Here is a 55,876-nt window from a genome sequence, read left to right as displayed (position 1 = left end):
ACCAATCCCGCCGGGGCGTACCTCCCAGGCCACCGACGGTAAGGTCACCCGCTGCCGCGCCAGGGTCACCGTCCACCGCCGGTCACCCCGTTCCAGGGTCAAGGTTACTGTTGTACCGGGGGATCCGCGTAGGCGGCTGGCGGCGGCTTCCATGTCCATTCCCTGGGTAGGTTCCCCGTCAATGGCCACAATCCGGTCGTGACTTTGAATCCCGGCCTGGGCCGCGGGGGAACCGGGAATGGGCGCTACCACCAGGGGAACCTGTCGCTCTGTATCCAGAACGATTTGTAGGCCCACCCCCGTCAGTTCCCCGGCAGTGGTGGTCTGGAGGGTACGGTACTGCTGACGGGGCAACAGGCGGGTAAAAGGGTCATCCAGTTGGCGTAGCATGTCCTGAATCACCTGGGTGGCCTGGGCCATGGTTTCCAACGGTTGCTGTAGGGCTGCCTGCCGCACTTGTTGCCAATTGTGACCATTGAAGGTGGGGTCCACGTAGGCGCGGTTGATAATGTGCCACACCTCCACTACCAACCGCTGGGCATCTGTTAAGGCCACAGCAGGCGCCATCCCACCAGCCAGCCATAACGCCAATCCCAATAAACAGCCCCAGACCAGGTGCATGTGGAATTTCCTAACTAAAATGACCAGCCCAACTGTACTCCCAGGGCCATGTGGATAGCCGCCACCGCCAGGGTCGCACTGCCCACGTAGGCATGCAGGGTACGGGTTACCGGTTGGACTTTCATCGCCAGGGCCAAAAGGGCATTGAGGGTCAAGCCCGCCAGCACTAGGGTACCGGTAACAAAATGGGCGCTGTGGAAAATCTCCTGTCCTTGCATGATCAGGGAGAGCAACCCGCCGCTATAGCCCAGGGCCAGGAACAGGTACAGCCAGGGCACCAACCGGCGATGTTCCTGCCAGGCCCGTTGCGCCACTTGAGGGTCCGTCGCCAGGCGTCCCCGCCACCCGGTTATCGCCGTAAAGCTGCCCATAAACACCAACACAATCCCCATCATCACCGGGTGTCCCCAATGCACCACCACGTCAGGTATGGGTAGACCGTTGAAAAAATCGGCGATGGGCTGTAACCACATCCGCACTTGCGCGTCCATGGGCGATCCTCCTTGCTAGCTTTTACGATAGCGCATTAACCCGGGGTTGCTTCGGAAACAGGTACCTGCACCACCACAGCGGTGATGTTGTCCCGTCCCCCCCGCTGGCAAGCTGCATCAATCAGGGCCCGAACCGTCCACTCAGGCGAACACTGGCGCCGCAGAATGGCCGCAATTTCCCAGTCGAACACCTCTTCGGTCAACCCATCGCTGCACAGCAGATAGCAATCCCCCGGCTCCAGGGTCAGGTCCTGCACCACCACCGGCTGCAAATCCTCCCGCCCGAGGCACTGGGTCAGGAGATGGCGCCAGGGATGGGTCCGGGCCTGGGCCGGCGACAACGCTCCCGCAGCGATCGCCTGGGCCACCCAGGTGTGGTCTTGGGTGAGCTGTTCCAGTTGGTTGTGGCGCCACCGGTAGAGCCGTGAATCCCCCACGTGGCAAAACCAAGCCTGGTGCCCCTGACCGCAACACAACAACACCAGGGTAGTCCCCATATCGGCCAGGGTGGGCTGAGCCGCCTGTTCCGCCAGCAGATGGGCATTGGCCCGTTTCACCGCCTGCTGGATCAGCTCCGGTATAGAAGGCCCCTGTTCCCAGTAAGTGTCTAGGTAGAGGGACAGCAGGGACACAACGATCTGGCTGGCCCGTTCGCCCCCCGCATAGCCGCCCATGCCGTCCGCCACCATGAAGAAACGTCCCTGGGGGTCAAGGTAGTAAGCATCTTCATTGCGCTGGCGCACCAGACCGGGATGGGTCAGGCCACTAAAACACAACGGTAGGTTGGCCATGCCGGCGACAGGCTCCTTAGAACCCGAATAACAGCGACGTTCCAGGGCTATCCTACGCTGCCATCATGACAGAAAGCCGTCGCTGACCTCTCCGTAAAACTACGGAAATAACCGCTTGGAACTGGTGGTACGGCCCAAGCCGGTCCGCTGCTGGGGTCGGTTTTTTGCTTGAATAGATACCGTTGTAAGTTGGGTGAAACCCTAATGACCCCTATCCTGCGGGTGATCGGTCGGGCAATTCCCCTGGTGGGCAACGACATTGACACCGACCGGATAATTCCGGCCCGGTTCTTGCGATGTGTGACCTTTGACGGTTTAGGTGCCCATGTGTTTGCCGATGACCGGGCGCCGGGCAACCACCCCTTCGACCAACCCCAATATCAGGGCGCCGTCATTTTGGTGGTCAATGCCAACTTCGGCTGTGGGTCCAGTCGGGAACATGCACCGCAAGCCCTTCGCCGCTGGGGGATTCGGGCTATAGTGGGGGAAAGTTTCGCCGAGATTTTCGCCGGGAATTGCCTGGCCTTGGGGATGCCCATTGTCACCGCCAGCGCCGCAGTGATTCGCACCCTGCAGCGGCAAATTCAGGAGCGGCCCGACCAACAGTGGACCTTAGATGTACAGGCCCTCACTTTGACCAATGGCCCCCAAACCTGGTCCGTCCACATGGAGGCCGGGGCGCAACGGGCGCTGGTGCAGGGAACTTGGGACGCCTGTGGGCAACTGCTGGCTCATCGAGAAGCAATCCTGGCGACGGCCGCCCGGCTGGACAAGTGCGCTAAAATCGCCTAGATTCAGAGGGGAAATCCACGAGGCAGTGCCATGGACAAGCAGGAACTCCAGCAGCGCATTCGGGCTATCCAGAGCAAACGGGACATCCTGCTGCAACTGTTGGCCCAACCGGAGCTGGGCACCCTACGGATTGATGTGACCCAGGCGCTGGAGGAGATGGACGACCTCCTGGCGGAATTTGCCCAAACCTTTCCCGACGCGGTGACCTAGATGACCGACATACCATCCCAGGAGGAGGGGAGCTGACCTTCGGCGGCGCGGGCCAACTGCCGGGCAACCTGGGCAGCTCGGGGGCGGATCACCGACCAGACCAGGGGTGAGAGCCATCCCTGTAGGGTGATGGAATAGGAAATTTGGGTGCCGCAAACTGTAGATTGCACTTGATAGGTCACCCGCTCTTCTACCCCCGGCAAGGCAAACACCCGCACGCTCAGGAGTTGCTGCTGCTGAACTCGCTCGACAAAAATCCGCACCCGCACCGGGAACAGCCGGGACATGGCTTCGTAGAGTAAACCCGGTTTGGGCAGCAGCCCCCAGGGCACATGGGGACGGGTTACCAGGGGATGCCAGGACAAATCCGCTAGGTTCGCCAGTTTTTGCCAGATTTGCTCCACCGGGGCACTGCTCAGGGCATAGTAGGTCATGGCAATTTTGCGTGCCTGTGGTTTGGGCCAGCGTATGACCATTCCTGTGCCTCCCAGGGTTCATCTTTCCCATTCTAGGACGGGCTTTGGCCTTTGACTGCTGCCGGTGGACGATTTGCAACAGATGTATATGAATGCCCGGCCAGGCCCTTGGCTAGACTGGAACAAGGGATATGTTTCTAGGAGCAGCAGCGATGAATACGGCGGCGCCACCGGCCACGCAAAACCTAGTGTTGGACATCGAAGGCCTCAAATGCGCCAGTTGCGTGCGTGCCGTCGAACAACATTTGCGCAGCTATCCCGGTGTTTTGGCGGTGACGGTGAATCTGGCAACTCGGCAGGCCCAGGTGGTGGCGGATGTGACTCAAGTCATGCCGGAAAAATTGGCCCAGTTTTTGACCCAGAAGGGATACCCCAGTCGTCCCCACAGCCTGTGGAGCCGATCAACAGGGGCACCGAGTGGGTCCACCGGACATCTGCTGATCTCCCTAGGCTTGCTGGCACTGGCGGCCTTGGGGCACTCGCCCTGGGGGCATCACCACTGGCCCTGGCTGCACGAACCCCTGGCGGAATGGTTGCTGGCGACGGCGGCGCTGCTGTTGCCGGGGCGAGACATGCTGGTTTCCGGCTGGCAAAGCTGGCGGGCAGGCACACCAACCATGTACAGTCTGGTGGGGCTGGGGGTAAGTGTGGCCTACCTGGGGGGGATTGCCGCCTGGCTCCGGCCTGATTGGGGATGGGACCGGTTTTTCTACGAAGTGGTGATGGTGATTACGCTGATGGCCCTAGGGCAAGTCCTGGAGGGACGGGCGCGACAACGGGCCGGCCAAGCCCTGGCGGCGTTGGTGGCTCTGCAACCGCCGGTGGCCCGCCTGCTCACGGCCCAGGGGGTATGGGAACCGGTGCCCTTGGTGCAGGTGCAAAAGGGTCAGAAAGTGCAGGTGCTACCCGGTGAGACCTTTCCGGTGGATGGAGTGATTTGCGAAGGAATCACCCTGGTGGACCAGGCCACCTTGACGGGGGAATCCCTGCCGGTGTTGCACCAACCCGGTGATCCGGTTTATAGCGGCACCGTCAATGTCACGGATACGGTGGTGGTGGAGGTTACGGCCACGGGAGCAGAAACGCGCCTGGGGCAAATCATTAACCTGGTCCTGACGGCTCAAGCCCGCAAGGCGCCGGTGCAGGGCATTGCCGACCGGATTGCCGGTTGGTTTACCTACCTGGTGCTGGCCATAGCCGGTATGACGTTGCTGTTTTGGGGGATGGTGGCACCGGCGTGGTGGCCCGATATGTACCATCCCTGGCTAGTGGCCATTCACCGGGTAGTGGCGGTGCTGGTGGTGGCTTGTCCCTGCGCCTTGGGATTAGCCACACCGATGGCCATCCTGGTGGGCCTCACGCGGGGGGCGCAGCGGGGCCTACTCATTCGCGGGGGCGACATCCTAGAGCAGGTGGTGGCCGTGGACTTGGTGGTGTTTGACAAAACAGGCACCCTCACCCAGGGCCAACCCCAGGTGGAGCAGGTGTATCTGCTACAACCCCATCCCCTGGTGGCCAATAGGGACGAACTCTGGCAATTGGCCGCCCAGTTGGAATGGGGCAGTACCCATCCCTTGGCGGTGGGAATTCGCCAGGGAGCGCCGGCAGTCACCCGCCAGTGGACAATCGAGGAAGTCCGTCCGCAGCCGGGGATAGGGGTAACGGCTCAGGTGGAGGGTTACCCGGTGCAGTTGGGCCGGTGGCCGGATGGAATGCCTTTGCCTGTAACCCTGGCGCCAGGGCAGACGGTGGTGGCCTTGCAAATTGCCGGGCAGCCGGTGGGCATTTGGTTGCTGCGGGACCAGGTGCGTCCGGAGGCCCAGGCGGTGGTGCGGTGGCTTCAGGACCAGGGACTACAGGTGCGCGTCCTCAGCGGTGACCGTCCCGAGGTGGTGGCGCATTTGGCGCAGGTACTGGGTTTAACATCAGAACAGGTCCAGGGGGGCCTTTTGCCGGCGGACAAGGTCGCTTGGGTCCGTCGTTGGCAACAGCAGGGTCACCGGGTGGCGGTGGTGGGGGATGGCAGTAATGATGCCCCGGCCCTGGTAGCCGCACAGGTGGGGATAGCTCTGGCGCGGGGTACGCAGGTGGCCCTAGAAAGCGCCGCTATTGTCCTGATCCACAATGACCTAGGGGATGTGGTGGCCGCCCTGGAACTCAGCCGACGAACCCTGACCACCATTTACCAAAACTTGGCGTGGGCCTTTCTCTACAACTTGATTGCCATTCCCTGGGCGGCGGGGGTGTTTCTGCCCTGGGGCTGGGTGCTGGAACCCACATCGGCGGCGGGATTGATGGCCTTGAGTTCCCTGGCAGTGGTGCTGAACTCCCTGACCCTGCGCCCGCCGGCGCCCGCTCCCCAGTTACTTCCAGACAGGGGGACATCCCCACCCCTACCTTCCGGGCGTCCTAGCTCCACAGCCCCGGGGTAGGGTTCAACCCCGGCTGGGTTGATTGGCTGGGGAGCGTGCAGGTCGGTGACGCCAGCGAAACTGATGGGTTGGACGGGGTACGGGTAACCCCTGACTGTGGTGAAAATCCTCCTGGACGCGACGGGTCAGCCGGCGCGAAATCTGACGCACCACCTGCCAGAGCAACAGGTCGCCGGTGCGCTGTACCAGGGATTCGGGCAGCGCTCGGATAAAAGCCGGAAAGCGCACCTCGACCCCCAAATCCAGCACCCATTCCACCCGGGTCATGACCGGCAAATCTGGCAATTCGGCTTGCACCTCGGCCGGTACCGGCGTTTCCACCAGGGTCAAACTGGCCTGGAAGTCCACCCGGTAGTCCTGGGGAGTCACCCCCGGTACAGGGATCGTGCGAATCCGGTAGGTCTGCTGCTCGGCCGGCAGTAAATCTAACCCGATGCAGGGTTCCAGTTCGTAGCCCAGCGCCCCATAGCGCCCCAGTTTCAGGGCATAACCCGTTGCCCCTATCGGCTCAGCTTCAATGGGATGGGCGCAGCGCCGGAACCACTCGTGATGGGCGTCCAAATACCGACCCACCACCGCCACCGGCGCATACATAGGCATATAGTCGCTAAAGGTGCTGTAGAAGGCGGTAAACTCATCCATACGTTCGGCCGGTCGTTGTGCCCATGCTAACCCACCTGCGCCTGGGGGTTGACGAAGTAGGACGGGGTGCCCTGTGCGGTCCGGTGGTCTGCGCCGCCGTCGTCCTGGATCAGGCGGGGGAAGCCTACTTGCGGCGTTTGGGACTGCGGGAGAGCAAACAACTGTCGTCCCAGCAACGGCAGCGTTGGGCGCCCCAGATTCAGGATATGGCCCTTGCGTGGCACATTGCCTGGGCCGAACCCTGGGAAATCGACGCCCTGAACATTCTCCAGGCCACCCTGCTGGCCATGCGCCGGGCTATTGCCGCCATCCCGGTCACCCCCGACCTCTGTTTGGTGGATGGCAACCACCCCATTCCCGACCTACCCCATCCCCAACGGACGGTAATCGAGGGCGACCGGCGGGAAATCCCCATTGCCGCCGCCAGTGTTTTGGCCAAGGTCTGGCGAGACGAATACCTATGCCGACTCAGCCGCGAATATCCCGTTTATGACCTGGCCCGTAACAAAGGCTACGCCAGCCCCACGCATCGCCAGGCCCTGCAACGCTACGGTCCCAGCAGCATCCACCGGCTCTCGTTTCTCCCCTGTCAGGTCTCCCAGGCCAAGTTGCTAGGGGTTTCCGTTTCCGCCTGAGTGACACTGGCAACCCACTGCTGATAATCGGCCATCAACTGGCGGGTAAGCTGCTGTTTAATCAGCCCCAGCACGCTGGCCAGCAGACTATCCCCCGCCGCCTCCACCACCGGCTTAGGCATCAAGTTCAAAGGAGGTGGCACATCCACTTCCACTTGCAAATGGGCATGGCCCACCAAAGATGAGCAGCGGGCCGACCGCACCGCCTGCAACGTTCCGGTTAGGTGCAAACGAAACCGTCGGTTAATGTAGGGCACCCCCCGAATTTCGCACCCCACCGACTGCAACCGCAGGATATGGGACGGCTCGGTCCAAACCCGTACATCCACCACCGGCTGAATGGTAAAAGAAAAAAACGTGCGGGGCCGCATCTTCAGGCGATACACTTGGTCCCCCAACTCCTCCACCTGACGGGGGTCGGCAATGGCATAGACCAGGCGCCGGGGCTGTCGCAAGTAATGTTCAATGGGAATAGGCTGGCGGGGAACCGGTATGGTTACCGACTCCTGGGCCTGAAAATGCACCAACATACGTTATCCTACCGGTTGTCTTGTAACTTATCTTAACACTGATGGACCCCTCCCCCTGCATTGCCTATCTCGGTCCGGCGGGCACCTACAGTGAAATGGCGGCCCAGGCCTTTGGTCAGCAGTGGTCCCAGCCCCGTTGGTTAGCTACCAGCACCATTGCCCAGGTGTTACACAGCGTGGCGCGGGGGGAAGCGGATTACGGCGTGGTGCCGGTGGAAAATTCCTTGGAAGGCAGCGTCAGCATCACCCTGGACATGCTCTGGCAGTTGCCCCATCTGTATATCCAGCAGGGGTTGATTTTGCCCGTCTATCACGTGCTGGTCAGCCGGTGTACCGATCTGGCCCAGGTGCAGCGGGTCTATTCCCATCCCCAAGCCCTCGGGCAATGCCAGTACTGGCTGGAGGACCATTTGCCCCACGTGCCCTGGTTACCCACTCGTTCGACGGCGGAAGCCCTACAGTATGTGCAAAACGAACCCCAAGCAGCGGCGATTGTGTCCCCCCGAGCGGCCCAATCCCTGGATTTACAGGTGCTGGCGACGGATCTGGCTGCTGATAACCTCACCCGGTTTTGGGTGGTGGGTTCCCGGTTCCAGACGGTGGGCAGTCATACGACCCTGGCATTTAGCGTGCCGGAGAATCGGCCGGGGGCATTGGTGCAAGCTCTGGCCCACTTTGCCCGGCGGGGGATCAATCTCAGTCGCATCGAATCTCGGCCCACGCGCCGGGGGTTGGGGGAGTATTTTTTTTCGGTGGATTTAGAGGGGGCGCAAACGGAACCGGCCATTCAGGAAGCCATCCAGGCCCTGGCAGCCGAAACCAGCCGCTTGTGCAATTACGGCAGCTACGGTATTCAGCGGGTAATTACCGGCAGGGACAAGGACCTAGGCTAGACTGGGAATAACGTTGACTGATAACTGCTGGTCATGCTAGGCCCTGGGCGTCGCTGGTTGGCTGTGGTGCTGGTGCTAACAGGGGTATGGTGGCTTCTGGCCGTAACGTCGGTCAGTGCCCAACTTCGGCCTGTGCCCCAATGGCTTTCCCGGCGGGTGGCGGCGGTGGTGGTGGACGGTCGGCCCCTATTTGACCTGCGGGATTCCGGGAACGTACCGGGCGTTGAGCGGGCGGAATGGGCCAATCACCAACTGGCGCGGGCCATTGAACAGTGGCAGGCCAATCCCGATCAACCGCCGGTGGTGGACATTGTGGTTGACCCCAGCACCAACCAGTGGACATTGCGCTTAAACGGCCAGCATTTACTCACCGTGACCCAGGCAGACATTGGCCAAGGGGGCCGTTCGGCGCGGGTGCAGGCGGAAATCTGGCAACAGGAGATTCAAAATGCCCTGCAACAGGCCCAGTACGAGCGCACAGCCGCCTACCGGTCGAAAGCCCTGGCCTTTGTCCTGGTGACCTTAACCCTGGCCGGGTTGGGGCACATGGCCTTGAATGCCCTGCGGCGTTGGTTTGTCCGCTATCTCACCCGCTTTCTCCACACCCGGGCGCCCCATTTGGAAGGCACCTTGCGCTTAATTAGCCAGATGGGGTTCATCGGCGTCCAAAGCGGCATCTGGCTGGCAGTTTTGCTGTACATCACCGATTTGTTTCCCGTGATTCGCATTGCCCGCTACCACGTGGTGCGTTCCCTGGTGGTGGGTTTAACGACACCGATGGTCACCTTGGGCAACCGGGGGTATTCCCTCCTGGATTTGCTCATCTTTTTGGTGCTGTTTGTGCTGTTGTGGACCCTGTCGGGCACCCTGGCGGGTCTGCTCAAATCCCGGGTGTTGCAAATGGCGGGAGCGGACCAGCGGGTACGGGAAGTGGTGGCGGTTTTGACGCGCTATACGCTGGTGCTGCTGGGGTCCATCATCCTATTGCAAATTTGGGGCTTAGATGTCACGTCCTTAACCCTACTGGCTAGTGTCCTGGGGGTGGGGATCGGTTTCGGGTTGCAAAACACGGCCAATAACTTCATTAGCGGTTTGATCATTACCCTAGAGCGGCCGATTCAGGTGGGGGATTTTATCAATGTGGGGGATTTGCAGGGGACAGTGGAACGCATCGGCACCCGCACCACGGAAATTCGCACCCTAGACCGCGTGTCTATCATTGTGCCCAACTCCCGCTTTGTGGATAACCAGGTGATCAACTGGAGTTTGGGGAGTCCGGTGTCGCGTCTGCACGTGCCGGTGGGGGTGGCCTATGGCTCGCCGGTGGAAACGGTGCGCACAGCCCTATTGGAAGCGGCGCGGCGTCATCCCGATGTGCTGGCCAATCCGGCGCCCCAGGTCTGGTTGGTCAACTTCGGCGAAAACGCTATGATGTTTGATCTGCTGGTGTGGATTTGCGAACCCCGGGAGCAATATCGCATCAAAAGTGACCTGTACTACCGCATTGTTGAAAGCCTGGAGAAATACAATATTTCCATTCCTTTTCCCCAGCGGGATGTGCATATTCGCGGAATAGAGAAGCTATTGCCCCAATTGCTGGACAATTCGGGTTCGGCGGATATGAACAACGTCGCCTAGGTGGGGGAGTGAGATGGCCGGCGAGCAAATGGATTTATTTCAATTGGCGTCGGAAACGGTGACCCCACCGCCGGTGGACTACGCCGACTTGGAGGTCCTCAACCGAGCCTGTCAAAGCTGTCACAAATGCAAGTTGGCGGCTACCCGCACCCATGTGGTGGTCAGCCGGGGCAATCCTCGGGCGCCGTTGATGGTAATCGGGGAAGCGCCGGGGCAACAGGAAGACGAAACGGGTTTGCCGTTTGTGGGGAAAGCAGGGCAACTGCTGGACAAAATCCTGGCCTCGGTGCGTCTCGATAGCGAGCGGGATGTGTATATCTGCAATGTGATCAAATGTCGTCCCCCCGGCAATCGCAATCCGGAACCCGATGAGGTGGCCGCCTGCAAACCCTACTTACTGGCGCAAATTCGCTTGGTGAATCCCAAAATCATCCTGCTGGCAGGGGCGGTGGCGGTCCAGGCGGTGTTGGGGGACAAGCGGGGGATTACCAAAATTCGAGGCCAGTGGTTTCAGTGGCAGGGGTACGAGTGTATGCCCGTTTTTCACCCGGCCTTTTTACTGCGCAACCCGTCCCGGGAAGTCGGCAGTCCCAAATGGCTCATGTGGCAGGACATCCAAGCTGTGCGGGCGCGATTAGACGAGTTAACCCGGGCATGAGTGGGATATATCCCTGGCAGGATCCAGCTGTGCAATGGCATAGTCACTTGCTGGCCTATAGTTTTCATCACTGGATGGGGCAAAAATTGCTGGACACCGATAGTCATCTTGTTGAGTTGGCTCAGTGTTTGTTTGAGGCGCCCTTTGTGCTGGTTTCCCACGATGCTCAACCGGACCCCTGCTTCAACTACGGCAACCGGCGGGCCTTAGATTTGTGGGAGACCACTTGGGAGCAATGGATTGGCCTACCGTCGCGACTCTCGGCTGCCCCTGAATTGCAACCAGAGCGGGCACAATTGCTCTACCAGGTCAAAACCCAAGGTTGGGCGCAGGGGTATGGGGGCATTCGGATCACCCGCCGGGGACGACGCTTCCAATTCCGCAACGCTGTCCTATGGAATGTGATGGATGATCAGGGTCGGTTTTACGGACAAGCGGCCCTGTTTCGGGAGTGGACCTGGTGCGATTGAGTATAGGATAAATACTGGTGCTCGCTCTGGAGATGCCCTTTGTTACCGGGGATCATTCCAACCTTGAAATTGCTGCGGCGGGTGTACGGCAGGGTTCGACCGGTGGTTGCGCCCCCAATAGAGGTGGACTATGCGGGTCAAGCGGCCAGCGATTACATTCAACAGGTCATTGAAGCCCCCAACCCCTGTCTGATTTGTCGTTTTGGCAATGTGGAGTTGAATGCAACGTTGCGGGCCTATCACATCCGCCGTCCTGCCCTGTACTGGGGAGAAAAATCCTGGAATTATATCCGTGGTCGTATCCATCATTTCTGGTGGGACGCCAGCGCTCTGGAATCCATCGGCATGGATGCGGGTTTTTTTCCGGCTAAACCTGAATATGTGGAGCGCTTTGGTGAACGGCTGCTGGCGGATATGCCCCTCATTGATGTTTTGGCGCTTTGGCAAGGGAAGCAGGACTACATGGTGCGCCAAATCTGCCATTTGTTAACCCAGGCGCGCTTGGTACGTTTTCCTGATTTGGAGCCTTACTACCATGAGCATCCCTGGTCCTGTGCTTTGCGTGGCAAAAGGGTCCTGGTGGTTCACCCCTTTGTGGATACTATTCGCCAGCAGTATCAGAAACGGGAGAAACTGTTTGCCAATCCCGATGTACTCCCGGAGTTTGAGTTAAAGACCTTGCGAGCAGTGCAATCGATCGCGGGGAATGAATGTGGTTTTCCCGATTGGTTTGCAGCTTTCGAGTGGATGTGTGAAGAAATAGGGAAAATTGAATTCGACATTGCAATCATTGGGGCGGGGGCCTATGGGTTACCCTTGGCGGCCCATGTCAAACGCCTGGGGAAAAAAGGCATCCATTTGGGGGGTCCGACGCAGATTCTTTTGGGCATCAAGGGGGGACGCTGGGACGAAATCCCCTTCTTTCAACAGTTATATAATGAGCACTGGGTGCGTCCGTTTCCCCACGAAATTCCCCCCAAAATCGGTCGCGTCAAAGCCTATTGGTGACGGCAATGACGGTGAAGGGCTTGACAATTCGTTTGCTCAATACGGGTCGCCGTCTCTACGGTTGGGGCAGGAAATTGACGGGAGTCCAGCCAACGCTATCGTTACCGGTCGTGGACTACACGGGGCAGGCCGCCAGTGACGTCATCCAGGACCAAATAGCCGCGCTTGAACCCTGTATGATCGCCCGTTTTGGGGGTGTGGAACTCGGAGCGCTGGCCCATTACTACTGGATTCATAAAAAAACGACATTTCCCGGGCAAAAAAGCTGGGGCTATATCACTGGTCGAGGGGGGCCATTTTGGTGGGATGACAATATCAAAAAAAAGATGCGCTACAATGCGGGATTCTTCCCAGCAGAACCGGCCTACCTGGAGCGCTTTTGCGAACGGATGCTTCAGGATATGCCCTTGATCGATGTGCTGGGTTCCTGGCTACCTGATGAGCGTCTCTTCAGCCCACTGATTCGCCAGGCAGTTAAGGTCAAACTGGAAGACTTAGAACCCTATTACCATGAACGGCCTTGGTCGAAGGCGCTCCGGGGAAAGACGGTTTTGGTCGTCCATCCGTTCGCCGATACAATTTGGCAGCAGTATCGCAAACGAGAACTTCTGTTTCAGAATCCCGATGTGTTGCCGGAATTTGAGCTGAAAACGTTTAAGGCGGTACAATCCATTGCCGGAAATGACTGTGGTTTTCCCGATTGGTTTGCAGCTCTCGATTGGATGGCTGAGCAAATTGCCCAAATGGACTTCGATATTGCCCTGATTGGAGCGGGGGCCTATGGGTTACCCTTGGCGGCCCATGTCAAACGTCTGGGGAAAAAAGCAGTGCACTTGGGGGGCGCGACCCAGATTCTTTTTGGCATCAAGGGCAAACGGTGGGATGAACGCCCGTTTTTTCAACGGCTCTACAATGAATATTGGGTGCGGCCAGCGCCCCACGAAGTGCCACCCAAGGCTGACATCGTCGAGTCCGGCTGCTACTGGTAGCTCAACATGGGACAATAACCTCAGGTGTGACGATGGGGCACTGGATGCTGGAGACGGTTTGGCTATGCCCGATTTATGGGCTACTGGGGGCTATCATCACCCTGCCCTGGTCCCTGGGCCTGATTCGGCGCACGGGGCAACGACCGGCAGCTTATCTCAATATGCTGGCTTCACTGCTGGCGTTCCTTCACAGCGGCTTGGCCCTTGTTGTCGGCGGTGATTTTCCCCCCCGGGAGTTGACGTGGCCCTGGTTTCAGGTGGCGAATTTGGACCTGACTCTGGCGATAACGGTTTCACCGGCTACGCTTCTGGCTTTAACAACGGTCAATGCCTTTACCTTGCTGGCCCAATTGTTCGCCCTGGGCTATATGGAAAAGGATTGGTCCCTGGCGCGGTTTTACAGTTTGCTGGGCTTTTTTGAATCGGCTTTGGGGGGGATTGCCCTGAGTGATTCCCTGTTTTTGAGTTATGCTCTGCTGGAGATGCTCACCCTATCTACCTATTTGCTGGTGGGCTTTTGGTACGCCCAACCCCTGGTGGTGAAGGCGGCCCGAGATGCGTTTTTGACCAAACGGGTGGGGGATGTGATCTTCCTAATGGGGGTAGTAGCTCTATCGGGGTTGGGGGCGGGGTTGACGTTTCCCGAAATCACTGCCTGGGCCAAAACGGCGGATTTGTCTCCTCTGGGGTGGACTTGGCTGGGGTTGGCCTTGATTGCCGGGCCGACGGGTAAGTGCGCCCAGTTTCCTTTGCACCTGTGGCTGGATGAAGCCATGGAAGGTCCCCATCCGGCTTCGGCTTTGCGCAATTCGGTGGTGGTGATGGCTGGGGCTTATGTGTTGATTCAGTTGGAGCCGGTGGTATCCCGTTCGCCAGTTGCCTTGGCCGCTTTGATCTTTTTGGGGGCAGTGACGGCTCTCGGTACGATGTTGATGGCCTTGGCGCAGATTGACATCAAGCGGACGCTGTCCCACTCCACCAGTGCCTACTTGGGGTTGGTGTTTATTGCCGTGGGTCTGCAACAGCCGGATATTGCTTTTTTGTTGTTGCTGGCCCATGCAGTGGCTAAGGTGTCGTTGTTTATGAGCGCGGGGGCGGTTACCATCACCACCTCTAGCCAAAACATGACGGAAATGGGAGGGATTGGGCGGCGGATGCCGGCGACGCTGCTGAGTTTTGTGGTGGGGGCGGCGGGGTTGGTGGCCCTGTTTCCCTTGGGTATGTTTTGGGTGCTGAGCCGCTGGTCGGTCACCCTGCCCAATGGATTGTTGGGCCTGGTGTTGACGGTGAATTTCCTGTGTGCCCTCAATCTCACGCGGGTGTTTCGTTTGGTGTTTCTGGGGCCGGTGCAGCCCAAAACCCGCCGGACGCCGGAAGTGGCCTGGCCGATGGCCGTACCGATGGTGGCGATGATGGTGATAACGGTGTTGGCGCCGGTGTTCCTGAATCGGTGGCTGCCGCTGGGGACCTGGGGACCCTGGCCGCGGGGGGAAGTCCTGTTGCTGGTGGCCTCGGGGGCGCTGGGGGTAGGAGCCGGAGCGCTGCTCAAACTGGAACGACGGGGTCTGCGCTCAACCCAGCGGTGGTGGCGTTTGGGGCAGGATTTGCTGGCCTACGACTTCTACATTGAACCGGTGTACCAGGCAACGGTGGTGCAGTTGGTGCGGGTTGGCTCCCGGCTGACGGCTTGGTTGGACCGCTACGTGGTGGACGGGCTGGTGCATTTCCTGGGGGTCTCGACGATCTTCAGCGGCCAACTGCTCAAATACAGCGTCAGCGGTAAATCCCAGCTCTATGTGCTCACCATCCTGGCGGGGGTGGTGCTGGTGGGCTGGTGGCTCTGGCAGCTCGGGCGCTAGGGCCATGAAACGCTGGCGGTTTAGGGATTTCTGGGGAGAAACCGGGTTCCTGGGGTTTATCGCGTCGGTCGAAGGGGGGGTGGCCCGCTTGCTCTCCTTGGCCATGGTGGGGGTGATTGTCATCGCGTTGATCGATTTATTGCGCCTATTAGTTGTGGAACTCGCCAGCAAACCCAAGGGATTTTTTGGCGAGAATTTGTTTACGATTTTCGGGGCGTTTTTGAATGTATTGATTGCCCTGGAGATTCTGGAAAATATTACGGCTTACCTGCGCAGGCATGTGTTTCAGGTGGAGTTAGTCATTGTCACCTCCCTCATTGCCGTAGCCCGGAAAATCATTATTTTGGATTTGGAGAAAACCACGGGTTTGGGGCTGGTGGGTTTGGCGGCGGCAGTCCTGGCCCTGTCCGTCAGTTACTGGATTATCCGCCGTTCACAGGCACCGCACGAGCGCTAATTGCTGGCCTTGCATATCCACGCGAATTTTTAGGGGGCCACTGGGGGGTTGACTGAGTAGGAAGTCAGCCAAGGGATTTTCCAATTCCCGTTGGATTGCCCGTCGCAGGGGTCGCGCGCCGTAGGCCGGGTCATAGCCCGCCGTCACCAAATAGTCCACTGCCGCCGGCGTCACCTCCAACGTCACCTGCTGCTCGGCCAGCAATTGCTGGAGCTGTTGGATTTGTAATTGCACAATCGCCCGCAGTTGCTCCCGGTTCAAACAGTGGAAAATGATGATTTCGTCAATGCGGTTGAGAAATTCCGGGCGAAAATGGGCCGATAACAACTGGCGAATTTTCGGCTCCAGATAGGCGGGAGTTTCGCTGCCTTCTAGGATCAGTTCACTGCCGATATTGCTGGTCATGACAATGATGGTGTTGCGAAAGTCCACTAGCCGCCCCTGGGAATCCGTTACCCGCCCGTCGTCCAGAATTTGCAACAGTACGTTGAAAATGTCGGGGTGGGCCTTTTCAATCTCATCCAACAACACCACCGCATAGGGACGCCGGCGAATAGCCGTGGACAACTGCCCCCCTTCTTCATAGCCCACGTACCCCGGCGGCGCCCCCAACAGACGGGAAATGCTGTGTTTTTCCATATACTCCGACATATCCAGGCGCACTAGGGCCTGCTCGCTGTCAAACAGGGCTTCGGCTAAAGTGCGGGCCAGTTCCGTTTTCCCAACACCTGTGGGGCCTAAAAACAGAAACGAACCGATGGGACGCCGGGGCGACTTCAAACCCGCGCGGGTCCGCCGAATGGCAGCCGCAACCGCCTTCACCGCCTGGTCCTGGCCGATCACCTTCTGGTGCAGGTATTGCTCCAGATGCAACAGTTTTTGTCGCTCCGATTCCAGCAGCCGTCGCACCGGAATCCCCGTCCACTTGGCGACGATTTCCGCCACATCTGCTTCCGTGACCTGCTCCCGCAACAGGGTGGAACTGCGCGACTGGATTTCTGCCAGGGCCGCTTCTTTAGCCTCCAATTCCTGATGCAGGGCCTCCAGACGACCGTACTTCAACTGCGCCGCCCGGTTCAGGTCATAGTTGCGCTCCGCCTGCTCAATTTGCACCCGGATGTGCTCCTCCTCCTGTTTTAGGGCTTTGATGGCCTCCAGGAGTTGTTTTTCGCTTTGCCACTGCCGGTTCAGGGACTGTTGCTGGGCACTCAAGACCGCAATGTCCTGCTCGATTTTCCGCAGACGGGTTTGGCTGACGGCATCCCGGTCATCCACCAGGGACAGGCGCTCCATTTCCAGTTGCATTAGCCGCCGTTCAATGACCTCTAATTCCTCCGGTTTGGACGTAATTTCCATCTTCAATTTGGCGGCGGCCTCGTCAATGAGATCGATGGCCTTGTCGGGTAAGAAACGGTCGGGGATATAGCGCACCGACAAGGTGACGGCTGCCACCAGGGCCGCGTCGGCAATTTTCACCCCGTGGTGCACCTCATAGCGCTCTTTCAGACCCCGCAGGATGGCAATGGCGTTGTCCAGGCTGGGTTCTTCGACGCGAATGGGCTGGAAACGCCGCTCTAGGGCCGCGTCTTTCTCAATGTGCTTGCGGTATTCGTCCAGGGTGGTGGCCCCAATACAGCGTAGCTCGCCCCGGGCCAGCATGGGTTTGAGCAGATTGCCCGCGTCCATGGTGCCCTGGGTCGCTCCCGCCCCCACCACCGTATGCAGCTCGTCAATAAACAAAATCACCTGCCCGGCGGCTTCCGTGACCTCCCGCAGCACCGCCTGCAAACGCTTTTCAAAATCCCCCCGGTAGCGCGCCCCCGCCACCAAACTCCCCACATCCAGGGAAATCAAACGGCGGTTTTTCAGGGATTCCGGCACGTCCCCATTGACAATTCGTTGCGCCAGACCCTCGGCAATGGCCGTTTTCCCCACCCCCGGTTCACCAATGAGCACCGGGTTATTTTTCGTGCGCCGTGACAGGACCTGGATGACCCGCCGGATTTCCTCATCTCGCCCGATCACTGGGTCCAGCTTCCCCGCACGCGCCTGCTCGGTCAAATCCCGGCCATAGCGCTCCAGGGCCTGATAGTGGGCCTCCGGGTTGGCGTCCTGCACCCGCTGGTTACCCCGGATGGCTTTGATAGCAGTGATCAGTTGCTCAGTAGTCACCCCCAGACTTTGCAGCAACCGCCGGCCCAGGCGTTCGTCCTCGCTAAACCCCAGCAGCAGGTGCTCGACGGAAATCAGGGCATCGTTCCAGGTCAGGCGCTGGGCTTCCGCCCGGTCCAGCAAGATGTCTAAAAACCGCCCCAGATACAGTTGCCCATTGGCCGCGCTGACTTGGGGTTGCCGCCGGGCAAACAGGTCCAACTGCTGGGTGCACTGCGCCAGGTCACACCCACTTTGCACCAGCATTTTGGCGGCATAATCGTTCTGCTCCAGCAGCGCCAACATGAGATGTTCCACTTCCAATTGCTGCTGGCGATAGCGGCGGGCAATGTCTTGGGACTTGACAATCGCTTCCCAGGCCTTTTCAGTGAATTTATTGGGGTCGGTCGGCTGCACAGCCTGTCAATCGCTACACCCTGTACACCATTTCCATTCTAGCGGCCCTAATTCATCCCCCCGCCAAACAGCAGCAACCACACCGGCAAAGTGAGCAACAGTACGCCCAACCCCAGTCCAATCGCACTCACCGTAAATCCCGGGTCTAACCCATAGGCCTCGGTCAGCACCAACGTGGCAATCGCCGGTGGCATCCCCGCCTGCAACACCAACGTCAACCGCACCGGCGTCGGCGCTCCCTGCAACAACAGCCCCACCAGCAACGGCACCAACAGCATCTTGATGGTCAAACTGGCGACCACCGGTTTCAGCTCCCCCCAATGGCGCACCTGCCGCAGACGCACCCCCATCAGCACCAGGCACACCACCACCATACTCCAGGCCACCGTTTTCAGACTGACGTTCACCCAAGCCGGGCGGGGCAGCCGGTACAACACCAGCGCCAATAACGCCGCCCACAGCATGGGATTGCGCACCAGGGCCAGCCAGGGTTGCGCCCGCCGTCCACCCAGTTTTGCCGCCAGCCACACCCCCAACCCATAGGACCCCGCCAGCGTATTCATCAGATCAAACACCACCGCCCAGGCAAAGTACTCAGCCCCCACCAAAAACAAACACACCGGATAGCCCACATAACCCGTATTGCCCGCCATGGCGGTAAGCAGGAGACTCCCCCGTCGCGCCAACGGCCAGTGTCGTCCTCGCCAGCGCCACCAAAGTTCCCCCAGTCCCCACGCTGCCGCAAACGCCAGGAGCGCCACCAGCCCCGCCCACCACACCTGGCCCGTCAGCCGCACATTGAGGACAAACCCCAGCACACTCAAGGGCATTCCCAGCCAAAACAACCCTTGCCCCACTCGGTCCAGAAGCTTGGGTTGCAGATACGGCTCCACCAGCCACCCCAGGCCCGTGCAGACCGCCAGCGTGATGTACAGCTCAACCAGCCTTGGCAATGCCGGCTCCCTTGACAACGCCTCCAGTATAGGGGCAACCGTTTTACGAATCTGGATAAATAACCACCGGCAGTAGGGATGGCCCTTCCGGTCGTAGAGCTGGACAGTCGGCAAAAGGGATACCCCCTGCCGGAGCGCCTCGACCTCGAGCCGGTAGCCGCAAAACCGCTGGTCCGTTTCCATCAGCCATTCCATAGGGGCAACCGCTTCCACCCACGCCGCAACCCCCCGGTCCTGCTCGGCGCGCGTCACGTCAAGCCCAAAACACCGACATACCGCTGCAAAAGCTGATGCGTTTCCAAGTAGCCATCAATCGCAGGTGCACCTGCCGCCAGATACTGTTCATGCTGGGCCTCCGAAAAACGATTGATGGCCGCCGTGGCACTATTGCGACCTGAAACACCTTCTGGGCCAGGTCCACCGCTGCTGAGATCAATCCAGAGCCCGCAGACTTTGGCACAACTGCTTCAGTTCCCCCGCAATCCAGTCAAGGGTTTGCTTCCCAGATGCAACCAGCTTGGTGGGATGGGGAGACCCATCAAGGGTTGGACGGTCCCGCACCACGCTGCCAACCCCTGCAGGATTCAATTCCTCCTGACCTCACCCTGGCTCTCATTGAAGCTTTAGGTTGCCGGTGCCGTCATCCCCATAATCTCGTAACCTGCGTCCACATAGATCACCTGCCCGGTGATACCGCTAGCCAGGTCACTAGCTAAAAAAGCGGCCGTATTGCCCACCTCGATTTGGGTGACCGAGCGGCGCAAGGGGGCTGTCTGGCGCACATGCTGAATCATATCCCGGATACCCCCGACTGCCGACGACGCCAGGGTTTTTATCGGTCCGGCGGAAATAGCATTCACCCGTACCCCCTGGGGTCCTAATTCATAAGCCAGATAGCGCACACAGGCCTCCAGAGCCGCCTTTGCCACCCCGGCCGTGTTGTAATTGGGCACCACCCGCACACCCCCCAGGTAAGTCAACGTAATCACCGACGCTGTCGGACTAAACAGGGGTTTGGCGGCTCGGCACAAAGCAATCAAGGAATAGGTACTCACATCCAAGGCCTGCATAAACCCCGCCCGGGAAATTTGGCTGAAGTCCCCCTCCAGACCCTCCTTGGGCACAAAGGCCAAGCAATGGACCAGGACATCCAAATGCCCCCAGCGCTCCTGGACCGCCCGAAATAGATCGCTAATGTACTCATCCTTCTGCACGTCGCAGGGCAAAAACAGCTCCGGCTGCAGGGGTTCGGATAACTGGGCCACCTTGTGCTTGAAGCGGTCTTTCTCATCCGGCAGGTAAGTCACCCCCAGGGTTGCCCCCGCCTGGTGGAGTTGTTGGGCGATCCCCCACGCGATCGAGTACTCGTTGGCAATGCCCAGCACCAGCGCCTTTTTGCCCTGCAAGTTCAACATCGCTCCTTCGACCTGCCTCCAGAGACCCTGTTTCCACCCTACTCCGGAATGGTCCTCCGCACAAGCTGGTGCAAATGGTTATCGGGAATACAATTGAATTAACGCCCTTGCCGATAGCGTGGAACATGAGTACGGGCGCACCACTGACCCATGGCTGTTTTGCAGGACAAGCCGCTCTATGGGCTTTTGCACCGGCTATCCCACGGCACCTTTCCCCAGGGGGTCGAAACCTTTGAACGGGGGAAAACCATTTTCTTTCCCGGCGACCCAGCCGAACGCATTTATTTTTTGATCAAGGGGGCGGTCAAACTCTCGCGGGTCTATGAGTCAGGGGAAGAAATCACCGTTGCCCTGCTGCGGGAAAACAGTTTTTTTGGGGTTTTATCCTTCATTACCGGCCATCGTTCTGACCGCTTTTACCACGCCGTCGCCTTTACCAATACCCAGCTCTATTCCGTCCCCATCGAACAGGTGGAAACCCTGATCAAAAGCGACCCAGAATTGTCTCTCATCTTGCTGCGGGGATTGGCATCGCGGATTTTGCAGACAGAAATGATGATCGAAACCCTGGCCCATCGGGACATGGGGGCGCGCCTGGCCAGTTTTTTGCTCATCCTGTGCCGGGATTTCGGCGTACCCGGTCCTCAAGGCGTCACGATTGACCTAAAACTGTCCCACCAGGCCATTGCTGAAGCGATTGGCTCCACCCGGGTGACGGTAACCCGACTGCTGGGGGACCTGCGCCAGAGCGGCATCATCTCCATCAACAAGAAAAAAATCACCGTGCACGACCCCATGAGCCTGAGCCAGCAATTTAATTGATTGAGTTCAGAGCAATCGTGATAAAATTGAGTTGCCAGACCCCCTAACCCCTTGTGTATGAACATTGTATTTGCCATAAATCAGGACTATGTAACCCATTGCGCCGTCGCAATCCAGTCTATACTTGCCCATAACCGAGAGGTTGCTTTAAAATTCTATATCCTAATTGATAGAATATCTCCCAAAAAAGAACAGCTACTACAAACATTCCAAAGCGATCTAGTAAGCGTGAATATCTTCCAGATCGAGGATGGATATTTTAAGGAATTTCGCGCTAAAGAGTATGTGACCAGGGCCACATTCTATCGTTTGCTCATTCCAGATTTAGTACCTGATTCTAAAGCTCTTTATCTGGATGCTGATACTGTTGTCAATGGACCAATATATGAACTTTATAATTCTGATCTGGACGATTTTATCCTGGCGGCTGCTGAAGATAGCTTGGGTTGTTACTTGAATTGGTACAGATTTTCATGCCCACAATACTTTAATGCAGGCGTTCTACTGCTTAACTTGGACGAATGTCGCCGTAGGGATTTAACCGGCCGCTCGATAGACTATTTAAGAAATCATCCCGGTTCTGAAGACCAACAAGCTCTGAACGCCGTTGTAGGCAAATGTTGGAAAGTTATACCACCCAAGTACAATCTTGTCTCTTCACATCTACGACGAATGAGTTTATATGCTGATGAATTGCCGGCAAGTCTAAGGCGAGAACTAGAAGAAGCCATTGAAAAACCTGTGATTATTCACTATAATGGTGCCTACAAGCCATGGTTGTACTTCAGCAAACATCCCTACCGCCATCTGTACTGGCAGTACCTGAAAATGACCCCCTTTTACCACCCGTTGAACACTGATATTCTGAAAGACAACTTGCGCCTATTCGGCTACATAGTCCACCGACGATTCAGGCGCTGGATAGATGGCATTCACCTACACCGGTAAACGGACGCTGGTGACGGGGGCATCCACGGGCATCGGGGCGGTGTTTGCCCGGGAATTGGCCCGACGGGGCTGCTCCCTAATCCTGACGGCGCGTTCGGAGGAACGTTTAGCGGCCCTGGCCCAGACGTTGGTGCAAACCTACAACGTTGATGCCACGATTTTCCCGGCGGATTTGCAAGACGCAGCGGCGGTACAGGGTTTGATTGAACGGGTGCAACAGCTCAACCAACCTGTTGACATCCTGGTGAACAATGCGGGCTTTAGCACCTACGGCTGGTTTCACAGGATTGACCCTGCGCAGGAAGCAGCGCTTATCCAGGTGAATGTGGCGGCGATGGTGGCCCTGACCCATGCTTTGGTGCCGGGGATGGTGGCCCGTCGGTCAGGGCTGGTGATCAACGTGGCGTCGGTGCTGGGGTTTTCTCCTTTGCCCTATCAGGCGACCTATTCAGCCAGCAAGGCCTTTGTGCGGACTTGGACGGAGGCGCTCTGGGCGGAATACCGAGGAACGGGGGTGCGGTTTTTTGCCCTGTGTCCGGGGCCAACGGCGACGGAATTTTTTGACCGCATGGGTCAGGATTTACGGCTGTCCAAGATGTCCCCAGAGGCGGTGGTGCAATTTGCCTTACGAACTATCGAGGGGCGCGACCAACCCTGGGGCATCCCCGGCTGGCAAAACCGGTTGTTGAGCGGGGTGTTGCCGAACCTGCTGCCCCGTCCTTGGCTGCTTCAGTTGCTCGCTAACGCCAGCCGCCGTCTCTACCGGCTCCCCCAGCAGCCCCAAACACTGCCACACCCGCTGGAGCAACTGGGGGATACCGGCCCCGGTGACCGCTGAAATTAGACAGACCGGGTTGTACTGGGACAGGGTTTGCACAACATCTTGCAAAACGTCGGGGCTGGGTAGCGCATCAATTTTGTTTAAGGCGATCAGCTCCGGGCGTTCGGTCAAGGGTTGTCCCAGTTGCGGGGTGTAGTAGGCCAATTCGTAACGCACGGTGTGGTAGTCGGCTACCGGGTCGGCGGCAGTGCTGTCAATTAGGTGAATCAACAGGCGGGTGCGTTCGATATGGCGCAAAAACTCAATGCCTAAGCCTGCCCCCTGATGCGCGCCGGCAATTAATCCGGGAATATCGGCAAACACGGTGCCGTCCCCCTGAGGATTGGCCACCACCCCCAAATTGGGCACCAGGGTGGTAAAGGGGTAGTTGGCAATTTTAGGGCGGGCGGCCGAAATGCGACTGATGAGGGTGGACTTCCCGGCGTTAGGCAGGCCGATGATCCCCACTTCCGCTAAGAGTTTGAGTTCCAGGCGCAAACGCCGCACTTCCCCCGGCAACCCTGGCAGGGCGTAGTGAGGGGCGCGGTTATGGTTGCTCAAAAAGTGTCGGTTGCCCAGCCCTCCTTTGCCCCCCCGCGCCACCACCACCGTTTGCCCCGGCGTGACCACATCCGCCAGGACTTCACCGGTTTCGGCGTCCATGACCACCGTACCGCAGGGGATGGGGATGACCAAATCCTGGCCGCTGGCGCCGGTGCAATTGTTCGGACCCCCCCGCTGGCCATCTTCCGCCCGGAAGTGTTTTTGATAGCGAAAGTCCAGCAGCGTGTGCCGTCCCGTTTCCGCCCGCAAAATCACATCCCCCCCTTTACCGCCATTGCCGCCTGACGGTCCCCCCGCAGGGACGTATTTCTCCCGGCGAAACGCCACAATGCCATCGCCCCCCTTACCCCCCTGGACAATAATCTCCGCCTGGTCAATGAATTGCATGGCTGCACTGGCATTACCTGTGGTAAGATACCTATTCTAGCTAGCAATTGGTGAGCGTAACGGACCGGCATGGTGAAACTACGGTTAAAGCGGTTTGGGCGCAAGGGACAGGTGTCCTACCGGATTGTGGCGGCCACGGCCCTATCGCGGCGGGATGGCAAAACGTTGGAGGAGCTGGGGTATTACAATCCCCGTCTGGCGGACCCCACCCAGCAGACCCGCTTGAACGTGCCGGCGATTGTCAAGTGGTTGAAGCAGGGGGCGCAACCGACTCCGACCGTGCGTAGTATTTTGGAAAAGGCCAAGGTGTTTGACCAGCTCCATGCCTGATTACGAAGGGTTGATGCGGTTTCTGCTAACCCCAATGCTCAGCCACCCCGAAGAGCTGAAACTCGATCAGGAGGTTTTAGCAAGCGGGGTCTGGCTGCGGATGGCCTTGGCGGATGCTGACCGGGGGAAGGTGTTAGGGCGGGGTGGGCGGACGTTGCAGGCCATTTTGACCGTATTGCAGGCGGTGGCCCAGTTGGCGGGGCAATCCTTTCACCTGGACATCTATGGCCTCAACAATCCCTCTTTGCCGGATCGATCTCCGCCGGAACGTTCAGAGCGGATGCCCACTCGACAGCGGCGCAGAGGTCAACGCTGACATCGCCGATGGTGGTTTTGCCCTTGCCGGATTGGACCAGTGCAGTGGCGTTGGCCGGGGCCGAAGAAAAGAACTTGCGTCGTCTAAGCGAACTGACTGGGGTGCAGGTGGTGCTGCGGGGGCAGGAATTGCACCTGTTGGGGGCGGAGCCGGGGATCGGGCAATGCGTGCAAGTGGTGGAAGCTCTAGCCTATCGCTGGCGCCGGGGTCAGCCCATCACCGAAGCTGACATTGAAATGGTGTTGCGCACCCCCGATCCGACCCTGGTGACCCAAATGCACCGGGAGGTCCTGGCCCGCACCCGCCGGGGGGAAGAAATTTGTGCCCGCACACCCGGACAGTGGCAGTACGTACAAACTATTCGTACCCACGACATCACGTTTGGCATCGGGCCAGCGGGAACGGGAAAAACCTATCTAGCGGCGGTGCTGGCGGTCCAGGCGCTGCAAAACCAAGAGTGTGAACGGCTAATCCTCACACGCCCGGCGGTGGAGGCGGGAGAAAAGCTGGGGTTTTTGCCGGGGGACCTGCAGCAGAAAATCAGCCCCTATTTGCGCCCCCTGTACGACGCCCTGTATGACTTGATGGACCCTGTGCGGATGAACCAGTTGCTAGAGCGAGGTGTGATTGAGGTGGCCCCCCTGGCCTACATGCGGGGACGGACCCTCAACCGGGCCTTTATTATCTTGGATGAGGCGCAAAACACCACCGCCGGGCAAATGAAGATGCTGCTGACCCGTTTGGGTTTTGGGTCACGGATGGTGATTACTGGCGACACCACCCAAGTGGACCTCAGCCGCCGGGAGGATTCGGGATTAAACGTGGCCCTGCAAGTGCTCCGAGGTGTACCGGGGATTGGGTTTTGCCATCTTACTGCCGCTGATGTGGTGCGCCATCCCCTCGTGCAACGGATTGTTCAGGCCTACGAGCGCTACGAGAATCAACGTTGATATGGGCGATACTGGATTCGAACCAGTGACCCCTTCCGTGTGAAGGAAGTGCGCTACCACTGTGCTAATCGCCCGTAGAACCCTATTATACCAGGACTAGGCCATGTCTGCGGGGGAACGCTTCCAGAAACGGGCCTCCAGGCTTTTAATGACGATGTACAGCACGGGCACCACAAACAGGCTCAGCAAGCTGGCGATGCCCATTCCCCCTATAATGCAGGTTCCTAAAGAACGCCGTGCCGCCGCCCCCGCTCCCGTGGCGATCCACAACGGCAATGCCCCAATGATGGTGGATAAGGCCGTCATGAGAATTGGGCGCAGCCGTTCCTGGCAGGCTTCAATCGCCGCCTTGGTAATACTCAACCCCTCCGCCACCAACTGGTTGGCAAACTCCACGATCAAAATGGCGTTTTTGCTGGCCATGCCGATGAGCATCACCAACCCGATTTGGGTGTAAACATCCACCGTCAGGCCCCGCAAGAAGATCGTGATCAACGCCCCCAGCACCGCCAATGGCACCGTCAGCATGATGATGAAGGGGTCCACATAATTTTCGTACTGAGCCGCCAGGGTCAAAAAGACAAACACCACCCCCAGGGCAAAAATTCCCACCGCCTGTCCAGCCGATTCCACCTCCTCCAGCGACAGCCCCGACCACTCAAAGCCAAACCCCCGGGGCAGAACTTGGCGCGCCACCGTTTCTAGAGCCTGAATCGCTTGTCCCGATGACCGCCCCGGACTGGCCACCCCATTGATTTCCACCGACCGGAACAAATTGTAGTGGCTAATGACCGAGGGCGCGGTGATCTGCCGGATCGTCACCAAGTTCCCCAGGGGAATCATCTGGTTATCGCCGCCGCGCACATAAAACTGGTTGATGCTTTCAGGATTGGTACGAAACGGCCCATCCGCCTGGACATACACCCGATAGGTGCGCTGGAACTGCTCAAAGTCATTCACATAGGTCGAACCCAAAAACGTTTGCAACGTATCGAAAATATCCGTGATTTTCACTCCCAAGGCATTGGCCCGGTCCCGGTTGACCTGCACCTCAATCTGGGGCGTATTACCACTGAATTCCGCCCGTAAACGGGTCACCGCCGGACGCCCCGGCTCCGGGTAGTTGCGCAGGGCCGTTAAAAACTGATCCAGCGTTTCCCCTAGGGTTGGAAACCCCAAACCCAGCCGATCCTGCAGGTGAAACTCAAACCCGCCAAAATTACCCACCCCCGGAATGGCTGGCGGCGCAAAGGGCACCACTGTGGCCTCCTTGATACCCAAAAATTGGGGAAACAGTCCCCGGGGCGGCGGCGGGAAAAAGCCCCCAATAATGCCGCTGACCGATTGCTCCGGCCGGGGGCGCTCCTCCCAAGGTCGCAAAGTCGTGAAAATAATCCCCACATTCGGCGTGGCCCCGCTGAAACTAAAGCCTCCCACCGCAAAGATATTCCGTACTTCCGGGCGTTGCTTGAGAATGTCTTCCACCTTTTGCAGCACCCGCTCCGTATATTCCAGGGACACCCCCTCCGGCGCCCGCACCACCGTAATGAAATACCCCTGGTCCTCCTCCGGCAAAAAGGCCTTGGGCATCAGGTTGTAAAAGCCATAAGTGACCACCAGCAAAACGGCAAAAAGACCCACAATCCAGTACCGGCGCGCCACCAGTTTGGGCAACACCTGGCCGTATCTTTCCCGCAGGGCCGTAATGCCGTTATTGATACTGCGAAAAACCCAGTGATCCGGCATCTGGTTAGGGCGAATCAACAGGGCAGCCAGCGTTGGGGTTAAGGTAATGGCATTAAACGTGGAAATCGTAATGGCAAAGGCGATGGTCAGAGCAAACTGCCGGTAAAGTTGCCCCGTTGTCCCTGGTAAAAACGCCACCGGCACAAACACCGTAATCAACACCACCGAAGTGGCAATCACCGCCCCGAACAGCGCATCCATTGAAGCCATCGCTGCCGGTACCGGGGCCATTTCCTGCTCTTGAATGCGTTTGGTGATGTCTTCAACGATTACAATAGCATCGTCCACCACCAGCCCTGTAGCCAACGTCAACCCAAACAGCGTCAAGGTATTGATGGAAAAATCAAACACCTTCACAAAAATAAACGTCCCCACCAAGGCCACTGGGATAGCAATGCAGGTAATCAGAGCTGAGCGCCAGTTTTGCAGGAACAAAAAGATGATGACGACGACCAGAACAATGGCCAGGATCAGAGAAAAGATCACCTCCCGCGTCCCAGCTTCCACAAACGCCGTGGTATCGAAGGCAATTTCGTATTTCATGCCCGGCGGGAAACCCTTTTGCAACTCCTGCATGGTGGCTTTCACTTGCCGCGCCACCTCCAGGGCATTGCTGCCAAGTTCCTGGCGGATACCCAAACCCACCCCCCGGTGCGTCACCCGGTCCTCGGACGTAAAACGCAACAGAGAACTATAGTTTTCCGCCCCCAACTCCACCCGCGCCACATCCTGCAACCGCACCAGCGCCCCATTGGGTTCCGTGCGCAACACCAACTTCCCAAACTCCGCCGCGCTTTGGAGACGGCCCCGGGCAATTACCGCATACTGGTATTCCTGACCCGGCGGCACCGGCGGTTGACCAATTTGCCCCGCCCCCACCTGGATATTCTGCTCGCGGATAGCCCGCACCACATCCTGGGGCGTCAGGTTGCGCGCCGCCAACTTCAGGGGGTCCAGCCAGATGCGCATGGCATACTGCCGCTCCCCAAAAATCTGTACACTCTCTACGCCCTTGATGCGCTTGAGGGCGTCGTTGATATACAGATCGGCGTAGTTACTCAAGTACACATCGTCGTAGCGGTCCTGGCCCGTCTCATCGGGTTCCGCGTACAGCCCAATGGCCAGCAAGAAACTGCTATTGGCCTTGTTGACCTGAATCCCCGTGCGATTGACCACATCCGGCAACCGGGAACGCACCGCCGCCACCCGGTTTTGCACCTCATTGGCCGCCACATCCTGATCCCGCCCTAGGTCAAACGTCAAAGCAATGTTACTGGTGCCGTCATTGGCGCTGGTGGATTTGATGTAGCGCACCCCCCGAATGCCGTTAAGTTCTCGCTCCAGGAGGTTGGTGACCGTGGATTCCACCACCTCGGCATTGGCCCCCACATAGCGCGACGTCACCACAATCTGGGGCGGCGTAATGTTAGGGTACTGGGCCACCGGCAGCGTGGGAATGGAGGCCGCCCCAAGGATCACCACTACCAGGGACAACACCGTGGCCAATACCGGCCGACGAATAAAAAAGTTAGAGATGGACAAAATCATGATCCATCGGGGGATGACGGTTGACGTGCTTCGGCAATCCAGGCGCAGTGATTCAGCTGCAAAATACCGGTGGGCACCAAACGGTCGTTCGGCGTCAGTCCCGTCACCACCTCTTGCTTATCCCCCACAATTCTACCCAACTGCACCGGCGTCTGCACGGCCACCAACTCATCGGCCTTGATTTGGGGGGGCGGTCCGGGACTGGTGGAGACCACACTAGCACACCCCGACTGGGCAAAAGGTTTGGCCACAAACACAAAATCTTTCCCTCCCAGGCGCAAAATGGCTGTCACCGGCACCAGCACCCCCGGTTGTTCGCGCCAGACCACCCGCACCCGTACAAACTGGTCACTGCGCAACTGTCCCTGGGGATTGGCGAAATTCGCTTTAACCTGCACCGTCTGGCTTTGGGTGTTGACCGTTGGCGAAACGAAGGTAATCTGTCCCCGTTGGCGCACCTGGCCCTGGGCATCTAACAGTTCCACCAGCAACCCCAGGCGCACATCTGCCGCTCGCTCCAGGGGAATGTCCAGGTTCAACTCCAGGTTGCGGTTATCGGCCAGGGTCAAAAGGGGCGTGTTGGCATTGACCACATCCCCCACCTTCACCGGCACATCCCCCACTTCCCCGGCAAAGGGCGCGCGGATGGTGTAGAAAGCCAGATTGGCGCGGGCGCGGGCCAGATTAGCCTGGGCTTGCTGCAAATCCGCCTGGGCACGTATCAGCCGGGCTTGGGCACGGGCAATCGCCGCCTGTTGGGTGCGGATTTGAGCCTGGACCTCCTGCAGCCGCGCCTGGGACACCTGTTGCTGGTTGAGCTGCCGGTCCAGCTCCTGACGACTGATGACCCCCTCCCGAAACAGTTGCCGGAACCGTTCCGCCTCCTGCCCAGCCAAGGCCACATCCGCCTGCCGGGCCTGCTGATTCGCCTGCAAGGACTGTAACGTTGCCCGTTCCGCCTGGACATCGAGCTGGGCTGCCTGCACCGCCGCCTGGGCATTGGCCACCGCCGCCTGCTGGCTTTGCACCTGGGCCTGCTGTTCCTGGTCATCCAGTTGCACCAGCACCTGTCCCGCCTGCACCCTGGCCCCCGGTTGCACCAGCACCCGCGCCACCCGCCCGCTCACCTGGGACTGCACCGTCACCGCCTGCCGGGAATCCAACCGGGCCACAAATTCCGACGTCTCCGCCACCGTTTCCACCTGGGGCCGGGTCAGAGCCACCAGCGTCGGCTGGGGACGCAACTGGCTAATGGCCAAAAACACCCGCACAAATCGGTTGTAGAACCACCAACCCACACCCGCGACGGCTAAGAACGTCACCCACCAGACCCACCCCCGCCGGGGCCACACCAACCGTTTGCTCATGCCTGCACCTGCGATAACGGCTCCTGTTGGGCCAAGGACTCCAGCCACGTCAACTCCTGCTGCACCATCTCCACCGCCCGCGCCAAGGCCAACCGTTGGTAGGGGTCCGTGAATAGAGCCTGGGTTTCTGCCGCCTGCAGTTGGGCCAAGCGCCGCCGACACTGGTCAAAACGCCGTTGCCAGAGCATTTGCCGCTGCCCAGGCGTCAAGTCCCCAAAAAAACACAACATCACCATAAACCGCGCCCGACTGTTGACCCAGCTTTCCCGGTACTCCGCCAACATCAACTGCAACCAACGCTCCCGGCCCTGGGGCGTGATTTGGTAAATCACCCGGCTCGGTCCTGCATCTCCCCGCTGAATCGACAAACTGGTGATGTCCCCCCGCCGCTCCAACCGCCGCAACAAAGGGTAAATCGCCCCGTAGTTGACACTGATACAACTGCCCATGAGCAGCTCCAGTAACTTCACCAAGCGATACCCATGCAACGGCTCCCGCCGCAACAGCCCCAGCGTCGCCAACTCCAACATGTATCAGGACGATATAGCTACACCGGTCATGTTAGCACAGCCGTTGGGTTGGTGGCGGGTCCTGCCTGCTACGAAAAAATCCCCGGTTGCCGGTTATCCCTTTGCTGATTTCCGTAGGTTTACACATTTCTTTGATAAATATTACAAATAATCCCGCAGTTGGGGGGATAAATTCTAGAATTTCTGTATAGAAAAATCAGGCATTATTGATGAGACGGTTAACTGGATCATCGGGTGCCCAAGACGGTCAGATTGGGGTGGCCATTGACCTCTGATCGCAGCGGGAAAGGTATCCCCGTGATTTTTCTACCCAGTCCCTGTCCTGTGTCCAAGGGGGATAAAGCTATGGCTCAAATGGCGGCAAGTTTATTGCCGGAAAACACCCTGTGGTGGGAAACGGCGGCGTTGGATAAAAAGCGGCACAACCACTATGACCTGAACAGCTTTTTCCGCTGGGATTTGGCCCGGGGAACGGTTACGGATTGGAACGGGGCGGTGAATTTTTTTGCCAGTGAGGACCTGATTACGGCGTTTATGGATGGGCTGGCGGAGGAGGTGGGGGATGCGGCGCCGGTGGTGCTCTACCAAATGGGGCGGCAGTGGGGGGAGTTGGATGGCCAGGCCTTTGCGGGCTGGTTTAGTGAGGAATTTCAACGCCCCTTACGCCAGACCAATTTGCTGTTTTTGTTAGAGACCTGGTGGTGGCCGTTTACCGCTCAAGGTTGGGGGCGCTGGGAAATTGACCTGTCGCTGCAAAAGCAGGGGTTTTTGCTGCTCAACATCTTCGATTCGGCGATTGCCCGCACGCTGGGGGTGGTGGGGAAACCGGTGTGTCACCTGTACGCGGGGTTGTTTGCCGGTTTCTTGAGCTATCTGGTGCAGCAGACCCTGGAGTGCGCGGAAATCCAGTGCTACTCCTTGGGGGCGACCTACTGCCGGTTTGTGGTGGGCAAGGCAGCGGCGATTCAACCGGTGTACGGCTGGGTCAACCAGGGCCTGGGGGTGCGCGACATCGAAAAACGACTGGCCGGAGGGCAGGCGGTATGCACGACGATCTGACACTGCCGGTGCGGTTGTTTTTCCAGGACTTTCCCTGGCAGGGGGTCGCGCCGGCCAAGGGGCATCCCACCCCGAGCGTGGACTTGCACCTAACGGTGGCCCAGTTCTGGCAACAATGGCCCTGGCAGGGAGGGGTATCTGAGGCGCTGGCCAGCACCATAACTGTACCGACCCTGGCGGAATGGATGGCGTTGTTGGAGGCCTAAAGCCATGAACGCAACCGTATTGACTTTGCTCCACACGGCGGAACAGCGGTATTTGCAACCGGAGGAGCAACAGCAGTTGTGGCAGCAGCTCCAGGGCATGGGGTCGCGGTTAGCGGTTTATGAGCGACTGCGCACCCGGGAGGCCGATGTCTTTCGCCCGGTGGCGCGGCAACTGCCCCCCATGGATGAAGTCACCCTGACGAGGGTACTGCGGGATTGGGTGGGGGCGTTGCGGGGGGCCGCCCTGGCCATGGTGCTCGATGACCCAGTGTTTTTTGATCAGCGGGTGGGGCAGTGGCTGCGGTCGCGTCCCCGGCAGGAGTTACACTCCACAGTCGCCCAGTTGCTGGAGGCCCAATTGAAAACGGTCTTGGGGAGTCCCCAGGATTGGTCGTTGCTGATGCCCTACTGGGAGCAAGCGCGCCGTTGCCTGTGCCAGGGGTAAAAGGAGGCCAAAGCCATGGACATCAACGCGTTGTTGGAACAGCCGGTGCCGGGGGATTACTTTGCGCCGGGGGCTTATGTGCAGGGGGATGTGGAGCTGGGCACCCTGAGTAATCGGCGGGGTAATCGTTTGTTGGCGATTCCCCAGTGGCTGGTGCAGGGGATTTACCGGGGTCTGGAGCGGGAAATTGGCAAGGCGTCGCCTTTGGTGCTCCAGCGCTGGGGCCGGCACTGGGGACGGCACTTGTTTGCCCGGCTGGCAGAGGAATTGGCGGAGTACTACGGCAAACCGATTGGTGAACTCACCATGCAGGAGCTGGTGTACTGCCTAACCCGCTGCTGGCAGGTGCATGGTTGGGGGCGGTTGACGTTGGATTGGCGCTACCGGCCCCAGGGCTTGATCCATGGGCAGGTGGAAAACTCCCCCTGGGGCAATGTCCATGTGGAGATGGGTGTGCTAGAAACCCTGTTTCAGCAGTTGACCGGACGGGAAGTCGCCTGCGTAGCCATTGCCTGCATGTCTCAGGGCCAACCGGCAAACCAATATCTCATCGGCCTACCAGAGCGTTTGGAGACGGTCCGGGAGCAGGTGGCAGCTGGGATGGAGGCGGCGACCATCTTGGCCCGGCTGGGGGAGTAACCGATGGGCTGGCGGGTGCATTTGGAGCCGATTGGGGTCACGGTTCAGCTCGAGCATGGGCAATCCCTGATTGAGGCTCTGGTGGAGCAGGGGTTACACGTGCTCCAGGAGTGTGGTCGCCGGGGGATGTGCGCCACCTGTCATGTGTACATCGAACGGGGGATGGACCGGTTGAGTCCCAAAAACCGGCGGGAGGAGCGCACCCTGGCCATGGTGACCACCGCCCAACCCCACTCCCGCTTGGCCTGCCAAACCAAGGTTCTAGGGGATGACATTGTCGTGCGGGTGCCGCCGGGGATGTATCTGGATGTGATGGAAGACATCGAAGCTCTGATTGGCCGACGCACGGAACAGGACCTGGTGCATCCCCTGACCGGCGAAGTGCTGGTGGAGACCGGCAAGCTGATTACCCGTTCCATCGTGGACCAACTGCGCACCACCCGTATCCAGGTCAGCGAGTATCTCCAACGGACGCGGGAAGCAGGTTTTCTATCGGACTGAAGGAGGCAGACCACCATGTGGACCCAATTGCAGCAACTGACACTCAAGGCCGACGGCCGCTACCTCACCCCGGAAGAATGGCAACCGGTGCAGACCTACCTAGGTCAACTACGACACCGCCTCAGCGCCTACAGCAAGATTCAGGCGGCAGCGGAGGCGATTCTCCAGGAGGTGGAGCGGCGATTATTGCAACAATCCCCTCGGTTTTTCTACAAGGGGCAGCGGGATATGAGCGCCCTTTGTCGGCGGGACCGGGCGGATGTTCTCCGGTATATTGGCGCCACGTTGTTGACGGGGGACTTAACGGCCTACAAACAGCGCCTGCTGTGCTGGTTACAAACCATTGCCCGTTCGTTTCAAGACCAAACGGCAGCCCGGCAAACCTACACCGTCCTGGGGGAAGTGTTAAAGGAAAAACTGACGCCGCAGGAGTTTGCCCTGGTGCGTCCCATTGTGGAATTAACGGCAGAAATGCTGGGTGAATAGCATCCCAGACTTGGCAGGATTGCCTGCAGAGAGGGCTGTTTTTATGTGGCCAAAAAACCATCAAATTTTGTAAAGATTGTGACATTTTGATTGTTAAATCAATCTAAAATTTGCATAGAAGATGGCGTGATAGGGTGGGGCAGATGAACAGGTTATCTGTCTGGTGTAAGTATGTGATTCGCAAGATTCTGAGCAAGTACCGGGGGCAGTTAAAATCGGTTTTAGTCAGTGGTGCCGGTCCAGAGATTACGACCACATCCGATTTAGACGCCGTGTTGATGGATTTATACCTGGATGAAGCGGCGGTCCAGCAGGCGGTGGTGGAACTGGAACATCTGACCCAGGTGTACCAGCGTTTTGAGGCCGAACCCCTGAGCCATCAACGGGAACTGGGGTTGATCGAGGGGAAAATCCTCTGGATTTTGGGGCTCAAATGCCTAGTGGATACACCCTGCTAAGTAGGGCGACTGACGGGATTCGAACCCGCGGATGGAGGAGCCACAATCCTCTGCCTTAACCACTTGGCTACAGCCGCCGTTGGCAACTACCTACCATATCAATTCTACGTCGTCACTGGCAAGGTGAGGGGGGTTGGGCAAGAAAGGTTTAAGATACAGAACTGGACCTTTGCGGTACGCCGGTGGTGTTACTGGCCCAAGCCCCGACAGCAGTGCAACTGTGCTATAGCCCTTTGGCCCAACAGCTGGACCAGATGCGCCAGCAACCGGCCTATCAGCGGGCCCACTGGGGGATTTTGGTGCAAACCCAGGAGAACCCACCCCGCACTCTATATGAGCATCAGAGCCGGCAATTTTTTACACCCGCTTCGACCACCAAACTGCTGACCACTGCCGCTGCCCTGGTGGAACTGGGACCTGAGCACCGCCTACGGACGAGCTTTTACCGGCAAGGACGACGCCTGCATTTAGTCGGCCAGGGTGACCCCACCCTCACCACCGCCAAACTGCAACAACTGGTGCAGCAAATTCCCCCCCCGCAACGGCAGAACCTGGATATGGTGGTCATCCATACGGGCTTTTTTCGGGGACCCACCTTCAACGACCAGTGGGAATGGCAAGACCTGGTCAACACCGACATCGTGCCCATTAACAGCCTGATTCTCAACCGCAACGAAGCCCGTTTTTGGTTGGTGGCGCAAGGGGCAGGCCAACCGGCGCAACTGGTGTGGGCCGATCCTTTAGTTCGGCAGCACTGGCAGGTGGTCAACCGCACCCGCAGCACCAACCAACCGCTGCAACCCATTCACCTGTGGATACCGCCGGGTTTGCCGCAATTGCATATCCGGGGGGATGTGGCCAGTCGGTCGCCGACTTTCACTGTACCCATCCTCGATACGGACCGGTATCTGGTGCAGACCCTGACTCACCTGTTTCCCACCCAAAAAATTGTCCTTGCCCCACCGCCCCTGCCAGCCCAGGTGGGGGAAGCGGTTGCCACCCTGACCTCTCCCCCCTTGGCCCAGTTGCTCATCCCCATCAACCGCAGCAGCGATAATTTGTACGCGGAAGCGCTGTTGCGTCATGTGGGCGCCCTGCGGCAACCGGACCTCCCCAGCGACCTGGCCGGGATACAGACGGTGCAAAAGGTGCTCAGACGGCTGGGCGTGGATGTTAGCGGCATTCGGCAAGCCGATGGTTCCGGTTTATCCCGCCACAACCGCATCACTCCCCTGGCGCTGGTGCAAACGTTACAGGCGATGGCCGCTTCCCCAGTGTACCGCGATTCCCTCGCTGCGCCGGGCCTTCCCGGAACCCTGCGTTGGCGTTATCCCCAGAGCGACCTCAACCTCCAGGCCAAGACCGGCACTTTAACGGGGGTGGCGGCCCTCGCTGGTTATCTGCAACCCCGCCGCGGTCCCGGTCTAGTCTTTGCCATCCTGGTCAACCAATCCGAACAGCCGGCCAGCGTTCTCCGGCAAGGGATTGACCAGATGGTCCTGGCGCTGTCCAACTGGGCGGAAACCACCTCCCCAGATGCCTGGCTGTCCTGCCCACCGCCCTCGGCCAACTAGAAATCAATCCCATCAGGGGTGCGGGGAAAAGGAATCACATCCCGGATATTGCCCATCCCCGTCATAAACTGAATCAGCCGCTCAAACCCCAACCCAAACCCCGCATGGGGCACCGTGCCATAGCGCCGCAAATCCAAATACCACCAGTAATTGGCCAGGTCCAGCCCCAGGGTTTCCATGCGCTGGCACAACACGTCGTAGCGCTCCTCCCGCTGGGAACCCCCAATCAATTCCCCCACCCGCGGCACCAGCACATCCATCGCCGCCACCGTTTTTTCGTCATCATTCAAGCGCATGTAAAAAGCTTTGATCTCCTTGGGATAGTCGTACACGATCACCGGTTTTTTACACAGTTCCTCCGCCAAATAGCGCTCGTGCTCTGACTGCAAATCCAATCCCCATGCAACCGGATAGGTGAAGTTCTTGCCCGACTTTTGCAGATGGTGGATAGCTTCCGTGTAACTTAGGCGTTCAAAGGGCTGTTCCGCCATCTGCTCGGCCACTGTTAAAACCGTTGGCTCAATGCGCTGCTGGAAAAATTCCAAATCCGGTAAATCCTGCTCAAGCACATAGCGAAACACATATTGCAAAAAGGCCTCCGCCAAATCCATATCCCCTGCCAGGTCACAAAAAGCCACCTCCGGCTCAATCATCCAGAACTCGGCCAGATGGCGGGAGGTGTTGGAGTTTTCCGCCCGAAACGTGGGGCCAAAGGTATAGACCTTGGTAAGGGCCGTCGCCATGATCTCTGCCTCCAATTGCCCACTTACCGTCAAATAGGCCCGCCGCCCAAAAAAATCCTGGCCAAAATCAATCTCCCCCTGGTCGTTGCGGGGCAACTGGTGCAAAGGCAAGCTGGTCACCGTAAACAGTTCACCGGCCCCCTCACAATCGCTCGCTGTCAGGATGGGCGTATGCACCCAGACAAACCCCCGCTCCTGGAAAAAACGGTGCACCGCCATGGCACAGTGGTTGCGAATCCGGGCAATGGCCCCAAAGGTGTTGGTGCGGGGGCGCAGGTGGGCAATCGTGCGCAGGAACTCAAAGGAATGACGTTTCTTTTGCAGGGGGTAGGTCTCCGGGTCCGCGTCCCCATAGACCGTGATGGTTTCCGCCTGCAACTCCACCTGCTGTCCCTTGGCCGGCGAAGCCACCAGCAACCCCTGCACCGCCACCGCTGACCCCGTATGCAACCCCACCGCCACCGAGTACACCGGCGAGTCCTTGGGCACCAGCACCTGCAAATTGGCCAAGCAACTGCCGTCGTTCAGTTCCAGGAAACATAGGTCCTTCAGGTCCCGGCGCGTGCGCACCCACCCCTGGACCAGCACCGACGTCTGGGGCGGCGTTTGGGTCAACACCTGGCGGATGGGCGTGGCCGTCACCATAACCTAGAACTGGACCACCACGTTGGCAATCCGGCCCTGGCGCGCCACCGTTAACCACATCGCCCGGGGTCGCCGCTGCAAAAAGGCTCGCAACTCCTCCGGGTTCTCCAAAGGCCGACCGTTGAGGGCCAGGATACGGTCCCCCGGTCGCAACCCGATCCAAGCCGCCGGCGAATTGGGTTCCACCTCCTGAATCACCAAGGTTTCCGGGTCCACGGCAATCCCGAGACGAAATCCCGGCGTTGGGGTCTGGGGTGCCGGTTGCGCCGCCACGGGGGGAATGGGGTTGTTGCGGTTCTGGGCGATAAAGTCCCGCGCGTTCAGGATGCTGGTGGCAAACCCAATACCGATATTCGCCCCGATGCCCGCCGGGTTCAAAATGGCGCGATTCACCCCAATCAGTTCCCCCCGGGAGTTGAGCAATGGCCCACCGGAGTTGCCCGGATTAATGGCCGCATCCGTTTGCAGGTCGCCGTTGGGGGCAATCCGACTGAGAATCCCCGTCGTCAAGGTGCCCGACAACCCAAAGGGGCTACCGATGGCAAATACCCGCTGCCCCACCTGAATCCCATCCGCATTGGCCAGGGGCACCGTAGGCAGTCGTCCTTGCACCCCCTCTAACCGCACCAGCGCCAAATCTCGTTGCCGGTCCGTGGCAATCACCCAACCCCGGTAGCGCGCCCCCGTACTGGTGATCACCTGTACCGTGCGAAAGCCCCGCACCACATGTTCACCCGTGAGCACTAGACCTTCGGGGCTGATGATGGTGCCCGAACCATTGCCGTTGCCCGCGCGAATGGTCACCACCGCCGGACTGGCCCTGCGATAGACATCAATACTGACCTGCTCTTCCGTAGGAAAACGGGATTGGGCAGCACCAGGGGTTATTCCGAGCAGGGGTGGCGTCGTGGTCAGGGTGAGCGTCAGAAGTGGCATAACCAGTGCTGATGCTTTCATAGGCTGTCGTGGGATGAACGCCTACCAGTTAGACGCGAAAATCGGCCCTGAAGTTTCGGCGCACCGCCTCCGTCTGATAGGTTAACGTGATTTTGGGGATAGCCGCAACCGCTAGGATGGTTAGGTGGTGGTTTGGCCTCTGGCTGCTGATGCGATGGTGTTGGACATGGGTAGTAGTTGGCGCGATGTTGGGGTCACCCCTGGCCCTGGCCCAACCTAATCATCTTGAAGCCCAGCGCAAATTCCAGCAGGCCACCCGCTCCCTGGGGCGCCATGAAAATGTCAAGGCCGTTCAGGAGTTCCAAGAGGCGCTCCGGCTCAATCCGCAGATGGCAGGGGCCTGGCGGGGGTTGGGGGTGGCCTTAGGACGGTTGGGGCGCTGGACCGAAGCTGCACAGGTGCAAGCCCGGGCCACCGCTTTACAACCCCAGTATGCGCCGGGGTGGGTTTTGCGGGGTTGGGCGGAACATCGCAGCGGCAATCACTTGGTGGCAGTGCAGTGGCTCCGGCAGGCTTTACGTCTCGACCCCAAAAACCTGGAAGCCCACAACGCCTTGGGAGTGGTGTATCTGTTCCTCAACCGGCCCCACCAGGCTGAAGCCAGCACCCGCGCCGTCCTCCGACTGGACCCCCGCAACGGCACCGCCTGGTACAACTTGGGTTTGAGCCTAGACCGGCAGGGACGCTACCAGGAAGCCATCGCCGCCCAGACCCAAGCCCAAAAGTGGGAACCTCACAATCCCCACCCTCTCCTGGCTCAGGCCGTGAGTTATCTGGCGCAGAACCAAATTCCCCAGGCGCGCGCCGTATTCCAACGGGCCATGGCCCTTGACCCCTGGTATGGCCAGGCGGCGGGGATGGACGACTTGGCGCGGGCCGGTTTTAGCCCCACCCAAATCGCCCGGTTGAAAAAAATCCTAGATTATCCGTGAATTTTGGGGTTTGCTTGAGCTGCTGCAATTCAGCCCTACCCCGCCGGCGGATTTGTCAACACCTTGACAGAAAAGACCCTGGGCTGATATTTTTATCACGTCCTAGTTATATGGTTATGGAGGGTGGGGGTATGCAGAAGTATGGTTTTCTTGGGGGGGTGGTGCTGGTGGCTATTGCTTTTGTGGCACCGGGGTATAGTCAGCCGGCGCCCATCACCATTTCTGGATTTGGGGGGAATGCCACCCATGATTGTGGCAACGGTCGCAATGTGACCATTGACGCGGCCAACACCACCGTCACGCTGCGGGGGATGTGCAAGCAGGTGGAAATTACCGGTGCAGGCAACACGGTTAACCTCAACCAGGTGGAGCGGATTGTGGTGACGGGGACGATGAACCGGGTGACCTACCGCAACGGCGTCAATAACCGCCCGCCGGTGATCAGCAACACGGGTTTCAACAACCAGGTCACGCGCCAGCCCTAGGGACCACCCGCAACAGGGTTTCGCCGACCAGGGGTTGCGTGTCGAGTCGCACCCAACGGTGGCGGTCGGTATAGCCGTAAAAGGGGTCGCTGCCTTGAACTAGACTCACCCAGGGGTCAGTGCTCGGTGGGGGGGGCTGGGGGTGCAAGGGCTGGAGTACGCCACTGGCTGTCACGATGTGTATGGGGCCTGAGCTATCTGCTGGCACAGCGCCCACCAACATTTCATTTGGGGTCAGGCGCACCAGACGTCTGCCGTGGCTGCGCCGGGGAAGTGGGCAGGACCAGAAGCGTCCCTGGTTGCTGACCAACCAGAGGGTTTGTTGCTCTTGCCATATCCCCACAGCTAATAGGGCGTCATCAGCGGGAAATCCCCATGTGCCTTGCCACAAGTCGCCCGTCGCCATAACCGTGCCATAGCCCCCCCGACTGACCAACCACACCGCTGCCGTTTCTGGAGAAATGAGCAGCGGCGGTAGTCCCCCATCCCAGTCCACCTCCGCCCGCCAGTCTTGCCCGGGTTCGCCCCCGACGAAGTCCTGTACGGTAAACACCTGCACGCCTCCGCTTCGCCCAAACAACAGAAGCCGCTGCTGGGGGTGCAAGGTGCCCTGCCACAGGAGGGGGTCGTCGGTGGTAGCCGATAAATCCAGCGATAACTGGCGTGCGCTGCCCTCATCCAGCCGTTGCCACCGGCCACTGGCTCGCAATCGGAGTGTAAGGGGTTCTGGCGGAGGCGTCTCCGGGACCACGATGCGGGTGCGCCGGGGTTCTCGGCCCCATTGCCGCTGTAACTGACGCAGTTGGCGTTTCAGTTCCTGCAATCGGGCCTGGCGGTCCTGTTGGAGATGGGCTAAACGCTGTTGCTCCTGCTGAAGCTGGCGCAGTTGGGTTTCTAGGGCTTGCGCTTCTAAACGAGTCAGATGTTTCAAGGGGGTAGAAAGTATCATTTCTGCCTGGTCAGCCGTCAATCCCAACTGTTGCATCAACTGCTGCCGGGCCTGGTCCAGGTTGGGGGCATCCTGCAAGACCTGAAACACCACCGCCAGATGGGTCATGGCCCGCTGCAGGGCTGTGAGCCGTTGAATGTCGTGGCTGACCTGCTGGTGTTGGTAGCGGTACAGCCGCTGCAGGGTCTGTTCCCGAAACTGCAAAAACTGCTGCAACCAGCGCCGCAGGGAGCACTGCTGGGGTCGCCCGTCCAGAAGCGCCAGAAAACTGGCGTGGAATTGGGTCTGCAGGGGCGTTTGGGCGTACAACTGCTGGACCACCTGCTCGGGGTCGTAGCCGGGTTTGACCGTAAGGACGATGCGCAGGCCCTCCCGGTCGCTTTCATCCCGCAGGTCGGCAATCCCCTCTAGGCGCCCCTGGTGCAGTAACTCGGCCGTGCGCTGGATCCAGTCCGCCTTGGCCACGCCGTAGGGCAATGCGGTGATGACAAGGGTTTCCCTGGCCCGCTTGCCCCGCCCTTGGGTTTCCCGCCGCCAGGTGCCCCGCAGGGTGATGGCCCCTTTGCCTGTGCGATAGACGCGACGGATGGCTTGCGGGTCAACTACTTCGCCGCCGGTGGGGAAATCGGGGGCCGGAATACAGTAATACAACCGCTCGTCGCTTAAGTGGGGATAGTCAATCAGTTGCAGCAGGGCCTCAATCACCTCGCCGGCGTGGTGGGGAGGTATCTGGGTGGCCATCCCTACGGCAATGCCGCTACAGCCGTTGAGCAACAGCAAGGGCAATTGGGCCGGTAACACCTGGGGTTCGGTTTCGCTACCGTCAAAGTTCTCCCGAAAGTCCACGGTTGCCGGGTGTAGGTCGCGAAAGAGCACTTGTTCGGCAAAGGCCGAGAGCCGGGCTTCGGTGTAGCGCATGGCAGCAGCCGGGTCGTTGTCCAACGAACCGAAATTGCCCTGACCGTCAATCAGGGGATAGCGGCAGTGAAAGTCCTGGGCCAAACGCACTAAGGCGCCGTACACCGCCTGGTCGCCATGGGGATGGTACTTCCCCAGGACTTCCCCGACAATCCGGGCGCTTTTGCGGTGGGGGCGCTGTGCGGTTAACCCCATCTGCCACAGGGCATATAAAATCCGCCGCTGCACGGGTTTGAGACCGTCCCGACCGTCCGGCAAGGCCCGCCCCACCAGTACACTCAGGGCATAGGCTAAATATGACCGGCGCAATTCCCCCTCGAGCGCTGTCGGCACAATCCGGTCCCGGGTCATGACCTTGACCACTGCCTGCTCCCCAAAGTATAATATACGTCTGCGTTGTCAAAATAAGGAGCATGGACAGCAACTACGCGATTGTGGCGGTTGGGGGTAAGCAGTTTTGGATGGAGCCGGGCCGGTTCTATGACGTGAATTCCTTGGGTTTGCCAAAGGACGCCCCTGTGACGTTGGAGGAGGTGTTGCTGGTCCACTGTGGGGGGGAGGTGCAAATCGGCCAGCCGACGGTGCCCCAGGCGCGGGTAGAGGCTCGGGTGTTGGAGGCGCGACGGGGTCCCAAGCTCATCGTTTACAAGATGCGCCCTAAAAAGAAGACCCGCAAAAAGACGGGCCACCGGCAAGAGTTGACGCGTATTCTGGTAGAAAAGATTGTGGTGGGGGACCGGGAGTTTGGTGTGCCCAGCCAGGAAAAGGAAACGGTGGCGACGGCGGCTTAGGTTTGTGTGGTTGGTTAGAGGTGAGCGATGGCCCATAAAAAAGGGAGTGGTAGTACCCGCAACGGACGGGATTCCAATGCCCAGCGCTTGGGGGTCAAGCGTTTCGGGGGTGAGTTCGTACGCGCCGGCAATATCCTGGTGCGGCAACGGGGGACGACGTTTCATCCGGGGTTGAACGTGGGGGTGGGCAAGGACTACACCCTGTTTGCCTTGATTGATGGGGTGGTGCGCTTTGAACGGCGGGGGAAGCATCGGCAGAAGGTGAGTGTCTATCCCGTCGGCTAAGTCGGTTCTAGAAGGGATTTGGGCCAGTGCCCGGGCGGTCTATCCCCGGTTGGTAGAAATCCGGCGCCACATCCACAGCTTCCCGGAATTGAGTGGTCAGGAGTGGCAGACATCAGCTTATGTCGCGGGGGTGCTGTCATCCTGCGGGCTGACGGTGCGGGAGGCGGTGGGCAAAACGGGGGTGCTGGCGGATTGGGGGACGGCGGACACGCCCCTGCTGGCGGTACGGGCGGATTTGGATGCGCTGCCGATCCAGGAGCAAACGGAGCTGGAGTACCGCTCGCGGGTGGCGGGGGTGATGCACGCCTGCGGCCATGATGTCCATACGGCGGTGGCCCTGGGGACGGCGATGGTGCTGTCGCGCCTGGAGGTGCCCCTGCCGGGACGGGTACGGTTTTTGTTTCAACCGGCGGAGGAGACGGCCCAGGGGGCGCGCTGGATGATCCAGGATGGGGCGCTGACAGATGTGACGGCGATCCTGGGGTTGCATGTCTGGCCAAGCCTGCCGGGGGGGGTCGTCGGGGTGCGCTACGGGGCGTTGACGGCGGCGGCGGATGAGCTGGACTTGACCATCCTGGGGGAGTCGGGGCATGGGGCGCGACCCCACGAGGCCATTGATGCGGTTTGGATTGCAGCGCAGGTGATTACCCAGTTGCAGCAGGCGATTAGTCGCACCCAGAATCCTCTGCGACCGGTGGTGCTGACCATTGGCAAGGTGCTGGGGGGGCGGGCGCCCAACGTGATTGCCGACCAGGTACGCCTGTGGGGGACGGTGCGCTCCTTGCATCCGGAGACCCGGGAGCAGTTGCCCCAGTGGATCGAAAACATCGTGCGCCAGACCTGTGAGACCTACCGGGCGCGTTATGTCCTGAATTACAAAGCGGGGGTACCGGGGGTCTATAACGACCCGGCGTTGACCCAGTTGGTGGAACAGGCGGCCCGCGGTGCCCTGGGTGCCGAACGGGTGCAGATTCTCAACGAGCCGTCCTTGGGGGCGGAGGATTTTGCCCTGTACCTGGAAAAGGTGCCGGGGACCATGTTTCGCCTGGGGACGGCTATAGCAGGCCAGCCCTACTACAGTCTGCATCACCCCAAATTCGCTGTGGATGAGCAGGCCATTTTGACGGGGGTGGTCACCATGGCCTGGGCGGTGTGGCAGTTCTGGCAGCAATCTATGGCACAATCGTGGTGAGCAGGTCGGCCCATGGCTATGTCGGAACGGAAACCGGTGATCTTGGACTTTGAGCGGCCCCTGGTGGAAATGGAACAGCGCATTCGCCAGATCGAACAAATGGCTCAAGAAAGTGGGGTGGATGTTTCTGACCGGGTGGCCCAATTGGTGAATAACTACCGCCAGCTGCGCCAGGAAATTTTTAGTCGCCTAACGCCGGAGCAACGGGTGAAGGTGGCACGCCATCCCCGCCGACCCACGACCCTGGACTATATCCAGGCCATTACCGATGAGTGGCTCGAGTTGCACGGGGACCGCTGTGGCAGTGATGATCCGGCTCTGGTGGGGGGAATCGGTCGCATTGACGGGCAGCCGGTGATGATCCTGGGGCACCAAAAAGGGCGGGATACGAAGGAAAATGTGGCCCGCAATTTCGGCATGGCGTCGCCGGGGGGATACCGCAAGGCGCTGCGGCTGATGCAACATGCCCACCGTTTTGGCCTGCCCATCATCACCCTGATCGATACGCCGGGGGCTTATCCGGGGGTGGAGGCGGAACGCCTGGGCCAGGGGGAAGCGATCGCTGTGAATTTGCAGGTGATGTTTACGTTGGAGGTGCCGATTATTTGTGTGGTGATCGGCGAAGGGGGGTCTGGGGGGGCTTTGGCCATTGGCGTGGGAGACCGGATTTTGATGTTTGAACATGCGATCTATTCGGTGATTTCGCCAGAGGGGTGCGCGGCGATCCTCTGGAAAGACAGTTCCCAGGCAGCCAAAGCGGCCCAAGCCCTAAAACTCACGGCCCAGGACCTGCTGGCGTTGGGGGTGATTGACCAAATTCTGCCGGAACCCTTGGGGGCGGCCCACGCGGACCCGGTGCAAGCGGCGGAAACCTTGAAGCGGGCGTTGCTGGATAATCTCGCTTACCTGCGGGAGTTGGATGGGCCGACTTTGTGTCGCCAGCGCTACGACAAGTTCCGGCGCATGGGGGTGGTGATCGATGGCGGCTAAGCGGGCGGTCATTACCGGAGCGTCCCGGGGGATCGGGCGGGCGACGGCGTTGGAGTTGGCCCAGCACGGCTGGGATGTGGCTTTGATTGCCCGGTCGGAGCTGGAGCTGGTGCACCTGGCCCACGAGATTCAGGAATTAGGTCGCCAAGCTTATGTGTTTCCCCAGGACATGAGTCAGGTGGGAGAGCTGGTGCCTTTGATGCAGCGGGTGGTACAGGCCCTGGGGGGGTGCGATCTGCTGGTGAACAATGCGGGGATTGCCCACTTGGGAAACTTGGCGGATACTCCCTTGAGTGTGTGGGAGCAGGTGTTGACGGTGAATCTGACGGCGGCGTTTCAGTGTATCCAGGGGGTGTTGCCGACCATGCGGGCAGCCGGCAGCGGCACGATTGTAAATGTGGTGTCCATTGCCGGGCAGCAGGTGTTTCCCCAGTGGGGGGCCTACTGTGTCAGCAAGCACGGCCTAATGGCCCTGTCCCATACCCTGGCACAGGAGGAACGGGCCTACGGGATTCGGGTATGTGCCCTGTGTCCGGGGGCGGTGGATACGGCGATTTGGGATACGGTGCCGGCCCAGTTTGACCGCAAGGGGATGATGTCGCCCCAGGTGGTGGCCCAAACGATTCGGCAGGTGGTGGAATTGCCGCCGGAAGCGACGGTTGAGACCTTGACCCTTTTGCCCCAGGCAGGGGTACTGTAGGGGGGGTAAGCCAAGGGGAGCCAATGGAAGACCTGGGCCGGTGTCAATACCAATCCCGGCAGCACGGGCGAAGGAGCATCGCCGGTAAGTTCAGTAAGGTGGCGCTCCCTAATCAATGGTCAGGATGCCTTCATCGGTTACATCCACTAACCAGCCCAGTTCTGTACCCTGCTGGGCGCACTTGAATGGTTCTGGTCTGGCGAGAGGATTGCAATCACCCAGCCCGGGTAAATCAAAGGGGTTGGCAGTTTGCCTGAACGGCAGATGCGGGATGCGTTCCCAACGAAAAACAGCGATGTTGGGAACAAAAACATCCCCACCGAAGAGGCAACGTAGTTCTGGGAAGGCCAGGGCAATTCGGCTTGGTTGGGCCACTTGGTTCATGATGGCAACTAACCAGCTTTGTAATAATCCCCCTGGGGCAGAGGTTTTGGCATCAATTGTCCGTTGATGAATTCGCTGGCCGGTTCGGTCTCCAGCAGGGCTAAAAGTTGTTCTAGAGATGTTGGTTTCCTGACGGTGAAGGAACCCTTAGCTCGATAATAACAGGCGGTGGGGCGCCCCCAAATTGCCGGTAGTCGGGCGGAAAATTTGAGTCATGCTCCTCGGGATACGGCTGCAATCCTGGGCTGGGCAGTTACTCGGTGGGTGAATCCCAATGGTATGGTAGAAGGGGATTGGCCCAAAGGTGGCAAAGTCATGGCCCGCACATACCCAAGTCCCGAGGTCCTGCGCCGGATGCCCTTTAGCCTGGCGGATGGGGTGGTCATTCTAGGAACGCTGGTGCTCCTGGCCGGGATTGCACGGGTGGGTTTGGGGGCGCTGGAGGCGTTTCACCCGCCGGTGCAGGTGCCGACGGTGGACTTGGACCCCCGTAATCTGCCCTATTACGCCGCCCGCTCGACGCTGCGCATGTTCGTGGCCCTGTTTTTCTCAACCGTTTTTACGTTTATCTATGGCTATATCGCGGCCCACAGTCGCCGGGCGGAACGGGTGATGATCCCGTTGCTGGATGTGTTGCAGTCGGTGCCGGTGCTGGGGTTTTTGGCGATTACCGTAACGGCGTTTATTGCCCTGTTTCCGGGCAGTTTGCTGGGGCTGGAGGCGGCGTCGGTGTTTGCCATCTTCACCGGCCAGGTCTGGAATATGACGTTTTCTTTCTACCATTCCCTGCGCACGATTCCCCAGGAGTTGCAGGAGGCAGCGACACTGTACGGGTTGTCCCGCTGGCAACGGTTTGTGCAATTGGAGGTGCCGTCGGCCATGCTGGGCTTGGTCTGGAACGCGATGATGAGTTTTGGGGGGGGGTGGTTTTTTGTCACCGAAAGCGAGGCCATCAGTGTGCTCAACCAGGAGTACACCCTGCCGGGGCTGGGGTCCTATGTGGCGGCGGCGATTGCGGCTCAGGATTTGGGGGCGATGGGGTGGGCGGTGGTGACGATTGCTGCGGTGATTGTGCTGGTGGATCAGTTGTTCTGGCGACCCCTGATTGCCTGGGCGGATAAGTTTCGCATGGAGCAGAGTGCGGCAGCCGAGGCACCGGAGTCCTGGGTGTATGACTTGATCCAAACGGCCCGGTTGCCCCGCTTGCTGGGACAGACCCTGGCGCCAGTCGGCGACCGGATGAATTTGCTCCTGTGCCGGGTGACGGCCCTGTTGCCCCTGCCGCCGCTGTATCCGGAAACCGAAACGCCCAAAGACCGGCTGTATAACGCGGTGCTATTGCTGTTAACTGGACTGTTGCTGGCGTGGGGGGTGCATTTTGTGGTGCGGACGGTGGGGGTGGGGGAGGTGGTCGAGGCGTTTGAGCTGGGCTTGATAACCCTGGGGCGGGTGGTAGTGCTGCTGGTGGTAGCCACGCTGATTTGGACGCCGGTGGGGGTAGCGATTGGGTTTCAACCTCGGCTAGCCCGGTTGTTGCAACCGGTGGTGCAGTTTCTGGCGGCGTTCCCGGCTAATTTCATCTTCCCCTTTGCTACGCTGTTTTTTATCCGCACGGGGATTCCCCTGGGTTGGGGGAGTATTTTGCTGATGGCCCTGGGGTCCCAGTGGTACATCCTGTTTAATTCGATTGCGGGGGCGCAGAGTATCCCGACGGACCTGCGGGAGATGTGCGCGGATGTGGGACTGACGGGCTGGCGCAAGTGGCACAAGTTGATCATTCCGGGGATTTTTTCGGCTTGGGTGACGGGGGGGGTGACGGCCAGTGGTGGGGCCTGGAACGCCAGTATCGTTGCGGAGGTGGTGCGCTGGGGAGACCAGACGCTGCGGGCGCCGGGATTGGGGGCCTATATCACCGAAGCAACCATCCAGGGGGATTGGGCACGGATTACCCTGGGCATCGGCATGATGAGTTTGTTTGTGGTGGGGTTGAACCGACTGGTTTGGCGGCGGTTGTACGCCCTGGCGGAGAGCAAATATCACTTGTGAGGTGGGCCATGACGGCGCTGATTCGGGTAGAGCAGGTGGCAAAAAGTTTCCCACTGCCGGAGCGCAAGGGGCACTTTTGGGTGCTCAAGGACATTAACCTGGAAATCCGAGCAGGGGAAGTGGTGGCGTTACTCGGGCGCAGCGGCAGTGGCAAAAGTACGTTGTTGCGGATCATGGCGGGGCTGATTCCCCCGACGGAAGGACGGGTCTGGAGCAATGGCCAAATCCTGCGGGGACCGAACCGACAGGTGGCCATGGTGTTCCAGAGTTTTGCCCTGCTGCCCTGGTTGACGGTGCTGGAGAATGTGGAGCTGGGGCTGGTGGCACGGGGGATGCCCCGGGAGGAACGGCGACAACGGGCGCTGAAGGCTATTGACCTGGTGGGGCTGGATGGGTTCGAGAGTGCCTATCCCCGGGAGCTGTCGGGGGGGATGAAACAACGGGTGGGGTTTGCCCGCGCCTTTGCCCTGGAGCCGCAGGTGCTGTTTATGGATGAGCCGTTTAGCGCCCTGGATGTGTTGACGGCAGAAAACCTGCGGGGGGAAATTGATGACCTGTGGCAGGCGGGGATGTTTCCGTCTAAGAGTATTCTCATCGTGACGCACAATATTGAGGAGGCGGTGTACTTGGCGGACCGGGTGATCCTGCTGGGGGCCAATCCGGGCCGGATTCGCGGGGAGGTGGTGATTGACCTGCCCCGGCCCCACGATACCCTGTCGCCCCGTTATAAGGCCTTGGTGGACTATATCTACACCGCCATGACCAACCCGGATATTGAGGTCATCAGTCCGGCGGCATCGACGAAACCGACGTCGCCTTTTGCGCAACCGTTACCCCATGTGCGGGTGGGGGGTATCAGCGGGTTGCTGGAGTTGATCGTGGAACAGCCGGAGGGTCAGGTGGATTTGCCCCTGTTGGCGGAGCGGTTGCAGATGTCGGTGGATGACCTGTTGCCGATTCTGGATGCGGCGCAGATGCTGGGTTTTGCGGAGGTCTCCCAGGGGGATGTGCGCCTGACGCCGGTCGGACGGGACTTTGCTACCACCACCATCCTGCGCAGTAAGGATTTGTTCCGCCAGCAGGTGTTGCAGCATGTGCCGGTGCTGGTGAGTATGGTGCAAACCCTGCGGGAAAAACAGGACCACACCATGAGCGCTGACTTTTTCCTGGACCTGTGGGATGACTATTTCCCAGAGGCGGAGGCTGAACGCCAGTTGGCTACGGCCATTGACTGGGGGCGCTACGCAGAGCTGTTTGAATACGATGCGGATGAAAACCGATTGTACCTGTCGGAACCGGCGGCCCCCTTGCCGGAGGTGGCTTAAGTCCAAGCGCAAACTGTCGCCCCTGATTTCATCGTAGTCTTGTAGGTAGGAAAAGGAACCCTGCGCCGGGAGTAAGGTTATGACATCCCCTGTTTTCCATGCTTTAGATGTGCAACAGGTGCTGGCTTACTGGCAGACGGAGGCGACGGTGGGGTTGCCGGCGGAGGAGGTGGCCCGGCGCTATGAACAGTACGGCCCCAATGAGTTGCCGGAACAGCGGCGCACCCCGGCTTGGTTGAAGTTTTTGCAGCAGTTCCATCAACCCTTGCTCTACATCCTGCTGGTGGCGGGGCTCGTCAAGGCGTTTTTGCGCTCCTGGCTCAATGCTCTGGTCATTTGGGGGGTGACGGTGATCAATGCCGTCATCAGTTATATCCAGGAGACCCAGGCGGAGGGGGCAATTGCTTCTTTGGCCAAGGTGGTGACCACCGAAACTACGGTGCTGCGGGATGGGCAACGGTTGCAGGTTCCGGCGCGGGAGTTGGTCCCCGGTGACATCGTGTTTTTGCATTCGGGGGACAAGGTGCCGGCGGACATGCGGTTGCTGGCGGTGCGCAATCTCCAGGTGGATGAGTCAGCCCTGACGGGGGAATCGGTGCCGGTGACTAAGACGGTGGAAACCCTGCCGGCGGAGACCCCCTTGGCGGAGCGACGCAATATGGCCTACGCCGGGAGTTTGGTGACCTTTGGCCAGGGACAGGGGGTGGTGGTAGCAACGGGAACGGCGACCGAGGTGGGGCAAATTGCCCGTTCGATGCAGGAGCGGGTGAGCCTGAGTACGCCCTTGACCCGCAAATTCGCTGCCTTTAGCCACACGATTCTGTATGTGGTGCTGGGGCTAGCGGCCTTTACGTTTGCGGTGGGGGCGGGACGGGGCAAGGACTGGGTGGAGATGTTTGAGGCGGCGGTGGCTCTGGCGGTGAGTGCCATTCCTGAGGGGCTGCCGGCGGTGGTAACCGTCACCCTGGCGATTGGGGTCAACCGCATGGCCCAACGCCACGCCATTATCCGCAAGTTGCCAGCGGTGGAGGCCCTAGGCAGTGCGACGGTCATCTGCTCTGACAAAACGGGTACCCTGACGGAAAACCAGATGACGGTGCAGGCGGTAGTGGTTGGCGACCAGGAATTTCACGTCACCGGAAGCGGCTATAGTCCGAAGGGGGAAATTTGTACGGCTGCCGGTGAACCCCTAAAGGACCTACCGCCGGGTCTGCGGGCCTGTTTGGTAGCTGGAGTCCTGTGCAATGACAGTCATTTGGAACAACGGGAGGGGGATTGGCAGGTAGTCGGCGACCCCACGGAGGGTGCGCTATTGGCGGTGGCGGAAAAAGCGGGGTTAAGTCAGGCGGGGTTAACAGCAGACTACCCCCGATTAGACGCCATTCCTTTTGAGTCGGATTACCAGTACATGGCCACCCTCAACGACGGCCAGCCCCGCCTGATCTACGTCAAGGGCGCGGTGGAGGTGGTACTGGCCCGTTGCCGGCAGGCGATGAATCTCCAGGGAGAGTTGGTCCCCCTTGAGGTAGAAAGCATACGGGCGGCGGTCGAACGCCTGGCGGAGAACGGGTTGCGGGTGTTGGCCTTTGCCCAAAAGACAGCAGCACCCCACCAGCACAGCTTAGACCACGAGGATATTGCCGAGGGTCTGGTGTTTCTGGGGTTACAGGGGATGATTGACCCGCCCCGGCCGGAAGCTATCGTCGCCGTGCATCACTGTCAAACGGCGGGGATTCAGGTGAAGATGATCACTGGCGACCATGTGACCACTGCCCGCGCCATTGCCCAGCGCATGGGAATTCAAACCGCTGAAGGGGTGGTGGCCTTTACGGGCGCGGAACTGGCGGCGATGGATAGCGCAACGTTTACAGATGCTGCCCTACGGGGTTCGGTGTTCGCCCGGGTGGCTCCCTCCCAGAAATTGCAACTCGTGGAGGCCCTTCAGTCCCGGGGCCATATCGTGGCCATGACTGGCGATGGGGTCAACGACGCCCCGGCGCTGCGCCAAGCTGATATCGGCATTGCCATGGGGAAAGGGGGCACGGAGGTCGCCCGGGAAGCGGCGGATATGTTGCTCACTGACGATAATTTCGCTTCCATTGCCGCTGCCGTCGAGGAAGGCCGCACGGTCTATCAAAACCTTCGCAAGGCCATTGCCTTCTTGCTGCCGGTCAATGGGGGCGAGTCCATGACCATTTTGATCAGCGCTCTGTTGCTGCGGGATTTGCCCATTTTGTCCCTGCAGGTGCTGTGGCTGAACATGATCAATTCCATCACCATGACGGTGCCCTTGGCCTTTGAACCTAAACCGCCGGGGGTGATGGAACAGCCGCCCCGCAACCCGGATCAACCCCTGCTGACCCCCAAATTAATCCAGCGCATTTTACTGGTGTCGGCCTTCAACTGGGTGTTGATTTTCGGCATGTTTGAGTGGGTGAAAGGGGGCACCGGCAATTTGGCGCTGGCCCGCACCATGGCGATTCAGGCGCTGGTGGCCGCCCGGATTATTTACCTGATCAGCCTCAGCCAGTTTGGCCTCAGTTTAGGGGAGTTTTTGCGGGGGAAAACCCGGCAGATTACTCCTGCGCCTACGGTGTTTTTGGGGATTGCCGTAGCTGTTTTGCTGCAAATCCTCTTTAGCCAGTGGCCCTTGATGAATACCTTGTTTGCCACCGCGCCCCTGTCCGGTTGGGAGTGGCTAATTTGCCTATTGCCCATGCTCCCTATGCTGCCGGTGGCCTGGGCGGCCAATGCCCTTGACCCTGCCCTCAAAAAAGGCTCAGGTATGCGCTAGGGCCTTGTGCAAGTACTCCACCAGGGGAATTTGGGCCTGGGTCTCTGCAGGAATCTGCTCCTGGATGGCTTGGAGCAGCGGGTCTTGTAGAGGCCACCGATGGTTTTCTATCAGGTGCACCAGCAATTCCGCCGCATAGTCCCAATAACCCCTGACATCCATTAGGCAGGCCAATTTGAAAATCCGTTCCGGCGAGCGCCAGGGTTCGGATGTGGCGGGGTCCAATACATCCCGGACATACACCGCATCGCCCCAGAGTTTTTGCCCCCGATAGACCATTGGATTGTTGACCACCGGAAAGAGCCGTCGGGTTGCCCCCACATGCAAACTCAGTTGAAACAACGTAAATCCCTGTTGTCGCAGGAAGGTATCCACATCGGCAAACAGGGGTTGACCCAGGTACAGGGGTGAAAAGATAACCTCCATTTCCACGACTAATAGGTGCTCAGCCAGGATCCTAGCGGCCCCCCGCAACACATCCAAATCAGCCCCCTGCACATCGGTACGGAGGTAATCAAAACCGGGCAGGTTCTGTTCCTGGCAAAAGACATCGAGGGTCGTCGTTTCGACTTCGACGGTAGCTACCCCTTTCATCATTTCCATCTCGACCTGAAAGCGGGTCAAAAAAGGTTCATTGGGAGGATAAAGGGAGGAACACATTGGGTCCTGGGTGATATACAAGGTTTGTGTGTCGCAACGGTCACTGAGCACTAGGGGTACATGGATTTCCGGCCAGGGGATGCCCTTTTCGGCAACGGCGGTGTTGGCAGCCTCACAGGCGTCCGGGTCAGCATCGAAACCATAGATTTCGAGATTCGGCGCAAATACATCCCACCCCTGTTGACCCCAGTCATCCGCCTCGCTAATCGGTCGCGACCCCACATGACCAATCCGCACCCACAACTGGTCCAAATAGCCAGCTCGTTTGAGCCAGGGGGTAAAAAACGCCGGCATGGTCACTGGTTCCCGCATTTACCCCTTATTCTGACATGGATGCTGAAGGACAAACCACAGGCCGCCACCGTCAATTCCACCAGCACCACCCCCAACTTACGCTCCCACCAACAACCCAGGCACCCCGTTAACATTCCCCAGAACACCAGACTGCGCCGCTGCCCTAGCAATTCGCTCAAAACCTGCTGTGGACCTGCCTGGGTTTCTTGTGCGACCCGTTACCTGCAACCCCACCCCTGCGGCTTTCTTGACATTTCTTTACAGGTTGTGGCTAGATAACGAGGGTAGTCGTTGTGGCACCCTATCATCCTAGGGCCAAAGTTGTACGTCTTTGTGTGAGGGGTCGGTTCCTTCCTGCCTATGCATCCATCGCCAGCCGCGCATCATCCCTTGCTGTCTCGCCGTCAGTTGCTCAAGTTTTTTGGGATAGGGGGACTGGGAACCCTGGTGGGGTACTCCCGCTTGGTGAAACCCCAGCCCACCGTTTGGCAACCCGACCCGGTGACTTTGCCATTGCGCCTGACGAACCCCCTGCGGGTGGTGGTGATCGGTGGCGGCTTGGCGGGGTTGGCCTGCGCCTATGAACTGAGTCGGCGGGGATTTGTGGTGACCCTGTTGGAAAAGGCTCCGCACCTAGGGGGCAAAATTGCCGGTTGGCCGGTCGAGGTCAATGGCGTGACCCTGCAGATGGAGCACGGCTTCCACGGCTTTTTCCCTCAGTATTACAACCTGAATCAACTGGTGCGGGAAGTGGGCTGCGAGGACAACTTTGTTTTTCTCCATTCCTACGCGGTGGCCTATAAAAATGGCTATGCGGTGGAGGTGTTTCGCCCCAGTCGCTCCGCTTTCCCCTGGAACATCGTGGACCTGGCCCTGGCGTCACCCAATCGCTGGCGCTGGGGGTTAAATTTAACCAGTCCAGCCCACTGGGCGGTCTTCCGGGAAATTACGGGGTTTGACCCGGTGGAGAGCTACCAGCGTCTGGATCACCTATCCGTCCTGGAATGGGTAGGGGATGATTTTCCCCGGGGGTTGTTTGATCTGTACTTTTTGCCTTTTGCCAAATCCAGCCTCAATGCCCCTGATGTTCTGAGCGCGGGGGAATTGATGCAGTTTTTCCACTTTTATTTCTTCGGTAACCCTGAGGGGCTGGCGTTTCGGGGCACCCGGCAGGATATGCGCCGCTCCCTGGTCGAACCCATTGCTGACTGCATTCGCGGCAACGGCGGCACTATCCGCACTGGCGTTACGGTTACGGGGTTGCGCTGGCAGGAGGGGAAGGTTGCCGGTGTGGGCATCACCAGCGGTGAGACGGGCTTGGGTGTGCCCTTTTGGGTCGAGGCTAACCCGGTTCTGCCGGCGGGGTTTTACGGGGCGGGGGATGCGGTGTATCGGGTGCAGGGGCAGGAGGCGCTGGGGTTGACCTGTCCCCATCAGGGCTGTACGGTGCAGTTACAACCCGACGGGCGCTATCGCTGTCCTTGCCACGGAGCGGAATTTACCGCCCAAGGAGAAGTCATCAAAGGTCCGGCCACCCGCAACTTAAGCAGGTTCCGTGTCATGGCCCAGACTCCGCAACAGGTCCAACTGGTGGTCCAAACCCCCACGGGCTCGGGCGAGGAATGGTTGACCGCCGATTACTACGTTTTGGCGACGGATGTGCCGGGGGCCAAGCAAATCATCCGGTTGAGCCAAGGGGACGCTCCCCACCCGGAGGTGGTGCGCCAGATCGAGAAATTGGCGGTTGCCGACCCGTTTGCAGTGGCCCGTTTTTGGCTGGACCGAGATTTTCCCTGGCCCTACAGCTATTTCACCTCCCTTTCCGGGTATCGCCTGACGGACAGCATTACCCTGTATCACCGGATTCAAGAGGATTACCAAGCTTGGGCACAGGCAACCGGCGGCAGCGTGGTAGAACTGCATGCCTACTGCTACAAGGAAAAGGACTTCCCCACCCAAGAGGCCCTGCTTACCACCTTTGAACAGGAACTGTACGAAATCGTGCCGGCGCTGCGGGGGGCCAAGATTCTGCATCGGGAACTGGTGAATCAAAAGAACTTCTCCGGTTTTCCCCCCGGTAGCTATGCCGACCGACCGACGAGCGCCACGGCGGTTCCCAACCTGTTTTTGGCCGGCGATTGGGTAAAAATGCCCTTTCCCTGCGCCCTGATGGAACGGGCTGTCAGCAGCGGGTTTTTAGCCGCCAACGAAATTTTGCACCGGCACGGACTCCAACGGCGACCCCTGTACTCAGTCCATCCCCGCGGCTGGTTGGCCATCTGAGGCTCCACCCTTAACCCCCTGCCGCTTCCCCCCCTTGAACGGTCAACCGTATCTCTGCCCACGTAAAACAAACTAAACTTCTCGGTCCCGATGGCCACCGACCCCTCCGACCGCTCCAGAGTTGGTCCTGTTAAGACAGGCGTCGGCTTATAGGTTTGGTGTGGTCAATTGCCCATAGAGTGTTCAATTTTCATCCTTTTTGATTGCTATACATGGACCCTGGAAAACGCTGGGTCAAGCTAGGCTTGATCTAAGCTTTGGAAAAAGATGGAAACGACC

Annotated in this window: 55 protein-coding genes, 2 tRNA genes and 1 pseudogene (1 of these 58 cut by a window edge); 37 read left to right on the top strand and 21 right to left on the bottom strand. The window is 59.3% G+C overall.

Annotation, left to right across the window (positions count from 1 at the left end):
• The 3 genes in view from Q6L55_10375 to Q6L55_10365 are tightly spaced (at most 35 nt apart) and all read right to left on the bottom strand, a layout consistent with a single transcriptional unit that may run on beyond the window.
• Positions 1-621: the 5' portion of a S41 family peptidase gene (locus tag Q6L55_10375; GenBank protein MEN9259113.1), read on the bottom strand. The gene continues 603 nt to the left of window position 1, outside the view; only the first 621 of its 1,224 coding nucleotides appear in the window; it begins with the start codon at positions 619-621; its stop codon lies beyond the left edge, outside the window.
• Positions 622-635: 14 nt separating this feature from the next.
• Positions 636-1,112 carry a DUF4079 domain-containing protein gene (locus Q6L55_10370; protein ID MEN9259112.1) on the bottom strand — a complete coding sequence of 159 codons (477 nt, stop codon included), beginning with the start codon at positions 1,110-1,112 and terminating at the stop codon, positions 636-638.
• A 35-nt stretch (positions 1,113-1,147) separates the two neighbouring features.
• Positions 1,148-1,903 (bottom strand): protein phosphatase 2C domain-containing protein, encoded by a 756-nt coding sequence (locus tag Q6L55_10365; protein ID MEN9259111.1) that lies wholly within the window; start codon positions 1,901-1,903, stop codon positions 1,148-1,150.
• Between the two features lie 204 nt (positions 1,904-2,107).
• On the opposite strand from Q6L55_10365, the gene leuD reads away from it, so the two are divergent.
• Both leuD and Q6L55_10355 read left to right on the top strand, forming a co-directional pair.
• Positions 2,108-2,695, top strand: coding sequence for a 3-isopropylmalate dehydratase small subunit (leuD, locus tag Q6L55_10360; GenBank protein MEN9259110.1), 588 nt, complete (start codon positions 2,108-2,110; stop codon positions 2,693-2,695).
• Positions 2,696-2,725: 30 nt separating this feature from the next.
• The gene (locus Q6L55_10355; protein MEN9259109.1) at positions 2,726-2,905 is read left to right on the top strand and encodes a hypothetical protein; all 180 of its coding nucleotides are present in this window, start codon (positions 2,726-2,728) and stop codon (positions 2,903-2,905) included.
• On the opposite strand, the gene Q6L55_10350 is transcribed toward Q6L55_10355, so the two are convergent.
• Complete coding sequence (locus tag Q6L55_10350; protein ID MEN9259108.1) at positions 2,902-3,381, bottom strand: SRPBCC family protein; 480 nt, start codon at positions 3,379-3,381, stop codon at positions 2,902-2,904. The genes Q6L55_10355 and Q6L55_10350 overlap by 4 nt on opposite strands.
• 152 nt (positions 3,382-3,533) lie before the next feature.
• On the opposite strand from Q6L55_10350, the gene Q6L55_10345 reads away from it, so the two are divergent.
• Positions 3,534-5,813, top strand: coding sequence for a cation-translocating P-type ATPase (locus tag Q6L55_10345; GenBank protein ID MEN9259107.1), 2,280 nt, complete (start codon positions 3,534-3,536; stop codon positions 5,811-5,813).
• Between the two features lie 3 nt (positions 5,814-5,816).
• Here the strand turns inward: Q6L55_10345 and Q6L55_10340 are convergent, their stop codons facing one another.
• Positions 5,817-6,455 carry a DUF1997 domain-containing protein gene (locus tag Q6L55_10340; GenBank protein MEN9259106.1) on the bottom strand — a complete coding sequence of 213 codons (639 nt, stop codon included), beginning with the start codon at positions 6,453-6,455 and terminating at the stop codon, positions 5,817-5,819.
• Positions 6,456-6,478: 23 nt separating this feature from the next.
• Here Q6L55_10340 and Q6L55_10335 point away from each other — a divergent pair, with 23 nt between their 5' ends.
• A complete protein-coding gene (locus Q6L55_10335) occupies positions 6,479-7,090 on the top strand; it encodes a ribonuclease HII (GenBank protein ID MEN9259105.1) in 612 nt (203 codons plus the stop codon).
• Here Q6L55_10335 and Q6L55_10330 read toward each other — a convergent pair.
• Positions 7,045-7,620, bottom strand: a complete 576-nt coding sequence (locus tag Q6L55_10330; protein ID MEN9259104.1) for a DUF1997 domain-containing protein — start codon at positions 7,618-7,620, stop codon at positions 7,045-7,047. The genes Q6L55_10335 and Q6L55_10330 overlap by 46 nt on opposite strands.
• 41 nt (positions 7,621-7,661) lie before the next feature.
• Between Q6L55_10330 and pheA the strand changes: the two genes are divergently transcribed.
• The 8 genes from pheA to Q6L55_10290 are packed head-to-tail and all read left to right on the top strand — an operon-like array spanning position 7,662 to position 15,592.
• Entirely contained in the window at positions 7,662-8,513 is an 852-nt protein-coding gene (pheA, locus tag Q6L55_10325; protein MEN9259103.1) for a prephenate dehydratase, read from the top strand.
• 33 nt (positions 8,514-8,546) lie between these two features.
• Positions 8,547-10,151, top strand: coding sequence for a mechanosensitive ion channel (locus tag Q6L55_10320; GenBank protein MEN9259102.1), 1,605 nt, complete (start codon positions 8,547-8,549; stop codon positions 10,149-10,151).
• A gap of 13 nt (positions 10,152-10,164) precedes the next feature.
• Positions 10,165-10,809 (top strand): uracil-DNA glycosylase, encoded by a 645-nt coding sequence (locus tag Q6L55_10315; GenBank protein ID MEN9259101.1) that lies wholly within the window; start codon positions 10,165-10,167, stop codon positions 10,807-10,809.
• The gene (locus Q6L55_10310; GenBank protein ID MEN9259100.1) at positions 10,806-11,279 is read left to right on the top strand and encodes an MEKHLA domain-containing protein; all 474 of its coding nucleotides are present in this window, start codon (positions 10,806-10,808) and stop codon (positions 11,277-11,279) included. Before Q6L55_10315 ends, Q6L55_10310 begins: the two co-directional genes overlap by 4 nt.
• 39 nt (positions 11,280-11,318) lie before the next feature.
• Entirely contained in the window at positions 11,319-12,287 is a 969-nt protein-coding gene (locus Q6L55_10305; GenBank protein MEN9259099.1) for a hypothetical protein, read from the top strand.
• On the top strand, positions 12,284-13,276 hold the full coding sequence (locus Q6L55_10300) for a hypothetical protein (protein ID MEN9259098.1): 993 nt from the start codon (positions 12,284-12,286) through the stop codon (positions 13,274-13,276). The genes Q6L55_10305 and Q6L55_10300 overlap by 4 nt, the downstream gene beginning before the upstream one ends.
• Before the next feature lie 32 nt (positions 13,277-13,308).
• Positions 13,309-15,135 (top strand): NAD(P)H-quinone oxidoreductase subunit F, encoded by a 1,827-nt coding sequence (locus tag Q6L55_10295; GenBank protein MEN9259097.1) that lies wholly within the window; start codon positions 13,309-13,311, stop codon positions 15,133-15,135.
• 4 nt (positions 15,136-15,139) lie between these two features.
• Entirely contained in the window at positions 15,140-15,592 is a 453-nt protein-coding gene (locus tag Q6L55_10290; GenBank protein ID MEN9259096.1) for a phosphate-starvation-inducible PsiE family protein, read from the top strand.
• Here the strand turns inward: Q6L55_10290 and clpB are convergent.
• From clpB to fabI, 3 genes are all read right to left on the bottom strand, one after another.
• Positions 15,569-18,160: an ATP-dependent chaperone ClpB gene (gene clpB, locus Q6L55_10285; GenBank protein ID MEN9259095.1), complete on the bottom strand. Its 2,592-nt coding sequence runs from the start codon at positions 18,158-18,160 to the stop codon at positions 15,569-15,571. The genes Q6L55_10290 and clpB overlap by 24 nt on opposite strands.
• Before the next feature lie 47 nt (positions 18,161-18,207).
• Positions 18,208-19,365, bottom strand: a complete 1,158-nt coding sequence (locus Q6L55_10280; GenBank protein MEN9259094.1) for an AEC family transporter — start codon at positions 19,363-19,365, stop codon at positions 18,208-18,210.
• Positions 19,366-19,736: 371 nt separating this feature from the next.
• Positions 19,737-20,528 (bottom strand): enoyl-ACP reductase FabI, encoded by a 792-nt coding sequence (gene fabI, locus Q6L55_10275; protein MEN9259093.1) that lies wholly within the window; start codon positions 20,526-20,528, stop codon positions 19,737-19,739.
• A gap of 150 nt (positions 20,529-20,678) precedes the next feature.
• Between fabI and ntcA the strand changes: the two genes are divergently transcribed.
• The 3 genes and pseudogenes from ntcA to Q6L55_10260 all read left to right on the top strand — a co-directional run bounded on the left by ntcA (position 20,679) and on the right by Q6L55_10260 (position 22,866).
• Entirely contained in the window at positions 20,679-21,350 is a 672-nt protein-coding gene (gene ntcA / locus Q6L55_10270) for a global nitrogen regulator NtcA (GenBank protein ID MEN9259092.1), read from the top strand.
• Positions 21,351-21,407: 57 nt separating this feature from the next.
• On the top strand, positions 21,408-22,298 hold the full coding sequence (locus Q6L55_10265; GenBank protein ID MEN9259091.1) for a glycosyltransferase family 8 protein: 891 nt from the start codon (positions 21,408-21,410) through the stop codon (positions 22,296-22,298).
• Positions 22,276-22,866, top strand: a pseudogene (locus Q6L55_10260) (SDR family oxidoreductase). Before Q6L55_10265 ends, Q6L55_10260 begins: the two are co-directional and overlap by 23 nt.
• 57 nt (positions 22,867-22,923) lie before the next feature.
• Here Q6L55_10260 and obgE read toward each other — a convergent pair.
• Complete coding sequence (obgE, locus tag Q6L55_10255; protein ID MEN9259090.1) at positions 22,924-24,069, bottom strand: GTPase ObgE; 1,146 nt, start codon at positions 24,067-24,069, stop codon at positions 22,924-22,926.
• Positions 24,070-24,138: 69 nt separating this feature from the next.
• Between obgE and rpsP the strand changes: the two genes are divergently transcribed.
• Genes rpsP through Q6L55_10240 form a run of 3 tightly spaced genes read left to right on the top strand, consistent with a single transcriptional unit; the run spans position 24,139 to position 25,665 of the window.
• Positions 24,139-24,399 carry a 30S ribosomal protein S16 gene (gene rpsP / locus Q6L55_10250; GenBank protein MEN9259089.1) on the top strand — a complete coding sequence of 87 codons (261 nt, stop codon included), beginning with the start codon at positions 24,139-24,141 and terminating at the stop codon, positions 24,397-24,399.
• A complete protein-coding gene (locus Q6L55_10245; GenBank protein ID MEN9259088.1) occupies positions 24,392-24,715 on the top strand; it encodes a KH domain-containing protein in 324 nt (107 codons plus the stop codon). The genes rpsP and Q6L55_10245 overlap by 8 nt, the downstream gene beginning before the upstream one ends.
• Before the next feature lie 8 nt (positions 24,716-24,723).
• The gene (locus tag Q6L55_10240; GenBank protein MEN9259087.1) at positions 24,724-25,665 is read left to right on the top strand and encodes a PhoH family protein; all 942 of its coding nucleotides are present in this window, start codon (positions 24,724-24,726) and stop codon (positions 25,663-25,665) included.
• Positions 25,666-25,667: 2 nt separating this feature from the next.
• Here the strand turns inward: Q6L55_10240 and Q6L55_10235 are convergent.
• The 4 genes from Q6L55_10235 to Q6L55_10220 form a co-directional block, all read right to left on the bottom strand.
• Positions 25,668-25,739, bottom strand: a tRNA-Val gene (locus Q6L55_10235).
• A 22-nt stretch (positions 25,740-25,761) separates the two neighbouring features.
• Positions 25,762-28,959, bottom strand: coding sequence for an efflux RND transporter permease subunit (locus Q6L55_10230; protein MEN9259086.1), 3,198 nt, complete (start codon positions 28,957-28,959; stop codon positions 25,762-25,764).
• On the bottom strand, positions 28,956-30,326 hold the full coding sequence (locus Q6L55_10225) for an efflux RND transporter periplasmic adaptor subunit (GenBank protein ID MEN9259085.1): 1,371 nt from the start codon (positions 30,324-30,326) through the stop codon (positions 28,956-28,958). The genes Q6L55_10230 and Q6L55_10225 overlap by 4 nt, the downstream gene beginning before the upstream one ends.
• A complete protein-coding gene (locus Q6L55_10220; protein MEN9259084.1) occupies positions 30,323-30,856 on the bottom strand; it encodes a PadR family transcriptional regulator in 534 nt (177 codons plus the stop codon). The genes Q6L55_10225 and Q6L55_10220 overlap by 4 nt, the downstream gene beginning before the upstream one ends.
• Before the next feature lie 354 nt (positions 30,857-31,210).
• Here Q6L55_10220 and Q6L55_10215 point away from each other — a divergent pair, with 354 nt between their 5' ends.
• From Q6L55_10215 to Q6L55_10185, 7 genes are all read left to right on the top strand, one after another.
• Positions 31,211-31,915 carry a V4R domain-containing protein gene (locus tag Q6L55_10215; protein MEN9259083.1) on the top strand — a complete coding sequence of 235 codons (705 nt, stop codon included), beginning with the start codon at positions 31,211-31,213 and terminating at the stop codon, positions 31,913-31,915.
• On the top strand, positions 31,900-32,121 hold the full coding sequence (locus Q6L55_10210; GenBank protein ID MEN9259082.1) for a hypothetical protein: 222 nt from the start codon (positions 31,900-31,902) through the stop codon (positions 32,119-32,121). The genes Q6L55_10215 and Q6L55_10210 overlap by 16 nt, the downstream gene beginning before the upstream one ends.
• Positions 32,122-32,125: 4 nt before the next feature.
• Positions 32,126-32,566, top strand: coding sequence for a hypothetical protein (locus tag Q6L55_10205; GenBank protein ID MEN9259081.1), 441 nt, complete (start codon positions 32,126-32,128; stop codon positions 32,564-32,566).
• A 15-nt stretch (positions 32,567-32,581) separates the two neighbouring features.
• Positions 32,582-33,205 (top strand): hypothetical protein, encoded by a 624-nt coding sequence (locus tag Q6L55_10200; GenBank protein MEN9259080.1) that lies wholly within the window; start codon positions 32,582-32,584, stop codon positions 33,203-33,205.
• Between the two features lie 3 nt (positions 33,206-33,208).
• Entirely contained in the window at positions 33,209-33,706 is a 498-nt protein-coding gene (locus tag Q6L55_10195; protein ID MEN9259079.1) for a 2Fe-2S iron-sulfur cluster-binding protein, read from the top strand.
• Positions 33,707-33,721: 15 nt separating this feature from the next.
• Positions 33,722-34,192: a hypothetical protein gene (locus Q6L55_10190; GenBank protein ID MEN9259078.1), complete on the top strand. Its 471-nt coding sequence runs from the start codon at positions 33,722-33,724 to the stop codon at positions 34,190-34,192.
• A 143-nt stretch (positions 34,193-34,335) separates the two neighbouring features.
• On the top strand, positions 34,336-34,650 hold the full coding sequence (locus tag Q6L55_10185) for a hypothetical protein (GenBank protein MEN9259077.1): 315 nt from the start codon (positions 34,336-34,338) through the stop codon (positions 34,648-34,650).
• Positions 34,651-34,654: 4 nt separating this feature from the next.
• On the opposite strand, the gene Q6L55_10180 is transcribed toward Q6L55_10185, so the two are convergent.
• Positions 34,655-34,727: transfer RNA gene (locus Q6L55_10180), tRNA-His, on the bottom strand.
• Positions 34,728-34,832: 105 nt separating this feature from the next.
• Between Q6L55_10180 and dacB the strand changes: the two genes are divergently transcribed.
• Complete coding sequence (gene dacB, locus Q6L55_10175; GenBank protein MEN9259076.1) at positions 34,833-36,224, top strand: D-alanyl-D-alanine carboxypeptidase/D-alanyl-D-alanine-endopeptidase; 1,392 nt, start codon at positions 34,833-34,835, stop codon at positions 36,222-36,224.
• Here dacB and asnS read toward each other — a convergent pair.
• Together asnS and Q6L55_10165 are read right to left on the bottom strand one after the other, a co-directional pair.
• The gene (asnS, locus tag Q6L55_10170) at positions 36,221-37,612 is read right to left on the bottom strand and encodes an asparagine--tRNA ligase (protein MEN9259075.1); all 1,392 of its coding nucleotides are present in this window, start codon (positions 37,610-37,612) and stop codon (positions 36,221-36,223) included. The two genes, dacB and asnS, sit on opposite strands and share 4 nt — an antisense overlap.
• Positions 37,613-37,615: 3 nt before the next feature.
• Positions 37,616-38,548: a trypsin-like peptidase domain-containing protein gene (locus tag Q6L55_10165; GenBank protein ID MEN9259074.1), complete on the bottom strand. Its 933-nt coding sequence runs from the start codon at positions 38,546-38,548 to the stop codon at positions 37,616-37,618.
• A gap of 206 nt (positions 38,549-38,754) precedes the next feature.
• Here Q6L55_10165 and Q6L55_10160 point away from each other — a divergent pair, with 206 nt between their 5' ends.
• Together Q6L55_10160 and Q6L55_10155 are read left to right on the top strand one after the other, a co-directional pair.
• On the top strand, positions 38,755-39,501 hold the full coding sequence (locus Q6L55_10160; GenBank protein ID MEN9259073.1) for a tetratricopeptide repeat protein: 747 nt from the start codon (positions 38,755-38,757) through the stop codon (positions 39,499-39,501).
• A 131-nt stretch (positions 39,502-39,632) separates the two neighbouring features.
• Positions 39,633-39,986, top strand: a complete 354-nt coding sequence (locus Q6L55_10155; protein ID MEN9259072.1) for a DUF3060 domain-containing protein — start codon at positions 39,633-39,635, stop codon at positions 39,984-39,986.
• Here Q6L55_10155 and Q6L55_10150 read toward each other — a convergent pair.
• Positions 39,970-42,204: a DNA gyrase subunit A gene (locus tag Q6L55_10150; protein ID MEN9259071.1), complete on the bottom strand. Its 2,235-nt coding sequence runs from the start codon at positions 42,202-42,204 to the stop codon at positions 39,970-39,972. The genes Q6L55_10155 and Q6L55_10150 overlap by 17 nt on opposite strands.
• Before the next feature lie 62 nt (positions 42,205-42,266).
• Here Q6L55_10150 and rplU point away from each other — a divergent pair, with 62 nt between their 5' ends.
• From rplU to Q6L55_10125, 5 genes are read left to right on the top strand one after another with little or no spacing between them, the layout of a single operon-like run.
• Positions 42,267-42,644 (top strand): 50S ribosomal protein L21, encoded by a 378-nt coding sequence (rplU, locus tag Q6L55_10145; GenBank protein MEN9259070.1) that lies wholly within the window; start codon positions 42,267-42,269, stop codon positions 42,642-42,644.
• Positions 42,645-42,671: 27 nt separating this feature from the next.
• A complete protein-coding gene (gene rpmA / locus Q6L55_10140) occupies positions 42,672-42,929 on the top strand; it encodes a 50S ribosomal protein L27 (GenBank protein MEN9259069.1) in 258 nt (85 codons plus the stop codon).
• Complete coding sequence (locus Q6L55_10135; protein MEN9259068.1) at positions 42,910-44,121, top strand: M20 family metallopeptidase; 1,212 nt, start codon at positions 42,910-42,912, stop codon at positions 44,119-44,121. Before rpmA ends, Q6L55_10135 begins: the two co-directional genes overlap by 20 nt.
• Positions 44,122-44,139: 18 nt before the next feature.
• Entirely contained in the window at positions 44,140-45,111 is a 972-nt protein-coding gene (locus Q6L55_10130) for an acetyl-CoA carboxylase carboxyltransferase subunit alpha (protein MEN9259067.1), read from the top strand.
• Positions 45,101-45,811, top strand: coding sequence for an SDR family oxidoreductase (locus Q6L55_10125; protein MEN9259066.1), 711 nt, complete (start codon positions 45,101-45,103; stop codon positions 45,809-45,811). The genes Q6L55_10130 and Q6L55_10125 overlap by 11 nt, the downstream gene beginning before the upstream one ends.
• A 108-nt stretch (positions 45,812-45,919) precedes the next feature.
• On the opposite strand, the gene Q6L55_10120 is transcribed toward Q6L55_10125, so the two are convergent.
• Positions 45,920-46,195: a hypothetical protein gene (locus Q6L55_10120; GenBank protein MEN9259065.1), complete on the bottom strand. Its 276-nt coding sequence runs from the start codon at positions 46,193-46,195 to the stop codon at positions 45,920-45,922.
• Positions 46,196-46,510: 315 nt separating this feature from the next.
• On the opposite strand from Q6L55_10120, the gene Q6L55_10115 reads away from it, so the two are divergent.
• The 3 genes from Q6L55_10115 (at position 46,511) to Q6L55_10105 (ending at position 52,360) form a co-directional block, all read left to right on the top strand.
• Entirely contained in the window at positions 46,511-48,241 is a 1,731-nt protein-coding gene (locus Q6L55_10115) for an ABC transporter permease subunit (GenBank protein ID MEN9259064.1), read from the top strand.
• 8 nt (positions 48,242-48,249) lie between these two features.
• Positions 48,250-49,566: a nitrate/sulfonate/bicarbonate ABC transporter ATP-binding protein gene (locus tag Q6L55_10110; GenBank protein MEN9259063.1), complete on the top strand. Its 1,317-nt coding sequence runs from the start codon at positions 48,250-48,252 to the stop codon at positions 49,564-49,566.
• Positions 49,567-49,645: 79 nt separating this feature from the next.
• Entirely contained in the window at positions 49,646-52,360 is a 2,715-nt protein-coding gene (locus tag Q6L55_10105) for a cation-transporting P-type ATPase (protein ID MEN9259062.1), read from the top strand.
• Here Q6L55_10105 and Q6L55_10100 read toward each other — a convergent pair.
• Together Q6L55_10100 and Q6L55_10095 are read right to left on the bottom strand one after the other, a co-directional pair.
• A complete protein-coding gene (locus tag Q6L55_10100; GenBank protein MEN9259061.1) occupies positions 52,346-53,332 on the bottom strand; it encodes an FkbM family methyltransferase in 987 nt (328 codons plus the stop codon). The two genes, Q6L55_10105 and Q6L55_10100, sit on opposite strands and share 15 nt — an antisense overlap.
• Positions 53,317-53,448, bottom strand: a complete 132-nt coding sequence (locus Q6L55_10095) for a hypothetical protein (GenBank protein MEN9259060.1) — start codon at positions 53,446-53,448, stop codon at positions 53,317-53,319. The genes Q6L55_10100 and Q6L55_10095 overlap by 16 nt, the downstream gene beginning before the upstream one ends.
• 226 nt (positions 53,449-53,674) lie before the next feature.
• On the opposite strand from Q6L55_10095, the gene Q6L55_10090 reads away from it, so the two are divergent.
• Positions 53,675-55,597, top strand: coding sequence for an FAD-dependent oxidoreductase (locus Q6L55_10090; GenBank protein MEN9259059.1), 1,923 nt, complete (start codon positions 53,675-53,677; stop codon positions 55,595-55,597).
• Positions 55,598-55,876: the final 279 nt, after the last annotated feature.

Origin of the sequence: Gloeomargarita sp. SRBZ-1_bins_9 (assembly GCA_039794565.1) — a bacterium.
In the GTDB taxonomy this organism is placed as follows: domain Bacteria; phylum Cyanobacteriota; class Cyanobacteriia; order Gloeomargaritales; family Gloeomargaritaceae; genus Gloeomargarita.
The sequence above is the reverse complement of the archived record's forward strand: the minus strand, read 5'-3'. Positions and strand labels throughout refer to the sequence as shown.

Bases quoted from the DNA above. Each gene is read 5' to 3' on its own strand.
- Q6L55_10370 (MEN9259112.1), bottom strand. From the start codon at position 1,112: ATGGACGCGCAAGTGCGGATGTGGTTACAGCCCATCGCCGATTTTTTC.
- Q6L55_10365 (MEN9259111.1), bottom strand. From the start codon at position 1,903: ATGGCCAACCTACCGTTGTGTTTTAGTGGCCTGACCCATCCCGGTCTG.
- leuD (MEN9259110.1), top strand. From the start codon at position 2,108: ATGACCCCTATCCTGCGGGTGATCGGTCGGGCAATTCCCCTGGTGGGC.
- Q6L55_10355 (MEN9259109.1), top strand. From the start codon at position 2,726: ATGGACAAGCAGGAACTCCAGCAGCGCATTCGGGCTATCCAGAGCAAA.
- Q6L55_10350 (MEN9259108.1), bottom strand. From the start codon at position 3,381: ATGGTCATACGCTGGCCCAAACCACAGGCACGCAAAATTGCCATGACC.
- Q6L55_10345 (MEN9259107.1), top strand. From the start codon at position 3,534: ATGAATACGGCGGCGCCACCGGCCACGCAAAACCTAGTGTTGGACATC.
- Q6L55_10340 (MEN9259106.1), bottom strand. From the start codon at position 6,455: ATGGATGAGTTTACCGCCTTCTACAGCACCTTTAGCGACTATATGCCT.
- Q6L55_10335 (MEN9259105.1), top strand. From the start codon at position 6,479: ATGCTAACCCACCTGCGCCTGGGGGTTGACGAAGTAGGACGGGGTGCC.
- Q6L55_10330 (MEN9259104.1), bottom strand. From the start codon at position 7,620: ATGTTGGTGCATTTTCAGGCCCAGGAGTCGGTAACCATACCGGTTCCC.
- pheA (MEN9259103.1), top strand. From the start codon at position 7,662: ATGGACCCCTCCCCCTGCATTGCCTATCTCGGTCCGGCGGGCACCTAC.
- Q6L55_10320 (MEN9259102.1), top strand. From the start codon at position 8,547: ATGCTAGGCCCTGGGCGTCGCTGGTTGGCTGTGGTGCTGGTGCTAACA.
- Q6L55_10315 (MEN9259101.1), top strand. From the start codon at position 10,165: ATGGCCGGCGAGCAAATGGATTTATTTCAATTGGCGTCGGAAACGGTG.
- Q6L55_10310 (MEN9259100.1), top strand. From the start codon at position 10,806: ATGAGTGGGATATATCCCTGGCAGGATCCAGCTGTGCAATGGCATAGT.
- Q6L55_10295 (MEN9259097.1), top strand. From the start codon at position 13,309: ATGGGGCACTGGATGCTGGAGACGGTTTGGCTATGCCCGATTTATGGG.
- Q6L55_10290 (MEN9259096.1), top strand. From the start codon at position 15,140: ATGAAACGCTGGCGGTTTAGGGATTTCTGGGGAGAAACCGGGTTCCTG.
- fabI (MEN9259093.1), bottom strand. From the start codon at position 20,528: ATGTTGAACTTGCAGGGCAAAAAGGCGCTGGTGCTGGGCATTGCCAAC.
- ntcA (MEN9259092.1), top strand. From the start codon at position 20,679: ATGGCTGTTTTGCAGGACAAGCCGCTCTATGGGCTTTTGCACCGGCTA.
- Q6L55_10265 (MEN9259091.1), top strand. From the start codon at position 21,408: ATGAACATTGTATTTGCCATAAATCAGGACTATGTAACCCATTGCGCC.
- obgE (MEN9259090.1), bottom strand. From the start codon at position 24,069: ATGCAATTCATTGACCAGGCGGAGATTATTGTCCAGGGGGGTAAGGGG.
- rpsP (MEN9259089.1), top strand. From the start codon at position 24,139: ATGGTGAAACTACGGTTAAAGCGGTTTGGGCGCAAGGGACAGGTGTCC.
- Q6L55_10245 (MEN9259088.1), top strand. From the start codon at position 24,392: ATGCCTGATTACGAAGGGTTGATGCGGTTTCTGCTAACCCCAATGCTC.
- Q6L55_10240 (MEN9259087.1), top strand. From the start codon at position 24,724: ATGGTGGTTTTGCCCTTGCCGGATTGGACCAGTGCAGTGGCGTTGGCC.
- Q6L55_10230 (MEN9259086.1), bottom strand. From the start codon at position 28,959: ATGATTTTGTCCATCTCTAACTTTTTTATTCGTCGGCCGGTATTGGCC.
- Q6L55_10225 (MEN9259085.1), bottom strand. From the start codon at position 30,326: ATGAGCAAACGGTTGGTGTGGCCCCGGCGGGGGTGGGTCTGGTGGGTG.
- Q6L55_10220 (MEN9259084.1), bottom strand. From the start codon at position 30,856: ATGTTGGAGTTGGCGACGCTGGGGCTGTTGCGGCGGGAGCCGTTGCAT.
- Q6L55_10215 (MEN9259083.1), top strand. From the start codon at position 31,211: ATGGCGGCAAGTTTATTGCCGGAAAACACCCTGTGGTGGGAAACGGCG.
- Q6L55_10210 (MEN9259082.1), top strand. From the start codon at position 31,900: ATGCACGACGATCTGACACTGCCGGTGCGGTTGTTTTTCCAGGACTTT.
- Q6L55_10205 (MEN9259081.1), top strand. From the start codon at position 32,126: ATGAACGCAACCGTATTGACTTTGCTCCACACGGCGGAACAGCGGTAT.
- Q6L55_10200 (MEN9259080.1), top strand. From the start codon at position 32,582: ATGGACATCAACGCGTTGTTGGAACAGCCGGTGCCGGGGGATTACTTT.
- Q6L55_10195 (MEN9259079.1), top strand. From the start codon at position 33,209: ATGGGCTGGCGGGTGCATTTGGAGCCGATTGGGGTCACGGTTCAGCTC.
- Q6L55_10190 (MEN9259078.1), top strand. From the start codon at position 33,722: ATGTGGACCCAATTGCAGCAACTGACACTCAAGGCCGACGGCCGCTAC.
- Q6L55_10185 (MEN9259077.1), top strand. From the start codon at position 34,336: ATGAACAGGTTATCTGTCTGGTGTAAGTATGTGATTCGCAAGATTCTG.
- asnS (MEN9259075.1), bottom strand. From the start codon at position 37,612: ATGGTGACGGCCACGCCCATCCGCCAGGTGTTGACCCAAACGCCGCCC.
- Q6L55_10165 (MEN9259074.1), bottom strand. From the start codon at position 38,548: ATGCCACTTCTGACGCTCACCCTGACCACGACGCCACCCCTGCTCGGA.
- Q6L55_10160 (MEN9259073.1), top strand. From the start codon at position 38,755: ATGTTGGGGTCACCCCTGGCCCTGGCCCAACCTAATCATCTTGAAGCC.
- Q6L55_10155 (MEN9259072.1), top strand. From the start codon at position 39,633: ATGCAGAAGTATGGTTTTCTTGGGGGGGTGGTGCTGGTGGCTATTGCT.
- Q6L55_10150 (MEN9259071.1), bottom strand. From the start codon at position 42,204: ATGACCCGGGACCGGATTGTGCCGACAGCGCTCGAGGGGGAATTGCGC.
- rplU (MEN9259070.1), top strand. From the start codon at position 42,267: ATGGACAGCAACTACGCGATTGTGGCGGTTGGGGGTAAGCAGTTTTGG.
- rpmA (MEN9259069.1), top strand. From the start codon at position 42,672: ATGGCCCATAAAAAAGGGAGTGGTAGTACCCGCAACGGACGGGATTCC.
- Q6L55_10130 (MEN9259067.1), top strand. From the start codon at position 44,140: ATGTCGGAACGGAAACCGGTGATCTTGGACTTTGAGCGGCCCCTGGTG.
- Q6L55_10125 (MEN9259066.1), top strand. From the start codon at position 45,101: ATGGCGGCTAAGCGGGCGGTCATTACCGGAGCGTCCCGGGGGATCGGG.
- Q6L55_10120 (MEN9259065.1), bottom strand. From the start codon at position 46,195: ATGAACCAAGTGGCCCAACCAAGCCGAATTGCCCTGGCCTTCCCAGAA.
- Q6L55_10115 (MEN9259064.1), top strand. From the start codon at position 46,511: ATGGCCCGCACATACCCAAGTCCCGAGGTCCTGCGCCGGATGCCCTTT.
- Q6L55_10110 (MEN9259063.1), top strand. From the start codon at position 48,250: ATGACGGCGCTGATTCGGGTAGAGCAGGTGGCAAAAAGTTTCCCACTG.
- Q6L55_10105 (MEN9259062.1), top strand. From the start codon at position 49,646: ATGACATCCCCTGTTTTCCATGCTTTAGATGTGCAACAGGTGCTGGCT.
- Q6L55_10100 (MEN9259061.1), bottom strand. From the start codon at position 53,332: ATGCGGGAACCAGTGACCATGCCGGCGTTTTTTACCCCCTGGCTCAAA.
- Q6L55_10095 (MEN9259060.1), bottom strand. From the start codon at position 53,448: ATGTTAACGGGGTGCCTGGGTTGTTGGTGGGAGCGTAAGTTGGGGGTG.
- Q6L55_10090 (MEN9259059.1), top strand. From the start codon at position 53,675: ATGCATCCATCGCCAGCCGCGCATCATCCCTTGCTGTCTCGCCGTCAG.